43 protein-coding genes and 3 pseudogenes (1 of these 46 only partly in view) are annotated in these 57,671 nt (G+C 44.8%); 22 read left to right on the forward strand and 24 right to left on the reverse strand.

Translation table 11 applies throughout. The features are described from left to right. Window positions 1-26 precede the first annotated feature (26 nt). The 8 genes from ACM0OZ_RS12145 to ACM0OZ_RS12180 all read right to left on the reverse strand — a co-directional run bounded on the left by ACM0OZ_RS12145 (window position 27) and on the right by ACM0OZ_RS12180 (window position 9,967). Window positions 27-1,223 carry a hypothetical protein gene (locus tag ACM0OZ_RS12145; protein WP_414583086.1) on the reverse strand — a complete coding sequence of 399 codons (1,197 nt, stop codon included), beginning with the start codon at window positions 1,221-1,223 and terminating at the stop codon, window positions 27-29. 2 nt (window positions 1,224-1,225) lie between these two features. Then, complete coding sequence (locus ACM0OZ_RS12150; RefSeq protein WP_414583087.1) at window positions 1,226-2,407, reverse strand: hypothetical protein; 1,182 nt, start codon at window positions 2,405-2,407, stop codon at window positions 1,226-1,228. After that, on the reverse strand, window positions 2,397-3,008 hold the full coding sequence (locus ACM0OZ_RS12155; protein WP_414583088.1) for an acyltransferase: 612 nt from the start codon (window positions 3,006-3,008) through the stop codon (window positions 2,397-2,399). Before ACM0OZ_RS12155 ends, ACM0OZ_RS12150 begins: the two co-directional genes overlap by 11 nt. A gap of 2 nt (window positions 3,009-3,010) precedes the next feature. Next, entirely contained in the window at window positions 3,011-3,589 is a 579-nt protein-coding gene (locus ACM0OZ_RS12160) for an acyltransferase (protein WP_414583089.1), read from the reverse strand. An 11-nt stretch (window positions 3,590-3,600) separates the two neighbouring features. After that, the gene (locus tag ACM0OZ_RS12165; protein ID WP_414583090.1) at window positions 3,601-5,412 is read right to left on the reverse strand and encodes an ABC transporter ATP-binding protein; all 1,812 of its coding nucleotides are present in this window, start codon (window positions 5,410-5,412) and stop codon (window positions 3,601-3,603) included. After that, on the reverse strand, window positions 5,409-7,238 hold the full coding sequence (locus ACM0OZ_RS12170; RefSeq protein ID WP_414583091.1) for an ABC transporter ATP-binding protein: 1,830 nt from the start codon (window positions 7,236-7,238) through the stop codon (window positions 5,409-5,411). The genes ACM0OZ_RS12165 and ACM0OZ_RS12170 overlap by 4 nt, the downstream gene beginning before the upstream one ends. A 62-nt stretch (window positions 7,239-7,300) precedes the next feature. Then, entirely contained in the window at window positions 7,301-7,912 is a 612-nt protein-coding gene (locus ACM0OZ_RS12175) for a hypothetical protein (RefSeq protein WP_414583092.1), read from the reverse strand. Window positions 7,913-7,918: 6 nt separating this feature from the next. Further along, the gene (locus ACM0OZ_RS12180; RefSeq protein WP_414583093.1) at window positions 7,919-9,967 is read right to left on the reverse strand and encodes a glycosyltransferase; all 2,049 of its coding nucleotides are present in this window, start codon (window positions 9,965-9,967) and stop codon (window positions 7,919-7,921) included. A 211-nt stretch (window positions 9,968-10,178) separates the two neighbouring features. Here ACM0OZ_RS12180 and ACM0OZ_RS12185 point away from each other — a divergent pair, with 211 nt between their 5' ends. Beyond that, a complete protein-coding gene (locus tag ACM0OZ_RS12185) occupies window positions 10,179-10,664 on the forward strand; it encodes a hypothetical protein (RefSeq protein ID WP_414583094.1) in 486 nt (161 codons plus the stop codon). Window positions 10,665-10,749: 85 nt separating this feature from the next. Here the strand turns inward: ACM0OZ_RS12185 and ACM0OZ_RS12190 are convergent, their stop codons facing one another. From ACM0OZ_RS12190 to ACM0OZ_RS12200, 3 genes are read right to left on the reverse strand one after another with little or no spacing between them, the layout of a single operon-like run. Next, window positions 10,750-11,229: a response regulator gene (locus ACM0OZ_RS12190; protein ID WP_414583095.1), complete on the reverse strand. Its 480-nt coding sequence runs from the start codon at window positions 11,227-11,229 to the stop codon at window positions 10,750-10,752. Then, the gene (locus ACM0OZ_RS12195; RefSeq protein WP_414583096.1) at window positions 11,229-14,366 is read right to left on the reverse strand and encodes an MHYT domain-containing protein; all 3,138 of its coding nucleotides are present in this window, start codon (window positions 14,364-14,366) and stop codon (window positions 11,229-11,231) included. Before ACM0OZ_RS12195 ends, ACM0OZ_RS12190 begins: the two co-directional genes overlap by 1 nt. Continuing rightward, window positions 14,360-16,738, reverse strand: a complete 2,379-nt coding sequence (locus ACM0OZ_RS12200; protein WP_414583097.1) for an NACHT domain-containing protein — start codon at window positions 16,736-16,738, stop codon at window positions 14,360-14,362. Before ACM0OZ_RS12200 ends, ACM0OZ_RS12195 begins: the two co-directional genes overlap by 7 nt. Window positions 16,739-17,357: 619 nt before the next feature. Here ACM0OZ_RS12200 and ACM0OZ_RS12205 point away from each other — a divergent pair. The 7 genes from ACM0OZ_RS12205 (at window position 17,358) to ACM0OZ_RS12235 (ending at window position 24,638) form a co-directional block, all read left to right on the forward strand. Continuing rightward, window positions 17,358-17,651: a hypothetical protein gene (locus ACM0OZ_RS12205; protein WP_414583098.1), complete on the forward strand. Its 294-nt coding sequence runs from the start codon at window positions 17,358-17,360 to the stop codon at window positions 17,649-17,651. Window positions 17,652-17,928: 277 nt separating this feature from the next. Further along, window positions 17,929-18,993: an NAD-dependent epimerase/dehydratase family protein gene (locus ACM0OZ_RS12210; protein ID WP_414583099.1), complete on the forward strand. Its 1,065-nt coding sequence runs from the start codon at window positions 17,929-17,931 to the stop codon at window positions 18,991-18,993. Then, window positions 18,954-19,499 (forward strand): dTDP-4-dehydrorhamnose 3,5-epimerase, encoded by a 546-nt coding sequence (rfbC, locus tag ACM0OZ_RS12215; RefSeq protein ID WP_414583100.1) that lies wholly within the window; start codon window positions 18,954-18,956, stop codon window positions 19,497-19,499. Before ACM0OZ_RS12210 ends, rfbC begins: the two co-directional genes overlap by 40 nt. A 243-nt stretch (window positions 19,500-19,742) precedes the next feature. Then, window positions 19,743-21,023, forward strand: a complete 1,281-nt coding sequence (locus tag ACM0OZ_RS12220; protein ID WP_414583101.1) for a methyltransferase domain-containing protein — start codon at window positions 19,743-19,745, stop codon at window positions 21,021-21,023. A 242-nt stretch (window positions 21,024-21,265) separates the two neighbouring features. Next, a complete protein-coding gene (locus ACM0OZ_RS12225; RefSeq protein WP_414583102.1) occupies window positions 21,266-22,117 on the forward strand; it encodes a glucose-1-phosphate cytidylyltransferase in 852 nt (283 codons plus the stop codon). Between the two features lie 310 nt (window positions 22,118-22,427). Continuing rightward, window positions 22,428-23,081 (forward strand): PIG-L deacetylase family protein, encoded by a 654-nt coding sequence (locus tag ACM0OZ_RS12230; RefSeq protein WP_414583103.1) that lies wholly within the window; start codon window positions 22,428-22,430, stop codon window positions 23,079-23,081. Window positions 23,082-23,321: 240 nt separating this feature from the next. After that, window positions 23,322-24,638: a DUF4910 domain-containing protein gene (locus ACM0OZ_RS12235; RefSeq protein ID WP_414583104.1), complete on the forward strand. Its 1,317-nt coding sequence runs from the start codon at window positions 23,322-23,324 to the stop codon at window positions 24,636-24,638. A 228-nt stretch (window positions 24,639-24,866) separates the two neighbouring features. Here the strand turns inward: ACM0OZ_RS12235 and ACM0OZ_RS12240 are convergent, their stop codons facing one another. Next, on the reverse strand, window positions 24,867-26,615 hold the full coding sequence (locus ACM0OZ_RS12240; protein ID WP_414583105.1) for a S8 family peptidase: 1,749 nt from the start codon (window positions 26,613-26,615) through the stop codon (window positions 24,867-24,869). A 710-nt stretch (window positions 26,616-27,325) separates the two neighbouring features. Between ACM0OZ_RS12240 and ACM0OZ_RS12245 the strand changes: the two genes are divergently transcribed. The 3 genes from ACM0OZ_RS12245 (at window position 27,326) to ACM0OZ_RS12255 (ending at window position 34,784) form a co-directional block, all read left to right on the forward strand. Continuing rightward, on the forward strand, window positions 27,326-29,611 hold the full coding sequence (locus ACM0OZ_RS12245) for a lipoxygenase family protein (protein WP_414583106.1): 2,286 nt from the start codon (window positions 27,326-27,328) through the stop codon (window positions 29,609-29,611). A gap of 96 nt (window positions 29,612-29,707) precedes the next feature. Further along, window positions 29,708-31,081, forward strand: a complete 1,374-nt coding sequence (locus tag ACM0OZ_RS12250; RefSeq protein ID WP_414583107.1) for a cytochrome 450 — start codon at window positions 29,708-29,710, stop codon at window positions 31,079-31,081. 16 nt (window positions 31,082-31,097) lie between these two features. Beyond that, on the forward strand, window positions 31,098-34,784 hold the full coding sequence (locus ACM0OZ_RS12255) for a patatin-like protein (RefSeq protein ID WP_414583139.1): 3,687 nt from the start codon (window positions 31,098-31,100) through the stop codon (window positions 34,782-34,784). Window positions 34,785-34,931: 147 nt separating this feature from the next. On the opposite strand, the pseudogene ACM0OZ_RS12260 reads toward ACM0OZ_RS12255, so the two are convergent. Next, a pseudogene (locus tag ACM0OZ_RS12260) lies at window positions 34,932-35,090 on the reverse strand (IS66 family transposase); the annotation flags it as partial. Between the two features lie 446 nt (window positions 35,091-35,536). On the opposite strand from ACM0OZ_RS12260, the gene ACM0OZ_RS12265 reads away from it, so the two are divergent. From ACM0OZ_RS12265 to ACM0OZ_RS12290, 6 genes are all read left to right on the forward strand, one after another. Continuing rightward, window positions 35,537-36,088, forward strand: a complete 552-nt coding sequence (locus ACM0OZ_RS12265; protein ID WP_414583108.1) for a hypothetical protein — start codon at window positions 35,537-35,539, stop codon at window positions 36,086-36,088. A 238-nt stretch (window positions 36,089-36,326) separates the two neighbouring features. After that, on the forward strand, window positions 36,327-37,046 hold the full coding sequence (locus ACM0OZ_RS12270; RefSeq protein WP_414583109.1) for a hypothetical protein: 720 nt from the start codon (window positions 36,327-36,329) through the stop codon (window positions 37,044-37,046). Between the two features lie 312 nt (window positions 37,047-37,358). Continuing rightward, window positions 37,359-37,703 carry a DurN family substrate-assisted peptide maturase gene (locus ACM0OZ_RS12275; protein WP_414583110.1) on the forward strand — a complete coding sequence of 115 codons (345 nt, stop codon included), beginning with the start codon at window positions 37,359-37,361 and terminating at the stop codon, window positions 37,701-37,703. A gap of 224 nt (window positions 37,704-37,927) precedes the next feature. After that, a complete protein-coding gene (locus ACM0OZ_RS12280) occupies window positions 37,928-38,212 on the forward strand; it encodes a cinnamycin family lantibiotic (RefSeq protein ID WP_414583111.1) in 285 nt (94 codons plus the stop codon). Window positions 38,213-38,357: 145 nt separating this feature from the next. Continuing rightward, window positions 38,358-41,615: a type 2 lanthipeptide synthetase LanM family protein gene (locus tag ACM0OZ_RS12285; RefSeq protein WP_414583112.1), complete on the forward strand. Its 3,258-nt coding sequence runs from the start codon at window positions 38,358-38,360 to the stop codon at window positions 41,613-41,615. A gap of 85 nt (window positions 41,616-41,700) precedes the next feature. Then, window positions 41,701-42,642, forward strand: coding sequence for a Nif11-like leader peptide family natural product precursor (locus ACM0OZ_RS12290; RefSeq protein WP_414583113.1), 942 nt, complete (start codon window positions 41,701-41,703; stop codon window positions 42,640-42,642). A gap of 104 nt (window positions 42,643-42,746) precedes the next feature. Here ACM0OZ_RS12290 and ACM0OZ_RS12295 read toward each other — a convergent pair whose 3' ends face one another. Next, window positions 42,747-44,477, reverse strand: a complete 1,731-nt coding sequence (locus ACM0OZ_RS12295) for an ABC transporter ATP-binding protein/permease (protein WP_414583114.1) — start codon at window positions 44,475-44,477, stop codon at window positions 42,747-42,749. Between the two features lie 199 nt (window positions 44,478-44,676). Continuing rightward, window positions 44,677-45,498, reverse strand: coding sequence for an SAM-dependent methyltransferase (locus ACM0OZ_RS12300; protein ID WP_414583115.1), 822 nt, complete (start codon window positions 45,496-45,498; stop codon window positions 44,677-44,679). A 415-nt stretch (window positions 45,499-45,913) separates the two neighbouring features. Between ACM0OZ_RS12300 and ACM0OZ_RS12305 the strand changes: the two genes are divergently transcribed. Further along, complete coding sequence (locus ACM0OZ_RS12305) at window positions 45,914-46,831, forward strand: LynF/TruF/PatF family peptide O-prenyltransferase (protein WP_414583116.1); 918 nt, start codon at window positions 45,914-45,916, stop codon at window positions 46,829-46,831. A gap of 779 nt (window positions 46,832-47,610) precedes the next feature. On the opposite strand, the gene ACM0OZ_RS12310 is transcribed toward ACM0OZ_RS12305, so the two are convergent. The 4 genes from ACM0OZ_RS12310 to ACM0OZ_RS12325 all read right to left on the reverse strand — a co-directional run bounded on the left by ACM0OZ_RS12310 (window position 47,611) and on the right by ACM0OZ_RS12325 (window position 49,179). Further along, on the reverse strand, window positions 47,611-47,988 hold the full coding sequence (locus ACM0OZ_RS12310) for a hypothetical protein (protein ID WP_414583117.1): 378 nt from the start codon (window positions 47,986-47,988) through the stop codon (window positions 47,611-47,613). A gap of 18 nt (window positions 47,989-48,006) precedes the next feature. Beyond that, window positions 48,007-48,471, reverse strand: coding sequence for an HET-C-related protein (locus tag ACM0OZ_RS12315; RefSeq protein ID WP_414583118.1), 465 nt, complete (start codon window positions 48,469-48,471; stop codon window positions 48,007-48,009). A gap of 249 nt (window positions 48,472-48,720) precedes the next feature. Then, on the reverse strand, window positions 48,721-49,008 hold the full coding sequence (locus ACM0OZ_RS12320) for a helix-turn-helix domain-containing protein (protein WP_414583140.1): 288 nt from the start codon (window positions 49,006-49,008) through the stop codon (window positions 48,721-48,723). Between the two features lie 24 nt (window positions 49,009-49,032). Further along, window positions 49,033-49,179 carry a hypothetical protein gene (locus ACM0OZ_RS12325; protein ID WP_414583119.1) on the reverse strand — a complete coding sequence of 49 codons (147 nt, stop codon included), beginning with the start codon at window positions 49,177-49,179 and terminating at the stop codon, window positions 49,033-49,035. 83 nt (window positions 49,180-49,262) lie between these two features. On the opposite strand from ACM0OZ_RS12325, the pseudogene ACM0OZ_RS12330 reads away from it, so the two are divergent. Together ACM0OZ_RS12330 and ACM0OZ_RS12335 are read left to right on the forward strand one after the other, a co-directional pair. Continuing rightward, window positions 49,263-49,689: pseudogene (locus tag ACM0OZ_RS12330) on the forward strand (transposase); the annotation flags it as partial. Then, window positions 49,675-49,839 (forward strand): hypothetical protein, encoded by a 165-nt coding sequence (locus ACM0OZ_RS12335; RefSeq protein WP_414583142.1) that lies wholly within the window; start codon window positions 49,675-49,677, stop codon window positions 49,837-49,839. The pseudogene ACM0OZ_RS12330 and the gene ACM0OZ_RS12335, both read left to right, overlap by 15 nt. A gap of 25 nt (window positions 49,840-49,864) precedes the next feature. Here ACM0OZ_RS12335 and ACM0OZ_RS12340 read toward each other — a convergent pair whose 3' ends face one another. The 4 genes from ACM0OZ_RS12340 to ACM0OZ_RS12355 form a co-directional block, all read right to left on the reverse strand. Continuing rightward, window positions 49,865-50,164: a hypothetical protein gene (locus ACM0OZ_RS12340; protein ID WP_414583120.1), complete on the reverse strand. Its 300-nt coding sequence runs from the start codon at window positions 50,162-50,164 to the stop codon at window positions 49,865-49,867. Between the two features lie 128 nt (window positions 50,165-50,292). Continuing rightward, a complete protein-coding gene (locus ACM0OZ_RS12345; protein WP_414583121.1) occupies window positions 50,293-50,583 on the reverse strand; it encodes a hypothetical protein in 291 nt (96 codons plus the stop codon). Further along, window positions 50,583-54,365 carry a magnesium chelatase subunit H gene (bchH, locus tag ACM0OZ_RS12350; RefSeq protein WP_414583122.1) on the reverse strand — a complete coding sequence of 1,261 codons (3,783 nt, stop codon included), beginning with the start codon at window positions 54,363-54,365 and terminating at the stop codon, window positions 50,583-50,585. The genes ACM0OZ_RS12345 and bchH overlap by 1 nt, the downstream gene beginning before the upstream one ends. Before the next feature lie 82 nt (window positions 54,366-54,447). Continuing rightward, window positions 54,448-54,660 carry a hypothetical protein gene (locus tag ACM0OZ_RS12355; protein WP_414583123.1) on the reverse strand — a complete coding sequence of 71 codons (213 nt, stop codon included), beginning with the start codon at window positions 54,658-54,660 and terminating at the stop codon, window positions 54,448-54,450. Window positions 54,661-54,874: 214 nt separating this feature from the next. Here ACM0OZ_RS12355 and ACM0OZ_RS12360 point away from each other — a divergent pair. After that, window positions 54,875-55,375, forward strand: a pseudogene (locus ACM0OZ_RS12360) (N-acetylmuramoyl-L-alanine amidase); the annotation flags it as partial. A gap of 365 nt (window positions 55,376-55,740) precedes the next feature. Here the strand turns inward: ACM0OZ_RS12360 and ACM0OZ_RS12365 are convergent. Then, window positions 55,741-56,709 carry a CHAD domain-containing protein gene (locus ACM0OZ_RS12365; RefSeq protein WP_414583124.1) on the reverse strand — a complete coding sequence of 323 codons (969 nt, stop codon included), beginning with the start codon at window positions 56,707-56,709 and terminating at the stop codon, window positions 55,741-55,743. 266 nt (window positions 56,710-56,975) lie between these two features. Between ACM0OZ_RS12365 and ACM0OZ_RS12370 the strand changes: the two genes are divergently transcribed. Further along, a protein-coding gene (locus ACM0OZ_RS12370) for a DUF3616 domain-containing protein (RefSeq protein WP_414583125.1) crosses the window boundary here: on the forward strand, window positions 56,976-57,671 show its 5' portion. It continues 372 nt past the right edge of the window; 696 of the gene's 1,068 nt are visible here — the first part of the coding sequence; its start codon is at window positions 56,976-56,978; its stop codon lies off the right edge, out of view.

The following is a 57,671-nucleotide window of genomic DNA, read 5'->3' on the forward strand; positions in this document are numbered from 1 at the left end:
CATGATTTCCCCCATAGGCAGTGAACTCAAGATGGAGATAAATGGAATCTGTTCGTGGTTAGAACTGTCTCCAGTAGTCGAGGCAGCACCACTTTGTAACAGAAGGTTTGCTCGGCTATTTCCCGTGCTGCAAGGCTTTGCGCCGGATAATCTGCGTTGACGCGCTCTATGCAATCTACAGCCTCCTCCAAGGATGAAAACGCTAGCACGCCGTGACCCGTTGGTAACCAATCGCTAAATCCGGTATCTTGTAAGATAACCGGGCGACCAGCAGCAAGATAGCAAACGGTGCGATCGCTAAACCAACCGCTACGAGTTTTGACATAAGCTTGTTTGGCAACGCTAAATTCTCCCCGCGAGCCAGTAATGTAAGTGCTGTAAGTTGATAGCTTAGCGCTAAGAACCCTGGCATCTCGAACTAACCAGCCTGCTGTCTGTAGAGACTTGGTAATCTCTGCTATTTCTGTGTCCTTGCCCGAAAGCGCAAGTTCGAGTTTCTGCGTACAGTAGTTTGGGAGTTCCAGCAGGCGCATAAATTCCTCATCCTTCTGTCCATAGCGTTCGCCCTGGTATACAATCCCACCATAGGCACTCCAGTTGGCAATTGTAGTGAATGGTGCATCTGCCCGCTCTTGCCCACTATGTTCTGGAGTGAGTACTTGGCTTTGCCAGATATCTGGCACAACGGGCGGTACGGTGGGGACCCATTTTATACCATCACTTGGGATGCCGCAATTGGGTTGTCCAATATTAGCGCCATAACTAAAGTAGGCTTGATACTCGTTGCGCCCCTCAGCAGCAAACTGCCCTATTTGGGTAAAGAATGGATCCATATCGATTAAAATCCGGCGCTTGCACAGAAGAAATTCCGGCAACCAGCAAACTCCACCGATATTCAATAGCAAATCTGCCGTCTTGAGCATCCGCTCTAGCTCTTGCCAATCCGCACCGTAGACGGTTCCCGTGTCCCGATTCAGGTAGCACACAGTGGCATTCACGCCATAGGTGTTTATAAGTGTTTTCACTGCATCAAAACCGACGCTGGGGTCATCGCTGTAACTGCGGTTTATCGGGTTATAGCAGGACCCAGACCAGCCGCTTTCCTCCAGGTATAGAACTTCATGTCCCAGACGATGTAGCCCTAGTAGATAGTGGAAGTAAGCTAAGAGATTGCCAGCTAATGGATGACGGATCATATATCCGCAAACAACAATGCGTGCCATGCTTATAACCCCGCTCGCTCCATAAGACTGCCAATCACCTTCTCTGCGGCAAAGTACTCTGAGGCAATTTCGCGGGCTGCGAGGCAATTGCCTTCGTAGTCGCTTTCGATCGCGTCGAGTGCCGCCAGAATATCCTCCATAGTGTTAAATGCAAAAAGTCCTCTACCCGTTGGCAGAAATTTGCTGAATCCTGTTTCCTGAGTGATCACAGGACGACCAGCTGCCAAATAGCAGGCAGAGCGATCGCTAAACCAGCCACTCAAGAGGCGCGTGTATTGATCCTTCGCCACGGTGAATTCTCCGCGCGATCGCTGGATATAACTGCGGTAGCGATTCATATCTTGGGAGAGTTCCATCGAGTCTACCTGGCTCCAACCATGTTTGTGCAGCACACAGCGCACATTCTCGCTTACGCCCGCCGCCGCAATCTCAAATGACACTGGACGCTGGTGCGGGAGTTCGATAAATTTTTCAAACTCACGTGCCTTTCGCCAGTAGTAGATTTCACCCTCATAGGTAATGTCTTTACCCCCCTTGTTGTCCCAGGTGGTAATGGTGTTGTAAGCGATACCTGGTGTATGATTTGAAGTGTCCCACAACTCAGTCACAATCGGTTGACGAGTCGGTAACCACTGGAAGCGAGCGATCGGCACTCCACAGTCGGATGCACCCAAATTTTCCCCAAAGCTAAAGTGTGTATCATGGGCAACTAGGTCATCAATCATGGTTTTGTCCCCCTGAGCCACCCGAACCTGAGACGCAACTGGATCGGACTCAACATAAATGCGGCGACGACAAGCCAAATGCTCTTCGCGGATTTCCTGAGCGCCGGTGACATTCAAGAATGCATCTGCTTCGCGATATAACTTTAGGATTTGGGCTTCGGTCATGCCATAACACTCACCCCCAGGATAATGACCGCGAAACGCCCAACGCTCTGTGAAGCCAAACGCCTCTAAAATTGGCGCGACTCGCTTAATGTTCTCGCTAGCGTCCCCAGAAAGGTCGTTGATTTGAGGGTTGTAAACCCAGCGTCCCGAATCTTCGATGTAGTAGGGGTCATAGCCGAGGCGACGCAGCCCTAGCAGGTAGTGGAGGAACTGATAAGTTACTCCTGCTAGGGGATACCAGAACAGAATCCCGAAGACAATAATTTTTCCCTTACTAGGGCGTTCACTTCTCATGATCAATTCCTCTAGTAATGCCTCCTGCATCTAAGTGCCGCACGACACGAGCAGGATTGCCAGCCACAACGGTGTACGGAGGAACATCCTGAGTGACGACAGACCGAGCACCGACGATCGCCCCTTCACCGATTGTCACCCCTGGTAAAATACAGGCATCAAACCCAATCCAAACGTTATCCTGAATCCAAATTGGTTGCGCTGGGATATCGGCGCTAGGGGAGCGAGTAGGTGTGTGCGCTGCTCGTTCTAAAGCTTGTCGTCGCTCGATTAAGTCGAATGGTAAACGGTAGGTATCCATTAGGACGACTTGCCAGGAGATCAAGGTATAATTGCCAATCTTCAGTTCGGCATCGCAGACGATCCGGGCACCGTGAATCAACGCATATTCCCCCACCTCTACCCTACCGTGTACACCGAGGTCAAACATAGTGTCTTTATATACGGCACTTCCTCGACCCAATCGTAGTCCTACGGGCGCTTGGCTGCGGCAAAGCTCAAAGCTGAGACTCGTTTCGATGTAAGTGTCATCTGCCAGAACAACGTTGTCGGGAATCGTGCCCGGATACCAGTCCCACGGCAGTGTGCGTGCAGAACTCATGTTTACCCCACCTCCCCGATCACTTGGGCTGGATTTCCGATCACCCTGGAATATGGCGGGACATTCCGCGTTACCAATGCCCCTGCCTCAATCCAAGCTCCGGCACCGATGCGAACTCCTTTGAGGATTGTGACATTGGGACCAACCCAAACATTATCCTCGATTGTCACTGGCTGTCGCATGACAGGAGGGCGGGGTCGTCCTTTGCCTAGAGGAGAGCAGGCAATGGCATCTGCAATTCGTTCCGCAGGTGCAATAGGATGAAAGTCAGTGTCAGCGATCGTGGTATTCCATCCCAAAACCACATAATTGCCGATGCAAATTTCTTGCTCGCAAAGCAGAATGACACTGGTCAAATAACAATAGTCTCCAATCTCAACCTTGGCAGCTTCTCCGAGGGCAAAGTGGACATAATCCAACGTGCAGTTTGCGCCAACGACCAGCGCGGGGTTGATGCGGCTGCGAAAGCGAGCAAAACAACGCTGATCATAGTTGATGACAGTATTAAGCCCAACCTGGACATTGAAAGGAAGAGCTAGACTTATTTCACGAGTGGATGGTACGCTTTCTAAATCATTCACAGTTCCTCTCCTCATCTATTATGTCTCAGTAAAGCTTTGTGTAGATTCGACTGGATTTGGTAGAAGTGATGATAGGAACCACGAGCGTTTAGCAATGCTTCATGGGTGCCGCTCTCCACAATTCGTCCTCCTTCCAACACCACGATCCGGTCTGCTCGTTGTACTGTCGAGAGGCGATGGGCAATAATAAAGGTAGTTCGTCCTGCCATCAGTCGCTCTAATGCCTCCAGCAGCAGAAACTCGGTTTGAGCATCCAGGGCAGAGGTGGGTTCATCCAAAATCAAGACTGGAGCATCCTTGAGCAGGGCACGGGCGATCGCTAACCGTTGCTTCTCTCCCCCTGAAAGCGTAGCTCCTCGCTCACCAATAACCGTGTCATAACCTTGGGGTAATCGTTGAATAAAGGTATCAGCATTGGCAGCTTGGGCAGCGGCGATGATCGCTTGGCGGCTAGCACCAAAGCAACCATAGGCAATGTTCTCGGCAATGGTTAGCGGTAGTAGAAACGGCTCTTGTAGCACCAGGGCAATCTGCTCGCGCAGGCTTTGCAGTTGCACGTCTCGGATATCCACCCCATCGAAGAGGACTCGTCCCTGCCAAGGATCGAAAAAACGGGGAATCAGGGAAACCAGCGTAGTCTTACCGACTCCTGTCTCTCCTACTAGGGCGATCGTTTCCCCTGGCTGTGCTTCCAAGGAAATGTCCTGGAGTACGGGTTTCCCATCCTGGTAGCCAAAGGTCACTTTCTCTAGGCACACGTATCCACTCGCTTTACCAGGTTGTAAAAGCAGAGGTTTTGCATCAGCAATTTCCCGTACCTCCTCCTTAGCATCTAACACCTCTAGCACTCTCGTAGCACTAGCTGCCGCTGCGGCAAAACCAGACGACATATAAGCCAAAGTCTCCATCGGCACATACAAAGAGGCGAGATAAGAAAGGAAGACCAGTAAAGACCCAATTGAAAGTGACCCATTCAAAACCTGGAAGCCACCAATGAGCATGATTACTGCTGTTCCTACTGCAGTTGCCCCGCTCACCCCAACTTTAAATTGCATTTGAGCAAGGATAGCGCGCACATAAGCCTGGAGCGCTTTCCCGGATAGGTAGCGAAAGCGCTCATCTTCGTGTGCTTCGCGACCGAATGCTTGAACAATTGGTAGCGCTGTTAAAGTCTGCTCGCCAAGCGCCATAATCTCGCCTTCAAATTGTTGATGCTGATAGGTTCGCTCAACCATGGGCTTGTTAAAGACCCAAATAAGTAACACAATCAGGGGAGCAACGACCAGCGAGAGCAGTGAAAGGAGGTGATCAAGTTGCCACATGACAATGAACATGACTACCAGATTCACTACGGAAGTGAGCACGGGCAGAAAAACCCCCATCGCCAAATTCCGAATACAGATGCTGTCAGTCATGACTCGCCGGACGAGATCGCCTGCTTGCTGTTGGTTATGAAACTTCAGGGAAAGATGCTGTAGGCGATCAAACAGTACCGCTCCCAAGTCATAACTCATTTGACTGCCAACGCCAGCACCAACATAATCTTGGAGCAGACGAACTCCTTCACTGGCTAGAAATAAAGCGATTGTGGCACCCGCTAAGGGACCGAGTAGCTGAATATCGGCACCACCAGCTAAGGTTTTGAGCCAAACAAGAGTATTTGGCAGGGCTTGATTACCCAGGACGCAATCAACAATCAACTTCAAAGGCCAGGGCTTGAGCACATTCAGCCCTACATTAATTAGCATGAGCACCAGCACAAACGCGAGTCCGCGCCAACGGACTCGGGCGTAACGTGCTAGTCGCAGCCACCACAGTTTCATAACATGACCTCCTGCGGCGGATCGGGAAACTGCAAGGAGTGCAAACGCTTGTAAAGACCAGAACCTGTCAGTAATTCCTGGTGCGTTCCCATCTCCACAACCCTCCCCTGCTCCAGGACTACGATCCGATCCGCCCGGAGAATAGTCGAGAGCCGATGGGCTATGATAAATACTGTCCGCCCCTGCATCAAACGCTCTAAAGCTGCCAGCAGTAAGGTTTCAGTGCGGGCATCCAGAGCAGAAGTGGGTTCGTCGAGAATCAGTACCGGCGCATCCTTAAGCAGCGCCCGCGCGATCGCCAGCCGCTGTTTCTGTCCGCCGGAGAGGATAGCTCCTCTTTCACTCAGAACGGTGTCATACCCCTGAGGCAGCTGCCGGATGAATTCGTCCGCCTTAGCGGCTTTGGCGGCGGCGACAATCTCCTGTTGGCTGGCTCCCGGACGACCGTAAGCAATGTTCTGTGCCACCGAGAGTGGCAGGAGAAACGGCTCCTGTAGCACCAGGGCAATCTGCTCGCGCAGGCTATTGAGTTGCACACCTCGTACGTCCACCCCATCGAATAGGACTCGTCCCTGCCAGGGATCAAAGAAACGAGGAATGAGAGAGACCAACGTACTCTTACCAGCACCTGTCGCACCGACCAGAGCAATCGTTTCTCCCGGTCGCGCTTCCAGGGTAATGTCTTCTAGCACAGGATAGCCAGCTTCGTAACCGAAGGTAACTCCCTCTAGACATATATGTCCCCGCTCAAAAGCTGCACGAAGAGGCAATGGTTTAGCTCCTGGGGCATCCTGCACCCCATCTTTAGCATCCAAAATCTCTAGCACTCTATCCATATTGGCTTCCACGGACTTCAGGCTCCCGTAGATGCCAAACAAGCCCCGAAATGCTCCTTGTATCGATTGTAGATATGCCAGGAAAACCAGCAGGCTACCAACACTCATCGCTCCCGATAACACCTGCTGCCCGCCCACATAGAGGACAACCGCATTACCAACCGTTGTCACAGAACCATTTGCAAGACCATAGGTACTTTTGAGCAGGGTTTCGCGTTGCGAAATCGTAACAGCGCTTCGAGCCAAGTGCTTAAACTGCTGGGTATTGTAACTCTCCCTGCTAAATGCCTGAACCATTGGGATTGCTGTAAGCGTTTGGTGGATAAAACTGGTGAGGCGAGACTGCGCCTCGCGATTCAGCTTTGTCCGGCGCTTGAGCCGGGAACCAAAGACGAGGGCAAAACCAGCCATCATTGGTGCAACCCATAGCGTTATCAGCGTCAGTGAAGAATTCAGGTTCCAGGCGACGATGCTAATAGTGAAGAGCATAAGCAGATGCTGCACAGGTGAAATTAGCACAGCACTGACCAGGGTGTATACACAATAGGAATCTCCTGTCAAGCGGCTCAAAGAATCGCCGACAGTACGCTGGCTATGGAACAGCAGTGAAAGCCGTTGAAGACGATAGAACAGGGCCTGGCTCAGTTCGTAGACCATACCTTGCCCGGCAGCACTCCAGGCCCAGTTCAAGCCCGTGTCAAGGGTCGCGTTCAAAGCATAAAGTCCGAGGCTACCCAAAGCAGCAACAATGACCAGCAGTGGCGGCGTCAGGGATACGTTAAAGTTCCCAAACGAAGAAACTAGGGGGGGAAGGGCTGCCTGAGAGAGGGCATAATCCACCAGGATTTTCATTGGCCAAGGTTGAAGTGTTGCGGTGACTGAGGTGCCAGCCGTGAGACCGAGGATTGCTATTATGGTGCGCCACTGCCGTAGCGGATATTGGAGCAAGCGCCCGTATCGGTGCATCATTGCTTTTAACCCTTGCCTCATTTACAAATTCACCTCTCGTCTGACCATTTGCTCAATCGTATAGAAAAGCACCAAAACAAACGTTATGACTGTATAACTGCATTTAGCAGGACAGACTTGGTACTCTTGGGGTGTATCGGCAGCAAGTGGAGTTTTTTGGCGACCATCTCCAGCACGTGGTAGAGAATACGCCCCAAACCGAAGTTCTCATAGAAAATGACGACGGCGTTGAGTACCCCTACTACAGATGTAACTAAAGCGACTTCTGGCATTCCCAGAAGGATTGCCACAACTGTGTAGACGAAATACGCAACCATAGCCATAGTGGCAAACTGCGACATCCTCAGTCCACACCGTACCCTCAGTAATCTCTTGTTGCCACCGTGATTTTCAGTACACACATTCACCTGAATCTTTGACCAGATCCCCCGGTGAATCTCCAAATCCCAGTCGCTCCACCCATCATCGACAGTGATGAAATAGTTGTAGGGCAGGAGGAAATCCATGACCTCTTGAAGCAGGTTCTCCTTTTCCAGTCCTGTTTCTGTCCAATAGGACAACTCATAAGCGCGTTCGCGTAGCGTGCGCAAAGCGCGTTCGCGCCAACAAATGTGTACTCTCTGAGCTGATCGAGCAAACTTTATCAACCCCGGTTGAGTCAGTATTTGAGTCTTGTTATTAGAAACTGCTTCCATTTTTGTTTACGGGTTATCAAACTTTATCGGCTCTACTTTAGTGAGTTGTTTTATGCGCCAGCGGTAGCGTTCTACACTGCGTACAATAGGACCCAGGTAGATAAGCAGAGCAACAAGCAGGCGTGCCCTTGCTCCCTGAAACCGCTCTTCAATGCCTGCTTGTAAGGCACCAGCTATACACCAGACAAAAGAGGTGAGGAACATTACCGCACCCACCCACGGATAATCACCAGACACAAGCGCAGACACAAATAAAACACCAGCCGCCACATTCCACTCCAGGGTGAGGGGGAGGTAAGAAATGAGGGAGCCAGAAGGCTCATACAGGGTTTGAAACAACCCGCGACCAAACACCCCAGAGTAGATAACTGATCGACCAAAACGAAGAAACGAGGATAAATCTCCGTAGATCCTCCCGGCCCAGCTGGGCTGTCCTAGAAGGTTAAAGCGGTTGGGATGCTTAAAATAAACGAGCGCCTCTGCCTTACCATAGCCTCGCTGCTGCTTAAGATACGCATCTACCGTGTTACGGCGAAAGTGCCATACTATTGCAGCTGGGCTGAAGCCAATTGCGTAGCCTTTGTCTTGCAGCCGCCAGCATATATCAACATCGTCACCCGCAGCACGGTACTGCCGGTCGAAGCCGTCAATTTCCTGTAGAACCTCGCGACGAAAAGCCATGTTGCAGCCAGCAATATGTTCGGCTATCTCATCGCTTAAAAGTACGTGGGTGGGTACACCCGGAGACACAGCAACGCAGGCTGGGACAAGAGAGTCTTCAGGAGGAGATAAGTTTGGACCACCGACTGCAGCCAGACCTGTGGAGAGAAACTTTGCGACCAGATAGGTGAGCCAGTCTGGATCTGCCATACAATCAGAATCGGTAAAGGCAACAATCTCGCCCGTCGCGGCGGCGATGCCGACGTTACGTGCCGCGCTCAGTCCCTTGTTTTCTTGGCTAATCAGGCGTACGTAGTCGTAGCGCTGAGTTATTTCTAGAGTGCCGTCAGTCGAGCCATCATTAACTACAATGACTTCATAGTTAGGGTAGTTGAGTTCTTTGAGAGAAGCTAGGCAACTATCCATAGTCGGCTCAGCGTTGTACGCGCAGACAACCACTGAGACTTTAGGATACTCAGGTAGCACTGGCGGCAGAGGGGCTGTGTAATACTGCTGCACGGTGTCGAACGCAGGCTTTTTGTTACGTTCAGCATCAACCAAGCCAAAAGCCCAATCTTGTATAGCATACCCGCCGGTAAACCACTCGTCGGTCCAAGAAAAGACGATCGTCCCTGCTGCTCCCATGTCAAAACTTGATGACAATTTCTGGGAGAGGATCTGTGCTTGTTCCTGGGTTCCCTCACGGATCGAGTCAACACCAAACTCACTCAGCACGAGAGGTTTATCCCCCGCGAGGTTATGGAGTCGGGAGAGGTAGCGGCGAAAATCTTTTTCTTGATGCAGGTAGACGTTAAAGCATAAAAAATCAGTAAAGTCAATATTTAAATATTCAGTACAGGGGTAATTGGCATAGCTTACCAGAGCCTCTGGCTCTGCATCTTTTGCTACCGCCATTAACTCTTTGACAAAAGCACGAACCCGTTTTTGACCGTGCCAACGCACAATATCCGCAGGAATTTCATTGCCCACTAAATACGCAAAAACACCGGGATGATTCCGGCAGGCTTTAACTCCGGTGGCAATGCAGTTACGGATTTCTGCCTGAACAGCAGAGGAGTCAAGAAAGGCGATATGCTGAGACCAGGGGATGCCGATAAGCATCCTCAAACCGTAAGTTGCAGCTAGATCCAAAAGCCAACTAGGTGGAACGGTATAAATACGTAGACAGTTAGCTCCCAGTTCTGCCATCATAGCAAAGTCTTTCTCCACAACTGGTTTTTCTGGAAAAGGCTGACCGTGTGTGCCGGTGGAGAAGGGACCGTAGCTAACTCCTTTGAGAAAAAACTTCTGATCTCCAAGAAAGAAAAATTTGCCTTTGACTGTAACTTTCCCCGTATTTGCTAGCGTTGTAGGGCTGCGGCTAGAAGATGACATCAGATTTTGCAAAATACCCCCACCATTGACTGCAAATTCGTTAGCTCGTTACGAGCTATCTTTACTCGCAACACACCCACCCGTAATATCCCCCTGGGGTGGAACCAACTGTTTATAAAATAACAGTGTGCAATCAGCGTGTTTGCGATCGCGTCCTAGAAAATGTATGACTTAACGTATAAGTTTGCAGAATTCACAACTCTGAATTGGCTTGTCCAGTGAAACTGGTCTGCCCATAGTAGGATTTAGGGTTTTCCAACCACGAGTTGAAGGAAAGTTTTACATACAGCAAAACGACCAACCCACTGTGGGGGCTAACGATTCCGAAAACGAGGAAAATTCCCCAAACGAAAAGCTGATTGCGGATGATGCTGTACTAGCAGAAGTTGTTGAGCTTGAAGAACTGACTGAGGAGGAGGTGCGCGATCGCCTTTATTTAGAGCGAAAAATAGAAAGGGCGTTTTATGAGTGTGGCAAAGCCTTGAAAGAATTGCGCAATCGCCGTCTTTACCGCTCTACCCACAAGACTTTCGAGGAATACTGTCGCGATCGCTTCCTTTTGACTCACCGTAATGTCAATTACTTAATTGCTGGTTCCTTGGTTGTTGATAATCTCCTCATGGGAACCAATGGTTCCCAAATTCAGATTCAAGAGCAAACACCGAACCATTGGTTCCCAAATCCTACCCACCAGTGAACGTCAAGTCAGACCATTGACAAACTTGGAACCTGAGGAACAGCGTGAAGCATGGCAGATGGCTGTGCAAGCAGCAAATGGTAAATTACTGCAAATTCTTACCCTTATAACGAGCCACTATGCTCGCTAGACGCTCCAATTCGAGATTGGCTGACTCTAACTGTTTATAAAGCCGGGATTGTTCGAGCAGACGACGCACACGATGGCGCAGCACTGCCCAGTGAATCGGTTTTGTGATATAGTCTGTAGCTCCTACTGCAAACGCTTGCTCAACCGAATCTGGATCGTCAAGCACCGTGATCATCAACACAGGCACAGTGCTGTCTGTTAAGGTTCGCAACTGGGTGCAACAGGCAAAGCCGTCTATTCCTGGCATCACAGCATCCAGCAAAATCGCGTCGGGCTTTTGATTTTGATAGGCGGCTAGACACGCTGCGCCATCTTGTGCTTCCAGCACTTGGTAGCCTTCTTGTTCGAGTGCGACACGCAGCAGCATCCGCATGGATTTGTCGTCATCGACAACAAAAATTAAGGGGCAGTTTTTTTGGAGAGGGTGGGTACTCATTATTTTTCAAGCCGCTCACGTTCGATTTGCAAGGCTACCTTAACTGTTTCGTATGCCGCCTCAACTTGCAACACACTCGCCAGTCCCCCTGCAGTGGTACCAGCGCCACCCATGACTTCCAAAGCCTTACAAAGCTCCGAGAGAGCGATCGCACCCAGGTTGGCACTCGCGGATCTTAGCGTGTGAGCCGCCTGTTGCAGCCGGCACGCATCTCCTGTCGCAACAGCGGTACGCATCGCTTGCAGCAGTTGCGGCGCTTCTGTCAGATAATTATTGATGATTTCAGCCAGAACTTCGTTTGCTCGCTCACCCGCCATCTTGCGTAATGATTGCAGCGTCTTCGCGTCAAGAGGAGCACAGGAGAGAAATTTTTCATTCTCAAGAGCTCCCCTGCTCCCTTGCTCCCCTGCTCCCCCTGCTCTAGTTGGCTGACACTGGCTCAAAGCCTGAACAAGTTTTTCTATTTCAATGGGTTTGCTGATGTAGTCATCCATACCTGCTTCCAAACACTGCTCCCTAGCATAGTCGGTGGCATAGGCTGTCATGGCAATAATCCGGGGTCGCTGCTCTTTTGACCATTCTTGGCAGATATGACGAGTGGCTGTCAATCCGTCCATTTTTGGCATTTGTACGTCCATCAACACCACGTCGTAGGGCTCTTGGCGCAGCGATCGCAACACCTCTAGTCCATTGTTGACCGCATCGGCTTGATACCCAAGCTTCTTCAAGATGAGCAGGGCAACCTGCTGGTTCACTTGATTGTCTTCGGCTAACAGAATCCGTAGGGGTAACTGTTCAGCTATTTGAGGTATCACAACTCTTGACTCCACCTTAGGGGTATCCAGTTGCATGGGACTGGATTGGGCAATTAACGTGAAATAAAAGGTGGAGCCTTGACCCAGCGTACTCTCCACCCAGATCCGTCCTCCCATGATTTGGGTTAGCTGTTTACAGATAGCAAGACCCAGCCCCGTGCCTCCATAGCGACGACTGATCGAAGAATCGACTTGGCTGAAGGGCTCGAACAGATGCTCGATCTGCTCTTGGGGAATGCCGATACCTGTGTCCTTGACAGCAAATTGAATTTCATAAGTGTCTAAGGAGTCAGGACTCAGGAGAGAACGCCAGCCTTGCTTGCTTCTCACCTTCAAAGCCGTTACCGAAACAGTCACTTCCCCAACTTCTGTAAATTTTACCGCATTACTCAGTAGATTCACTAAGATTTGGCTGAGTCGGGCAGCATCTGCTACGAGCGTCTTTGGGGTGGAGCGAGCAATCGAGTATGCTAGCTTTAAGCCTTTTTCTGCTGCCTTGGAAGCCACTAGGCTGATGGATTCCTCAACAGATTTTTGTAGATCGAAGGGTTGCTGTTCCAGCTCCAGTTTGCCGCACTCGATTTTCGAGAAGTCCAGAATGTCGTTAATGATGGTGAGTAATGCATCACTGCTGTGGCGAATCGTCTGGATAAAGCCTCGTTGCTCGGGTTTGAGTTCTGTATTCAAAAGCAGATTTGTCAACCCAATGACAGCATTCAGCGGGGTACGAATCTCATGGCTCATGTTGGCTAGGAACTGAGATTTGAGACGCGATGCTTCAAAAGCTGCTTCCCGCGCTTCTACCAATGCTGCCTCTCCTCGCTTGCGCTCGGTGATGTCTTCAAAGCTGCCGAGTATACCTACAACATTTCCTCTCGAATCATGAAGTGGAACCTTGTTAGTGTCTAGCCAAGCTTGTTTGCCATCAGCTAGCAATAGAGGTTCAATAATATGATATTCGGGTGTACTCGTTTCCATGACTCTCTGGTCACACTTGCGAAAGAAGTCCGCCTCCTGTGTCTGGTATGTTAAGTCGTAGTCTGTTTTGCCAACAATATTCTCTGGACTGCCAACACCCACGAATTGTGCAAAGTTACGATTGCAACCCAGGAAGACAGAGTTCCTATCCTTCCAGAAGATGAATTGCGGAATGTTATCCATCACTAACTGCAGCATCTGTTGCGACTCCCGCAGCGCCTCCCCGGTTCGCTTGCGCTCGGTGATGTCGCGGCAAGTGGTAACAATACCAGCCACACTCGGTTCACCTAGTAGATTATTGACTAGCACTTCAAAATCTCGCCACGAACCATCGGCGTGCTGTAAACGAAACTCAGCTGTGATGTTGGTTTTACAATAATCTAGGGCTTTTGTCAAGAGGCTCGTTGCCTTGGGGCGATCGTCAGGATGGACGAGTTCAAAAGCCTTTTTGCCAAGCAAATCCTCGCCTTCGTAACCCAAAATATTTTTGACGGATAGGCTTGTGTAGCAAATAATGCCATCGGCTGTCATAACCGCAATAATATCAGATGCATTTTGCACCAAGGAGCGGAAGCGCTCTTCGCTCTCGCACAGTGCCTCGGCTCTGGCGGTTTCGGCACCCAGGCGCTGATCGAAAAAGCTAGTCAGATCCGTTAGCTTCAGGATGACCAAAGTGGCAATTCCAATCGCAGTCGCCAGTAAAGAGTGGTTCATGCCATGAACGGGCTGTACCACTTGGTCAGTAAGCTCAAAGCTGACCGCCGCCATTGCTGTATAGTGCATCCCGGCAATAGCACCTCCCATAACCATCGCACCGCCAAGCTTCCACACGCTCCCAGATGATGCTGACTGGGAGCGCAGATGGAACGCCAGCTTTAGGGCGATGAGGGATGCACAAATCGCAATCACGACAGAGAGTGCAACCAGGTTTGGATCGTAGCTCGCTTTCGCTTGTAGTTGCATTGCAGCCATGGCGATGTAGTGCATGGCTGCAATCCCAAGTCCCATTAAAACGCCCCCAAAGAGCAACTGCAGCGTCGCCACCTTCTCACGGCTGACGAGCCAGAGCGCTCCTCCAGAGGTAACAATTGCCACCCCCATCGAGACTAAGACAATTGAGAGGTCGTGAGTTATGGGGATCGGCAGCTTATAAGCCAACATCCCGATGAAGTGCGTTGACCAGATGCCAATTCCCAGGGCGATCGCGCCAACCAAGAGCCACAGATTACGCGCTTGCCCAGTGCTCACCTCCACCCGTCCACCCAGCTCCAGTGCTGTGTAAGAGGCAATGAATGCGATCGCCACCGAAAACACAACAAGGGGTACATCATAAGTGGCTACCATAGCTTCACCACATTTCCTGTAGCTAAATATACCCTTGTATCCGATGCATCACCTGATGTTCTCGTGATGGGCAACAACAACGTTTCCGAAATCTGCTCTCGCACAGTGGGAGTGACTTCACAAGCGACCTTGAGGCAATCCACCAGCAATTGGTTGGCAGCGTAGTACTGCTTGAGGACTTCCTTTTGCTGCTCGCTGAACTGCCATTGATGACCTATATTGCGACACCGAAGCATCAGAGACCTCAATGTCTCAACCCAAGTCTGACCGTTAGCGTTCCACCATTTCTTCAACCTTTCTCTGCCTTGATCTGGGGCTGGTAGTTGTTTTTTAAGTTGTTGCAGCGATTGCTCGAACTCACAGTCACAGAAAATATCTATGTCATAAGTCAGAGCAAAACTTAGGGCAAGGACTCGATCCAGAGTCGGCTCAGCTGCCAGGGCAACGCTAAGGGATAGCGTACGGTTCAGAGCCAGATCTACGGTCAAATCAGTGGCAAGATTACCAGCAAGCTTGGGATCGATGGCAAGCGAGAGAGTCAGGTCACGGGTTATGCTCAGATCGCGAGGAAGAACCAGTGTCAGGTAAAAAGCACGAATAGCTGCTGCTTTGTAAGGAGCCTGGACGGAAAGGGACTTCTGGTTGAGCCAAATGAGGAACTGCTGCAATTGCTCATCAGCGCCAACAAGCGCATCAATGTGTTGCTTCATTAACTGCAGCAGGTCAGGGGCATGACCCAACATACCAGCAGTGAGTAAAAAAACTTTGCGCCAACGGGGTTCGGTCACATGGCTGACCAGATCGAGCAATTTTTCTTTTAATATCTCTGGTAACGGACTAGTAACAATGTTTCTAGCCGTTAAATACTCTTGAAACGTCAGATGCGAGAACGAGTAAATCCCCCGCGCCCGCTCCACCAGTAGTCCATGTGCTAAGAGCGATTTCAGCACAGCCTCACTATTGAGTTGCAGTACCTCGGGATCATCAGCTTGGGCAGTGGGTAAGTTACGCAGATAGTCCGCGATGTATTGCCGAACATTGCTTTTTGTAAAAAAGTAACGTTCTTGCTTAAAGGTGATGGCAGCAATTTGACTCAGCAGTTTGAGCTTGTGGGGTAAAGACAAATCACGATAAATACCATCGCGTTTAATGCTCCTGACTTGATCCCAGCGATTGAGCAAAATGTCCAATCCTTGCTTGTAAAGTTCGACTTGTCTAGCTGGAAAGTTTGAGCAAGCTTGAAACACACAACAAACCAGGTTGAGCAAAAGCGGCGACACAGCTAGTTCTCGAATGTGCCAATTTTCCGATAACTGCAACTTTTGCATGAACTGACTAGCCTTGGCTTGTGCTTGTTCGGTGGAATTCCTACCAACTTTGACAAACCACTTTTGGACAAAGGCTTCAATTTGGGAGGAGTCAAAATCGGCAATTTCAATATCGGTGAATCCCTCAAACCGATACTGCTGAGTACCAATCCGACAGGTGATAATAAACTGATTTTTGTAATATTCCTCAGATAACTTGCGAATTTTTTTCACGATTTCGGCGTTATCTTCTTCTGGAATTTCATCCAAGCCATCCAGTAGAATCAACACTCTGCCATGAGCGAGTAATGTTTGGATTTGCTGGTCACAAATGCCGAAGTAAGCAAGCTCTTGAGTGATATAGTTCAATAAACTAAAATCCCCTATTTCTCTGGCATCCTCAGCAAAATTTTTTAATCGTAGAAAAATAGGTATCCGGTCTCTTTGGAACTTGCCTTGATTGCATTGCGTGGCGATATATTGTAAAAATGTGGTTTTACCAGAGCCTGGTTTGCCTAGCACCATCAGTTTGGGATAAGTTACCACTGCCTGCATCGCTGGAACGAGTTCCTGACATTGATCCCAAGGGAAGCGATCGAATTCTTTTGAAAAGCCTTGTAATTCAAAGATATCTAACCATCTTTGACTTGTAATATTATTTTGAATATTGACATCGACATAAATGTCTTCTAGCTCAATCGGTTGAGAAATATCTAACAACCGCATCGTGGCGCACTGGGCTTGAATTTTATCGCTTCTTTGCTTTCGCACCATTTCCACTAAGGCATCGATATCCTGGCAGTTGTCCGAATCGAGCTTTTTTTCCGTTGGTGCGCCTCCTGTCGGTAGCTCAGCAATTTCTTGCCAATCCAAACCAAGTTGAAAGCAGATCTCCATGAAGCTCTGACGCTCAATCGGCTTCCCTGTAAAAAACTTCCAAATTGGCTGGCGAGTTTCCAGCCCTACCTCACTAGCTAGATATTCTTGCGTCCATTCCCTTACTTTAAAAGCCCTTTTTGCTTTCTCGATGCCTAGGGTAGATGCCTTCAACGAACGTCGTGCCATAAACCAAAACTCGAACCTCTAGATATTGTCAACCTAAGGCAGCATTGAATAAATTAAGGACAATAAATTTGTTTTGACTTGCCCGTATTAATTTGTCTGTTGCTTTTTTTTATGCAGCCGCCTGCACCCCGACAAGCATAGCCAGTTCTTACCTACTTTTGTGGTAGTTTAAGTTTTATTAATTACAAATCATAAACGTCATTTCAGTGTATTTCATAACTTTTTGATTAGCTTTTTAAACTGTTTTCTACTTGTTATTTTTCATACATTTTTTTGAGTTCAAGTCTAATTCCTGTCAAACTCCTTGCTTTATAGGGTTTTTTTATTTTGGTGTTGGAGTGCCTATTGCTATCCTCAATTTGAAAGCAATCGTCCGGGCAACTGTCGGCTTGAAATCTTGCAAATTCTCAACTTTGTTTTTATTTGTTTTATTAATATGGAAATTAAACTACTAATGTTTACATAATCTTCTGCCTTTAGACAGAGTTAATCTTAACTTATCCGGCGATGCTAAGTACAAAGAAAACTTTTGTAAAGCACTGAAGAAACTTCCATCCTCCTGTTTGTTATTTTGATAATTTTCATCATATACATATTTACAAATAAATGATTTTTTGATATGTTTATTAATAAATTTTTCCAGGGAAAAATTGCTAACAATAATCAATATCATCCAGCACGATTCCTCATCTTCAGCGCCAGTCAAGTGGACACGCGAAGTAGTAGCGTGGCTTTTGGCGAGTATCAAGCCAACCTAAAGCTGGGCAGATCGACTATTGCCGAAGGCAGTCAGGGTGACTCTGCTTTTGCATACGGGCAATGCCTCCACAAAACTGTTAGAGTCAGCCAATCTCGAGTTGGAGCGTCTAGCCTGCCTTGTATCGATCGTTACGAGCAAATGAATTGGCAGTAAGTGTGAGCATTTTTCCACCCAAAGCGAGGCATAAACAGACCCAAACTATACAACTTATACGTTAAATCATACATTTTCCAGAACGCGATCGCAAACAGGTTAGTTGCACACTGTTATTTCATAGACGATTGCGCTGATACCACAGTATGGGCACAATCGGCTGCAGCAAGCGGCGGTTTGTGCGAGTGTGGCTCGTTACTTTGGAAATGGTTTTGTAGTCATTAAGTCTGGGAGGTATTTTACAGAACCTGAGTTTATTTAGTAATATTTAACACCTATGAAAATACTTGTAACTGGAACTGAAGGTTATATCGGCTCGTTATTAGCCCCAATCTTGATGCAACACGGACATGAGGTTATTGGGGTTGACACAGGATTTTATAAAGTTGGTTGGCTATACAACGGTACCGAACTAACTGCCAAAACCCTAAACAAAGACATCCGCCACATCACAAAAGAAGATTTACAAGGTGTCGAGGCAGTCGTTCATCTGGCTGAACTTTCCAACGATCCTGCCGGACAATTATCTCCCAATGTGACTTACGACATTAACCATAAAGGTTCGGTTCGCCTCGCCGAACTAGCGAAAGCATCTGGTGTGCGTCGCTTTGTCTACACTTCTTCGTGCAGTGTCTATGGCGTTGCGAGTGAGGACTATGTTACGGAGGAGTCTAAAGTCAATCCACAAACAGCCTATGCAGAATGTAAAACGTTGGTAGAGCGAGATGTTAAGTTACTAGCTGACGATGGTTTCTCTCCCACCTTTTTGCGAAATGCCACAGCCTACGGCGCATCTCCCAGAATGCGCTTCGATATTGTTTTAAACAACCTGGCTGGACTAGCATGGACGACTAAAGAAATCAAGATGACGAGCGACGGAACTCCTTGGCGTCCGTTGGTTCATCTGCTTGACATTTGCAAAGCAATTGTCTCTACGCTCGAAGCAGAGCGCAACATTGTTCACAACCAAATCTTCAACGTGGGAGACACTGCTAGCAACTATCAAGTCAAAGAAATTGCCCAGATTGTAGCTGAAGTCTTCACCGGATGCAAGCTTAGCTTTGGGGACAGTGGTGCGGACAACCGCAGCTATCGGGTTTCTTTCGAGAAGATTAACACCACACTACCAGGATTCAAGTGTGAGTGGGATGCAGCAAAGGGTGCTCAGCAGTTGTTCAATGTGTTTAGTTCTATTGATATGTCAGAATCCACTTTTTTATCTAGAGGATTCACTCGCTTGAAGCAGCTAGAGTATCTGATTCGCACTGGGCAAATTGATCAAAATTTCTTCTGGAATCAGTCATGCTATTCACAGAAACTCCACTCAAAGGCGCATTCCTGATTGACATAGAGCAACGGCAAGATACTCGTGGCTTCTTTGCTCGTACGTTCTGCCAAAAGGAATTTTCGGCTCACGGCTTAAAGCCAACAATTGCACAATGCAACGTAGCTTTCAACCACAACTCGGGGACTCTACGGGGCATGCATTATCAAGTTGCTCCTGCAACCGAGGTAAAGTTGGTTCGCTGCACTCATGGTGCTATTTACGATGTCATCATCGACTTGCGCCCTGAATCCCCTACGTACAAGTTACACTTTGGCGTTGAGTTAACAGCTCAAAACCGTAGAGCTTTGTACGTACCTGAGATGTTCGCTCATGGCTACCAAACCCTCACTGATGATGCTGAGGTTGTGTATCAGATGAGTGAATTCTATGCGCCAGATTACCAGCGTGGTTTGCGTTATGACGATCCTGCCTTTGGGATTGAATGGCCTTTACCTATAAGTGAAATTTCCGAAAAAGATACTTGCTGGTCTCCCTTTGAACCTGTTCTCCAACCAGTATAAGGTTTTTACGCACTCCTTAAAAGGGCAGGCAGGATGCCTACCCCACAAATCCACAAACTTCTTGTGGGATGAACCAGACACCGGGTTGTTATAGACATCTTGCACTCTTTGAAAGGGCAGGCAGGATGCCTACCCCACAAATCCACAAACTTCTTGTGGGATGGGCATCTTGCCCGTCCCAACCCTACCAAGTTCAAGATACGACTATCTCAAGTTACACATAACACTCAAAAAAGCTAATAAATGACTAAGACAACTTTGGAGTCCTACGTACAGAATGGTACAACCGTGAATCGTGGTTGTTGTCGATTCTGTGGGTCAACATTAAAGCACACTTTTGTTGATTTGGGAATGTCACCGCTTTGTGAAAGCTATGTGACTGCTGAACAGCTTAACCAAATGGAGGCTTTCTATCCGCTGCACGTATATGTGTGCGATCGCTGTTTTTTAGTTCAACTTCAGGAATATGTCAGCCCGCAAGACATCTTCACTGAGTATGCTTACTTTTCGTCTTACTCTGACTCTTGGCTACAACACGCCAAGAATTATACCGAAAACGTAATACCTCGCTTTAGGTTACACTCATATAGTCAAGTCGTGGAAATAGCTAGTAACGATGGTTACTTATTGCAATATTTTCTTGCCAAAGGAATTAATGTTCTGGGCATAGAACCAGCAGCTAATGTCGCTAAGGTAGCTATAAAAAAAGGCATTCCCACAGTTGTAAAGTTCTTTGGAAAAAACACAGCGAATGAATTAGCTGCTGATGGTACGCAAGCCGATTTATTAGTGGCTAATAATGTACTTGCTCACGTACCTGATATCAACGATTTTGTAGCAGGCGCTAAAATTTTACTCAAACCTCAAGGTGTCATTACTATGGAGTTTCCTCATTTAATGCGACTGATGGAGGGAAACCAGTTTGACACCATTTATCACGAACACTTTTCTTACTTGTCGTTGCTCACAGTAGAGAAACTTTTTGCAGAGCACGGTTTAACAATCTTTGATGTAGAAGAACTGTCAACTCATGGTGGTTCTTTGAGAATTTATGCAAGACAAGCAGAAGATACTTCTAAACGTATTAGTCAGCAGGTAAAGGAACTAAGAGCAAGGGAAGAAGCTGCTGGATTTAGCAATCTAAAACATTATTTTTCCTTTGGTGAAAAGGTGAAGGAAACCAAGTTCAAACTTTTAGAATTTTTAATTTCAGCGAAACGACAAGGAAAAACAATTGCTGGTTACGGCGCTCCTGGTAAAGGTAACACCCTTTTGAATTACTGTGGAATTAGAGAAGATTTCATTGATTACACCGTAGACAGGAACCCATACAAACAAGGTAAATTCTTACCAGGAACTCATATACCAATCTTTCATCCAGACAAAATTCAAGAAACAAAGCCAGACTATTTGTTGATTTTACCTTGGAATCTGAAAAACGAGATCATGTCACAGATGTCGTATGTACGTGATTGGGGTTGTCAATTTATTGTGCCGATTCCTGAAGTTAATGTCTATTCTTGAGCCAGCTAGGAATCAAGTCAGTAATCTTGGAAGAACCTCTCCCCTAACCCCTCACGCCACTTTGCTCAACGCGGGGAACCCGCGCACGCAAGTGGCTCCCCTACGAGGGGAGGGGAATTTAGCTCCCCCTTCCCTATAAGGGAAGGGGGTTGGGGGGTTAGGTTCGTGATTAATGAATTCATGCTCTATAAATCAACTCAAAATTCATTGAAATTTAATCAGAGTGAAAAAAGGAAAATACAATGAAAGTAGTTTTATTCTGCGGTGGTTTAGGAACCAGATTAAGAGAATTTTTCGCCAATGTTCCCAAGCCTATGGTTAATATTGGCTACAGACCAATATTGTGGCATATCATGAAATACTATGCCCACTACGGACACAAAGATTTTATTTTGTGTCTTGGTTATAAAGCAGACGTTATCAAAAATTATTTCCTCAATTATGATGAATGTGTTTCCAATGATTTTACGTTACAGGAGGGAGGCAAAAAAATCCAACTTCTAAATAGTGATATTGAAGATTGGAAAATTACTTTTGTCGATACAGGGTTGACTTCAAATATTGGTCAAAGGTTCAAGGCTGTCGAAGAATACTTAGAAGGGGAAGAGGTATTTTTAGCGAATTATAGCGATGGCTTGACAGATTTACATCTGCCTGATATTATTGAAGACTTTTATAGACATGACAAAATAGCTAGTTTTCTGTGTGTCAAACCGTCGCAAAGTTTCCATTTAGTTTCCATGCAAGAAAATGGCTTGGTCACTGATATTCAAAGTGTCCAACAAGCCGGTATTCGGATAAATGGAGGCTTCTTTGTGTTTAAGAAAGATATATTTAAATATATCCGAGCCGGAGAAGAATTGGTGAACGAACCATTTGAAAGATTAATTCATTTAAAACAGCTAGCTGCTTATAAATACAATGGCTTTTGGGCGTGCATGGATACTTTCAAAGAGCAACAGCAGTTAGATGATATGTATTGTCAAGGTAACGCTCCTTGGGCAGTATGGAATCATGAAAGGAAGGCAAAATCTTTGGATTATAGTCGGATTCACCATGTTGCTAATGATTCTATACCAGTAAAATTGGCTTAAGGATAAATACCATCGAATTTTACCCACGAACCGGATGAATTTTTCGCGCAAAGACGCAAAGGCGCAAAGGCGCTGCAGGAGGTGACGACAACTTGCTGCAGGAGGGTAACCCGAGCGTAGGCAACTGGCGTTGGCGCAGCCTCTCCGCAGGAGATACCCGAAGGGGTTTCCCTCCGCAGGCGACTGGCGTCGCAAAGTTTTCATAGCGTCTTTGCGACGGGCAGTCGCCTCAAGTCGGGGAACCCGCCCACGGCGCTGCCCTTGTCTTTGCGCGATCTTTAAAATTTTCTTTGCGAGATATTTGTGCAGTATGCTTAAATTCAATTTTGCAGAAAAAAGTGACTCAACTTATAAAGTTTTGTGTTTAGGAGCGCATTGCGATGATATAGAAATTGGTTGTGGAGGTACAATCTTAAGATTGGTAGAAAGTTACCCGAATATTGTGTTTTATTGGGTTGTATTTAGCTCAAATCTACAAAGAGAAAAGGAAGCTTATCACAGCGCTAATAAGTTTTTAGAAAAAGTCCCAGAAAAAAATATAGTCATCAAACAATTTCAGGATGGTTTTTTTCCTTTCATTGGAATTGAAATTAAACAATTTTTCGAGGAATTAAAGCGAGATTATAATCCTGATTTAATTTTTACTCATTCTCGTCACGATTTGCATCAAGACCATCGTTTAATTTCTGATTTTACTTGGAATACATTTAGGAATCATTTAATTCTAGAGTATGAAATCCCTAAATATGATGGAGATTTAGGAAATCCTAATTTCTTTGTGCATTTAGACGAGGAAATTTGTCAAAACAAAATTAAGAATATAATTGACAACTTTCCATCGCAAAATAACAAACAATGGTTTACCGAAGAAACATTTTTATCAATTCTAAGACTGCGAGGAATTGAATCTAATGCGCCTAATAAGTATGCTGAAGCTTTTTATTGCCGCAAAGTCGTTTTTTAGTTCGACTACTAAACTAGCAAGCTGATTAGATTACAGCGCTTATTCTTATGATTATACCACAAATCGTAGGGTGGAGAGAAGTCCTGCAGGCGGGTTTCCCAACCTAGGGAACTTCGGGGCATTGCCCATAAAACTTTATGTGATGGACATTTGAGATATTCTGCGGCAATGCCCACCTTAGCTGAAAACCGCTGTTCGCTGAATTTTTACAATTAACTATTATTATAAAAGGTGAAAAACGTGAATATTACTGATATTAAAGAGAGGCTTAACCCAAATGAAGTTAGCCAAGAAATGTACCAGTTAATATCAGAATTGTATCCTATTTGCCGCTCTATTACTGGCAATGGTTTTCGAGAAACGCTGCATTGGATTAAAAAGCATATTGAATTAACTCAGCATGAAGTTCCTACTGGTACTCAAGTCTTTGATTGGACAGTGCCTAAAGAGTGGAATATCAAAGATGCGTATGTAAAAAATTCCAAAGGAGAAAGAATTATAGATTTTAATAAATCAAACTTGCACGTTGTTAATTACAGCGTGCCTGTTAAGCAAAAGATGCTTTTAGAGGAATTAAAGAAACATCTGTTTACACTAAGCGATCGCCCTGATTGGATTCCTTATCGGACTTCATACTACAAAGAAAGTTGGGGCTTTTGTCTCAGTCACAAACAATTCTTGGAACTACAGGATGAAGAGTATGAGGTGTGCATCGATTCTTCCTTAGAGGACGGTCATCTGACGTATGGCGAGTATTACCTTAAAGGAGAGAAACCAGACGAAGTACTCATATCATGCCATGCCTGTCATCCATCACTTTGTAATGATAATCTCTCTGGTATTGCGATCGCAACATTCCTGGCAAAATATCTGAGTCAAATAAATCTTTCGTACTCTTATCGATTTATCTTCATTCCTGGAACTATCGGTTCCATCACTTGGCTTTGTTTAAATGAAAATCAGGTTCACAAGATTAAACACGGTTTAGTTTTAACTTGTCTAGGCGATCCGGGAAAGTCTACTTATAAAAAAAGCCGTCGTGGTGATGCCGAAATCGACAAAGCCGTGACTCATGTCTTAAAGCATTCTGGTAAAGATTCTGAAATCATAGATTTCTTTCCTTATGGCTATGACGAACGGCAGTTTTGTTCACCAGGATTTAACTTACCTGTGGGTTGTTTCATGAGAACACCGCACAACTGTTATCCAGAATATCATACATCAGCAGACAATTTGGATCTCGTACAAACCGAGTACCTTGCCGATTCATTCTCCAAGTGTTTGTCAGTTTTGCATATACTAGAAAACAACAAAAAATACCTCAACCAAAATCCAAAATGTGAGCCGCAGTTGGGGAAAAGGGGTTTATACGGCGCAATTGGTGGACAGACGGATACAAAAATGAGAGAAATGGCTATGTTGTGGGTTCTGAATTTGTCTGACGGGAACCATAGCTTGCTGGATATTGCAGATAGATCCGGTATGAGTTTTGATTCTATTAATAAGGCAGCAGATGCCCTGCTGAAACATGATTTATTACAAGAGAAACCCGAGTAGTCTTTGAGTGCTATAGCAATCCTCCGCACATTTGTGTTGGCGCAGCCTGCTTTGTAAGCGCATAAATTGAGTTCTTCAGATTCCCGACTTCTTAAAGAAGTCGGGAATCTTGTTTTTTCACAAAGGTAATGTTTCCAAAGTTCACAAGTTTAGGATTTCATAAGCTGTACCAGGGTTTGCATTCACAAGCTATTTTTCAAGACAGTGCAATATACAAACACAAGCGCATTAGCTTCCCAGCTTTGTCTTTAAGGCTTCCGAGACACCGTGTAATAACAATTTCTCGCGCAAGAAATCTAGATTCTTTGGCTTTGATGACTCCCTAAAAGACTCAGTTTGAAACTGAGTCGAATGAGGCTTTTGACTAGATAGAGTTGCTGCAAATTGCTTGTACAGCTCTGGGTTTATGGTAAGGTAAAAAGCTAGCTCTTGTCCCACCTCTTTCAATCGCCTTGGTAATTCTGTTTCTGTTGTCTGCAACAGTTGAGCAAGACTTGCTCGGAGCTTAGTATCATCTCGAACTACTCCAAGAAAATTATTTTGGGGTTGATTTTGTGATAATTCTTGCTCAAAGAGATGAGCGAAGGTGTCGAGTCTGCCGTTGTCTATAGACAGGTGTTGTTCTAAGGCAAACCCTGGTGCAATGATTGAACGAGTCACATTATCAGGTAGTGGTGCAGCAAGTACTTTCTCTGCATTCACGATACCTTCACCGAATTGATTTGGCTTCCATGTGGGAAATTTATCACAACTGTCGCGTAGAATTTGATTAAAGATGAAAGGAATTTTTTCGGCTCCATAGCGTTCGATGAGTTGCGATCGCCCATGATATGATAGCCATAAAGCCGCCACACCCGCCACGAATGGTGCAGAAAATGAAGTGCCAGAGCCTTGCAGAACGTTATAACTAATCTGACCATTCTTCTTCTCGACTTTTGCATACCAAACTGACTCACCAGGAGCAGTGACATCCACTTGACTTCCCCGCGATGCACCCCACCAAATCTCACGTCGCACATTACTGCCAGTCACAGCAATCACTTCCTCATAGGCAGCAGGCCAAACCACGTAGGGAACCATGGTACCAGATGCTGCAACGATGATTACGCCTCGTTTTTGGGCATAAGTTATCGCACTCCGCAGACGCGGGTTGAACAAACCAGTTCCCAGGCTAATTGAAAGGACATGGACACCATGATCTGCGGCGTACTCAATCGCTTCAGATAAATTACGTACGCTCAATAGTACAACTGAGTACGAGACTCGAAGGGGTACTAATTTGGCACCAGGTGCCACTCCCGCCACAGTTTTTCCGCTTGGGTACTTGCCTTGTCCCCCTCTTGGGCTGACGATGACACTGGCTGTAGATGTGCCATGACCTGGATTGTTAATAATTTCGCCCCCAGATGTTTCGAGTTCGTCTTTTGGGTCTTTGTCACCCTTAAGAAAATCGTAACCTTGTTCAAGGAGCAGATTGGCAACAATTTCCGGATGTTCCGAATAGCCCGTATCAGGAAGCCCGACAATAATCCCATCCCCTGGTCGTCGATTGGGTGGGAAAAAGCGTGACCATGCCTCAAAGACTCGCAGCTGCTTGAGACTCCATTCTACATCACTGCTTTCGTCGAGATTTTTGGGCGCAAAGGTAGCCCTAGGCTGTGTTGACTCGTCATTCCAGGCGGGGTAGTTGGGTATAGGAACAGCAAACAGTGGCTGTGCATCTACAACTCCTGGCTGGGAACGCAGATAATAACTTTTGTCCCAAGCTTGTTTAACTGACAAAGCATCTTGCTTTTTGGTTACCTCAAACTCAGTAAAATTGTCACCAATCGGTTTAATCTTCCAATCTGAACCTAGTGCTTGGGTGACAATTTTCTGGACTCTCTGCTGTAGTCCTGGCATAACCATCTGGAGAAAAAACCCTTCAAACTTAGGAGCGAATTTATTTGGGTCACTCTGTTGCTCGCGAATATGCATACAATTCACCTTTGTAATAATAGCAGACATCAGGAGTTACGTAACTGTCAGTGGCGATTGGCTGCGCCAGTCCAGGGGCGGCGTGACAGCAAGGCGCACCCATAATTTCAAAGGGGACTGGAGGAGTTACAAAACGCAAACACACTTTACCCTGGGTTCTCTCACTATATTAACTTTCGCATACCAGCCAAAACGATTTCTCCAAGATTATCGGATAAAGTTAGGAGTGGCTTTTGCAGTCCCCATTGGTTAACTTTACTTAGTTTTCGTCGGCAACAAATCGGAGCATGATTCACTGTTGCGTCCGACGTTCCATCAAACGCTGATGCACACCTTGAGGCTCAAACTTAGCCTCATTTAATTTACGAATCCCACTTGCACGTTGTTGCCTTTACTGTAAATATTCCTCAACATCCTGCCGATGCCGTAAATAGTAGCTATATAATGTTTGTTAAATAGATAAAATTTATTTTTCCTATAACTAATAACCCACCAGTATTCAAAACATAAAATCATTTGAACAAAAAGATCCAAGCTTTGATGGCTACATTAATGGTTGCAATCCATCACTAGTTTGTGGCGATCACAAAGCTTATGGCGCTGGTTTCATAAAGGATTGCTACCAGTTTTTTCAGGAATATCACAGTACTGAAAGATAAAAAATTGTTTGAATTTTTGACAATTTTGAGAAGAACTTAGGAGGGATGGTTATGGACAACAGGAACTCTCAGCAGCAGGAACAGAGTTTAGCGGGTGCATATCAGTACAATTACACCTATATTGAACCCATTGCTATGGTAGATACGCTCCCTCAGAGCGAAAACTTTTCCGCTCCGTGGATAGTGTTAATGGCGAAACAAGCATTCAAGCTGGCAATTAATACTTTCATCGTCAATGTAGCGAACCAAGGCGATCGCGGACAGAAGGGGATCGAAGATGATGTGCGGGAGTTCCTGCGCCAGATCTTATTCCAAACCCTTCAAGAGGAGGGTAAGTCGTTCAAACCAAAACTCGCCCGTGCTTTAGTTGGCTTGTTGCCCCAGGTGCTATTACAGGATGTGCCATCCCCCACAGCGGAAGTTAAAGTCTCAAGACAGGTTGAAAAGGTTGAAACAACCCTACAACAGCCGTTACAGGATGCGCCATCCCCCACAGCGGAAGTTAAAGTCTCAAGACAGGTTGAAAAGGTTGAAACAACCCTACAACAGCCGTTACAGGATGCGCCATCCCCCACAGCGGAAGTTGAAATCTCAAAAAGAATTGAGACTGCTTTAGAACAGTTGTTACAGGATGAGCCGTCCACTGTAGCAGAAGTTGAAGCCTTAAAAAGAATTGATGTAGCTTCGCCACCACCGCCACAGGACGAGCCGTCTAACGCAGCAGAAGTTGCAGTCTCGAAAAAAATTGATACAGCCCTACAGCAACCGTTACAGGGCATACCGTCTAATGAAGCGGAAGTTGGCAAGTTTGTGAGATCTAAACTGATCAAAATTCTGGGGGAAGACTTTCTCAGAACCTTTGTCAAAAACCTGTATAAGGGACTCAAGGAGATAGCGCCAAAGGGTCGTGCCAGCAGCCTGGAAGACTACAGTAAGCTGTTTAACCCCCGCTACGTTAATCTGCCAGAGGTTGCAAACAGGTTTCAAAAGGACGAATTTTTTGCAAATATGCGGGTGGCAGGTCCTAACCCAGTGATGATTGTACGGATGACGGCTCCTGATGGACGCTTTCCCGTCACTGAGGAACAGTATAAATCTGTGATGGGAGAAAAGGACTCTCTCCAGGCTGCGATCGAGGAGGGACGGGTTTACCTGGCAGACTATGCCATTTTGGACGGAGCCTTGAATGGTACTTTCGGTGCCGAGCCGCAGATACAGAAATACTCTTACGCGCCTCTGGCGATGTTTGCCGTTCCAACGAACGATGCTCCCAATCGCCTGTTACGCCCTGTGGCGATTCAATGCGGACAGTCACCTGCTGACTACCCTGTGATTATGCCATCTACGGGAGATAGTGCTTGGCTGATGGCAAAAACCATCGTGCAGGTAGCTGATACCAATTTCCACGAAGCGGTGACTCACCTTGCCCGAACCCACTTATTAATCGAGCCGTTCGTCATTGCCACTCATCGGCAACTGCCTTCGACTCATCCCTTGTTCAAATTGCTAGTGCCTCACTTCCAAGGCACTCTAGCGATTAATTATGCGGCTCATGAATTTCTTGTGGCTCCTAGAGGCGGTGTAAATGAGCTTTTGTCATCAACGATTGAAAATTCCCGCGTTCTGGCGGTAAAAGGATTGCAGGCTCGCGGGTTTAATGCAGACATGCTACCCCGACGTTTGAAAGATCGGGGGGTAGACGATCAGTCCGTGTTGCCAGTGTATCCCTACCGGGATGATGGGTTACTTATTTGGGAAGCGATTCATAATTGGGCTGAGGCTTATTTGGGTTTGTATTACAACTCAGATGAGGATGTGCAGGGCGATCACTCGTTGCAGAATTGGGCGGAGGAATTGGTGGCGTTTGATGGAGGTCGCTTGCACGATTTTGGTGACAGAGATGGCAAGCTCGTAACCCTCAAATATCTGATCGATGCTGTTACGATGGTTATCTTCACGGGTAGTGCCCAACATGCCGCTGTTAACTTCCCGCAAAACAGCATTATGAGCTTTGCGCCAGCCATGCCCACAGCAGGATACGAGACGGCTAAAGTGGTCGGGGCAGGAACAACCAAACAGGATTGGCTCAATTTACTGCCGCCACTCGACCAGGCTCAACAGCAGCTCAATTTGTTGTATATTTTGGGATCGGTATATTTCACTAGGCTGGGTTACTACGAAGACGGTTATTTTACCGACGCCAAGGTAGCTGAACCCCTCCAAGCGTTCCAAACGCGCTTGCAGGAGATTGAAGCAATTATCGATCGCCGAAACTCAGCTCGACCCCCTTACGAATACCTCAAGCCTTCAAATATTCCACAGAGCATCAACATCTAATCGCCTTGATTCGATAATCCCCCAGCTTTGATACCAGCCGTTGAGGCTGGGGACGCTAAAAAAAATCAATGTTTCTGTTGAAAATCGCGTAATCCAATGAACCTAGATTTAGATAGCATCTTCTCATTTTTCATAGATCCTGCACTTAATGAGTTTCAGGCATGGGCTTTGCAAAATCCGCAGGAGAGTCTTAGCAAGACACTCCTCCCGATTGTCAGCTTCGTCGAGGGCATCATTGCCAACGAACCCACATATCTGGATGCTAAGCGGCGTGCCCTCGGATCTAACTTCTGCTGCGCTGGGCAAGTGGTGCTGAGCAATTTCACAATCCTTGAAACGGCACTCACCTCACCACAGGCACGCACATGGCGACTTGGTACCTCTGTGCTGGATGCAAATCACGCGCCTAACCTGGACATTGGCGGCAGAAATGTCTTCCTCCTTTCTCTGTCGGACGAGGAGGCTGGCGGCAGCAGCGACCACGAGGCATTCAGGCAATGTATGCAGAAATATATCCTGAACGATGCCACAACGGAGCGCCAGCGCGATGCGATCGCCAGACGGCTACTCGATCGGTTAGCAGCAGATTACGTGGAGATGCCTCATGGCATCGGTGGAGAGTTCTTCACCGACGTTAAGCGGGGTTGGATGGGATTTATGATCCGGTATATGCACTATGTGCTCTTTGGGCTAAACCCCGACGACGAGGAGTCGATGAATCTCCTGACGGAGTTGCACTACACACGCCTGAGCCCAACGCACTACTTGGCTGGCATCGGCAGCCTCCTGCAAAGTCAAAACCTGATGGGACACGCAGACCTGTCCAATCTGATTGAGCGGGCAGCGACTATCTATGAAAATTCGCCAGCTCTCGCGGACTTTGAGGAGAACAACCCTGAAGACAACGGCATGACTCGGCGAGAACTGGCAAAGCTCATGACAGGCATTATGGGCATCGCGGCACTGCAGGGTCCGCTGCACCTCGGTTACACTGCAATGGGTTTTCGTCCTCTTCCCGCCTATAAAGGACAACAGACATCCAATATCGACCTGACTGGTTATTGGGACGAGCTCGACCTAGACGAGCAGGAGTCCGTGCGGCTCTATCTCCTAGAGTGCGCCCGGCTCTGGGCACCCGTCAGCGCCACGCATCGGGTAGCGACCGAACCCTTCACGGCGACGATAGCGGGCAAGGAGCGGACATTTCCCGTAGGTACCAAGGTGCTTATACCGATGAGCTTGGGGCTGCTGGACGAGGGCTTTTGGGGTTCCACAGTCTACGAGTTTAATGCCAAGCGGCAGAACCTCTGCCCCTTCCACATGGGCTTTCACTCTGTTGGTGATCGCAGTGCGGGACGCATCTGCCCTGGCAAGGACATCGCACTAGACATGCTCGTGGATGCCATAAGCACGGTGGGCAAGGCACGCCGCTCCTCCACCCAATTCTTCGGCAGCAGCGGCAGACGGTGAAGCCTAAACACGAGAGATTAATTCTGTTTTAGATGGTGAGGAATACTATCAAGATCGACTGGCGGAGGCGTTTCGCAAAGCGTGGGATAAAAAGGTATCTTCACCTAACAAAGATGAAGGTTTCAAGGATGAGTGGTTTTCTGACTCCAGTGAACTGGATCTATTTGTTACAGGCACAGATGTATTAGGCAAAGTCTACAAAGCTTTTGACAATACGGGTTGCTTGATTGAAGTTAAAGATCATCGCACTGTATTTGTGCTTAAATATCGTCGAGGTCGTAAGCATCCTTTTCAATCACCCAAAAAATCATCCGTCTCCCCAGATGCGTTGGCAAAACTATGTCGAATCACTTCTTGTTTTCCAGTTGCCTTTCCAGTTGTCAGTGTTAAGTTGGAAGATTCAAAATTAGAAGGGATTTCTAAAGAAAGGTTAGAAGCCATTCTCAAAGATCGGAACCATCCAGAGTATAAAAATTATTTTAATTATGCAATAGATAAGCGCTTAGTGAGATGGGGCCAACTGCAGAATCGTGAACTTCCCAAAGAACCTCCTCCCGATGGTTATCAGCTTCACTACGTGGATGGTGGAGTTTTAGATAATCGTCCCTTTAGCTATACGATTCGGGAAATTTACTATCGCGCTGCCTATCGTCCGGTAGAGCGCAAATTATTTTACATCGATCCAAGTCCTGATCAATTTTTGGGCAGTTCCAAGTTTAATAGAATGGCTAAACCCAACATTTGGGAAACAATTTCTGATTCTCTTGTGGCGATGCCTCGCTATGAAAGTATTTCCAACGATTTACAGGAGATTAAGGATCGTAATGAGCGAGTCTTGCGTTATAAATTTTTGCGGGCTACTGCTGAACGAGTCGGAGAAGAAAAGTTAGAACAGTTAAAGGAAGATCAACAACCCTCACCTGATGAGATTCGTCGGCAACAAATTTATTTGCGTTGTCGCTTAGTGGGGATGCGTGATCGCATCCTACCTCTGATCCTTAGAATCGATAAAGCCAGCGTTCCTAATCCAAACAGCCCTAATCAAAACGAGCGACAAAACCAAGATAAACCAGCCCTTTTGGAGAGTGTTGCTCAACTCATTACTAAATACATTACTTATCCAGAGAAACAAAAAGAGTGGGAAAGTTTTCTCCATAATTTAGGAAAGGAAATTCGCAATTTGGATGTAGAGTATGCCCTGAAAAAACACTTTTTTTTACTGGCAAAAATGTGTCAATTCATGAGTAATACTCAATATCAAGACAAAGAAAAATATCCAAATTTGCATCAAAGTTTGAAGCGACTAGGAAAGAATTTGTCTCGACAGGTAGAACTTCTAGAGGTTCTCCAAACAGCCTTAGAAGAAATGCTACAATCTGATCAGGTGAGTCGGACGTTTTATGCTCTAATCGAGCAAGCAAAAAAGGGAATGTTGCCCTCAAAAGAAGAAGAACCGCAATCAAAACTAACTCATGAGAGCGGTGATATTCGCAACGATCTGCGTCAGCATATCTATGATTATTTACTCCGCTTACATCGGTTCTTACTTGATGCAGATGGTCTAACAAATTTCGACCCAAACTGCAATCATTTGGAGCGCAGCGATAATCCCTATTCGCTCGATGAGCCGGATGACAAAGAAAATCAACCTGAAAAAATTCCGGCAGACTTTTTTAAGCCACTACATGTCCCCATCTCTACTGCTCAGATTTCTGGTGTACTACTTCAGCTGAAAGAAAAAACAAACCAGTTAAATTTTGCCAAGTTAGGGCTGACAATAGCTGATGGAGAAGACGACCGTTTAGATCTCAAACAGCAAGGCTCAATCTGGAAGGATGACAAATACGAATATAAAGGACATGAGAATGATACCGATGCTTATGACAGTATTTTGCATCAGGTGGAGATAGCTTCAGAAAAGCTAATTAAGGATTCGATCAAATCGGCAAATTCAGAGGAACAAGCTTCAGAACTGCCGAACTGCTCTAGCAATATTGCCTCAGTTTATGAATCACTGCTAAAAAGTTTCCAGAGTTTCCGTTATGTGGACGAAGAAGTTTATTCCTATGAATATCTCTCTGATATTCAGGCAAAGGAACAGATTGAAATTGTTCGGATTAGTCCTGATGTTGCTCAGTTTGGTTATGGCAAAGGCAAAGGGCTAGAAGAAAAATTAGCAGGGAATCAACTGGGTGCCTTTGGCGGTTTCTTTAAAAAATCCTGGCGTTCTAACGATATTTTGTGGGGACGGTTGGATGGATTAAATCGAATCGTGGAAGCCCTGCTCACCTCAAGTGCTTTAAAGAATTTCTCTAGTTTTTTAAGTCGTCAACTTGGTGACATGGAGCCGGGGGAGAAAAGACAGAAATATTTGAATAAGCTAGTTGATGAAGCACTACCGGAAGCAACGGAGTCTGAAAGAGCTAGTATTATCCAAGACTTAGAAAAGCTAGCTGTACCGGGTCAAACTTTAGAAGGCAAAGCGTTGACCTGCTTTCTGGATAGGATCGTGACAGTTGGACACCGGGCAATTATTAAAACCGATTTGGGGAACGTGTTGGAGGATGCGATCACCGAACAACTAGACTGGAACCAGCAGTTAATTGGGTCGAAAAAGAGTTTCAAAGAAACAGTGTCCAGCTTGGGCTATAAATCTCCCTTTGCTGGGGCAGATGAACGGGTTACCCAGCATTTTCCTAGTATCAATAATCATCCTCCCAGCGCCAGCGATCAACGGTGGGCTGTGCAACAAGTGGATAGATTAATAGCAGGTGTATTGTCCCCTGGCTCAAAGAATGCCCAAAATTGGAACAAGGACATTCTAGAAGCCTGGCTGAAAACCGCTTTCTTCCAATGCACGAAGGAAGATCGTGAAAAACTGATTGAGTATCCGCTAAAAGTGGCAGCAAGTTCTACAGCTTCTGTAGATGAACTCTACACTTTTCTCAAACGGCTTCTAACTGCAGGACATTGTGAAATTAAGCGAGCGGGTATTGATCCAGCCGTAGTTGATGACATTAAAAAACTGAACCAGACGCTTGAACAAATGCTGCAAAAGCTAAACCCCAAATACGAACCTGTAGCAGGCTATTTTGCTCCCGCGGTTACGCCATTTGCCGTCAAGGAACTTGCTGCGTCCTCAATCAAAGCGCTGTTAGCCGATCCGCACCAAGCAGAAGATTATTTCCGCAATATCTACCGCGTCGGTTCTGAAACGATAACCCAGGATATTCCTTCTGTGATTTTGGAAGATTTAGCGGCACGAACGGGTCTGGTATTACGGGATATTGTCAATTCTCCGCCGACAGGTAATCGCGCACGTGAAACGACAACGTTCCAGGTTGCCAATCGCCTCTTGCAAGCGTATTATGTGTGGGTGCAGGCAAAAAGAACGGGGACTTCGCTGCTTCCTCAAGCTTTGAAAGCCTGGGGGTCTTTACTGTTGCTGGTGGCTGCGATTGCCAGCGTTGCTTTCCTCGTTAGCAAATTGCCGGTCTGGCTCCTAGTGCTGCTCATCACGCTGGTCGTTCTGCAATTCCTTAATAAAGTATTCAATCGGCGCAAATCATTCGCTTGGATGCCCTGGATCGTGGCGAGCACCCTTGTAGTGCTTATAATTACAGGACTACACTTCTTACCAGATGGCACATCAACGATTAAAACGCCCTTTGGAGAAATCCGAATTTTCATCCAAAATCAGTAGACCGAAAAGTTTGGCGCTCATCAAAAAAAGTAGTTTATGATACACTTTTGCTAGAGTCTAAAAAAGTTCTTCCTTTTTAATAAGTCATAAAGGAAACTTATGACTCAGCCACTTAGAATCAACCCAAGCTAGCCCTAAGGTAAGGATTCAGGTGGTAGAAAAAGGAATAAGTGAAGGATACGCAATTTCATGACCAACATATGCGCGTAAAGCCAACGCAAAGAAGCCGATCACAGAGCGTTGCTGAGTTCGACAGGTTTGCACAACAGTTAAAAGGCTTGCAGTATCGCCAAATAGTTCAAGCGATACGCCTAAAGGCGTCTGCGCTTCGCGCAATCTCGTTTTTAAGCGTCTTGATGATTTCGACCAATTGCTCCTTCGACAATTGGTATAGCTGTTCATCGTTTTGGGAGTTGGGCACGCGGTTCGTCATGTTTGTGATGTTCTCCCACGGATGTAACCCCTGTCAACTACCCCATACCTGAATCCTTACAAACTATTAGCGATCGCTCTTTTGGAGAAAAACTTTTCGAACTACTGAATACTGTTTTGCTCATGTGCTTTTTTGCCTCTTGGCTTGAGGGTCGTACACGAAATGATCTATCGCTTATCTTAAGAAATGCTTTAGAAATAGCAGATTGAGCCCAGATAATCTAAAAGTAGGCATAGGTGGACAGACGGTAATTTTTTCAACTCTCCACCCCTTATCTACTAAACTATAGAAAACTGAGCGTTCAGTTTGGAGGATTTCCATGCAAAGTTCTGCTGAACAAGTTCCATCCCCCCTTCCTTTTTCTGGCTTCACTCAATACAAAAGCATCTTTGACAGCAAAACCTTTTGGGGATGTGTTTCGACAGGGGTTGTGGCAATTGCCCCTGCCATCAGTGGCATGGTTAACGAATTTTTGAGGACTGGGAAAATTTCTCCCCTTACCATCCTGAAGATCTCGATGTTGCTGGTGACTACAAGCATAACGATTGTGGGACGGATTGATGCTGATACACCTGTGTCTACACCTGCAGGTCTGCCCGGTCCTAACAGACCAGAATCCACTGAATTTAAAAGCATCTTCGACAGCAAAACTTTTTGGGGAGCCGTTGCAACAGCGCTCGTGGCAATTGTCCCTGCCGTCACCGAAATAATTGACGAGTTTCAAAAGACTGGGAAAATCAATCCTGCTAGCATCTTCAACATTTCAATATTGCTGGTGACTACAGGCATAACGATTCTTGGAAGGATTGATGCTGATACACGTGTGTACACGCCTGCAAGTCTACCCGGCCCTAACAAACCAGCGTCCTGATTGTACAAATCTTGTATTCCAAGCAGTCATTTCACAATCCGGGAAAATCTACATAGCTAATTCTCATACCTGTAGTACCGCCAAGCAAGCTCTAAAAATCTTAAAGATACCAGAAGCCCATACTCACCTCGTTAGAGGGAGTGTGGGTAGCTCGGTTCAGCTTACGATCTTTTCGGAGATGATTAACATATCTGCAACAACTCCTACAATTTACTTATTCACATAAAGGTGGGATTTTGTGACTAATGATATATTAGGAGCTTCCCCTATCGCTCCACAAAATTGGCAATCAGTGTTGGATGCCTATCAATCTTCTGATCCATACAATTATGCAGTGATTGATAATTTTCTCCAGCCTGATGTTTGCGAGCAACTTCATCAAGAGCTACTCAACCATTTGGGATGGCGCAGTCAGAGCCATAGCGAGCAAACCATTGTTAGCAATATGAAGCCCAGTATCAAGACAATTTTTACTATTGCGGAATCGCTTACAGTGCATTGCCCCGCTTTGTTTTCTAACTATAAATTGGTCGAGCACTGGGCGCTTATGTATCCCAAGAATGCGCTTGGGCAAGTACATTCTGATATTGGCGCTTTAACCTTAAATATCTGGCTTACACCCGATCGCTACAACCTAGATCCTTCAGGAGGTGGACTGATTTTTTTTGATGTCAAGCGTGAGTCCCAAGCCCCGCCTGGTAAGTCTGTGTCATATCTTTGGTCAGAGCAGTATCTGAAAGACTTTACGAGAGGTCAAAAAGTTACAGTCAGTTACAAATGTAACCGCGCACTCCTTTTTGACGCAAAAACCTTCCATAAGACAGATGTTTTTTCCTTTGCCAATACAAAACCGGAAGCTCACCGTATCAATCTTTCTTTGACCTTCGATGACCCTGAAGTTTATCGCGATCGCGTTAGCTCATTAAGAAACGCGTCGGACAACAAAAGCAAAGCGTAATAAGTGCTTTTTTTGCCTCAACTATTGTTTGGCACAGGATGAGTAACGGTTATTCGTATGGTTTTCTCACTCGAACGATTGAAAAATTTGTTGCGTGCAGTAACATTTCTGCTCAACAAACTTAACTAAACTTTAAGCACAATTTGCTTGACAATAACATCTTGTATATGGCAGTATAAACAAAGAAGAAAATACCAATAATCATTACTACATTATTAATCGTAGTAATAGATACGGGTTAAAATCTCTTGCTTATATTTGATGGCTGAGCAAGATTTAAGCTAAACAGAATCAAGGAGGTCAACAGCTTCTATGACTCAATCTGTTAGTACAACAGATGAGATTCGTCAGATTCAGATGATAATGATTCTGTTGCTACTAGCCTCTCCTAAAGGGGCTTTGGCTAGTTTGTTTAGAACTGCTAACGCAGTCTCAGACAGTCAGGTAGATGCAAAAATGACTCCCTGTACCGATGATAGTTTCAATGGGCTCAAGAGTTGGTTGGAATTACTGCTAGCTCAGGGAGGATTAACAACTGAGGAACAGAGTCTAGTAAATTGGCAAAACAATCCTGCAAACATGATAGCAGCCATCGAAGAGTTGAAAGCAATTCAAAACAAAATCAATTTAAAGCTTAGTATCCAAAAAAAATCATAGGCTTTTGTTTTGAATTAGGCATTTGAATTAGGAAAAGAAATTAGTCACATCCCAAATTAAGTTGAGTTGACTCTGTTATCCAAAGTTGTGTTTAGAATTACAAGATAGTGGTGGCTTTATGCAGCTCTCATAGAGCCCGTATTCTAGTGAACTGATTCGATTTAACGACTGCTAAATGCAGTTAAATCACTTTTCTCATTTTCGCTCTGAACTGGAGGAACTATATGTCTGCGAATCTTCTTCAGAAACCCTCTGCAGAATACTTGGAACAGTTGTTGCACAAAGCAGCAATCGACGCTGATTTCCGTGAAGAGCTTTTGGCTTCTCCCGAAGCTTTTGGGATTCCAGCGGACACCGAACTAGTCCTACCCACATCAGTGGAAAAGCAGGATCGATCCTTTGTTAATTTGTTCAATGATGCCTTAGGTGAACTAAACATAGTCGCTCAGTGTGCTTCCACTTGCAGCTTTGGGCCTTATACCGTAATCTGTGATGGAACGACAAAGTAGTTACTGTAAAAGCAATTTAACAGTAGTAGTCTAAAAAATTTTCTCCCGGCTAGCGTCACATTAAAAGTTGTGAGGCTAGCCTAATTGGTAAAGTTCTTCTACATTGCACTTAGAGGCTGGCGAACTTAACTCCGGTAACTCTGCTATGCTTAGTAACTCCGTTCTGCTTGACCTTGCTTGTCGAGCTAGCAACCTGTCCGAGCGTTCTCTCATCGTCAAACAATTGGTTGCTTGTGAAGCACAGGCTGCTAGCGCCATACAGATCAGTGCTTTTGATACTTGGAACATCAAAGATCTGGCAGGCAAATTAGCCACACAATTAATTAAGAAGTCGTATCAAGAGGGGAGTGTCGATCTATCTATAGCCGAAGAACTGCGACAGCTATTAACTGACTATAAACTCTTTGAACTAAATTTGGTTAACTTATCTGAAGCAGACAGGCAAAAGTTTATCCAACCACACAGTCAATGGTTAGAAGTCTATCAAGCGGCACTAGTAACCCTAGACTTACCAAAAGACAATTTTTCTGCAAGTCGCTGGAGTCTCCCTGAAATTTACTACGGAAAATTCGCCAAAGTTTGCGAACCGTTTTTGCGAATACTGCACATAAGACTGCAAGCCGTATGCGATACCATTAATCTAACCGCAGAGCGGTGTAAAATTAATTCGCAAGTATTGAGCGATATAGAGCTTCACCTCCTCAATCGTTTTGAAATGGCTTTGACCTGGGCCGTTGAAGCAGACATAAATGTTTACTGCTCGATAAAAAAGATTACCAAATCCCCTGATGATACAAACGCGTATATTGCTTATTTTGAAGAAAACTTTAATAGCCAGCAGGATTACCATCGCTTCTATTGCAAATTTCCAGTTCTAGGACGTTGGTTGGCTCAAGTTACCAATTTTCTATGCATTCTAGGTAAAGAGTTGATACAACATTTGACAAGCGATTGCGATGAAATCAGCTCTAAGTTTTTCGGTGGTAAACAAATATCACAGATTAAATCTATAAAGTTAGGCAAATCTGATTACCATGCAGGTGGCAAAACTGTAGTCATCGTTGAACTAGAACTAACCCACTTAGAAAAAGCAACTATTGTTTACAAACCTCGTTGTATTAAATCTGAAGCAGCAATGCAAGGTTTGCTGGAAAATTTAACGAGGGATGAAGTTCTTGAGTTTGCGACTTATCAAGTGCTTTGTAAAGATGGCTATGGTTATGCAGAGTTTATTCCTTCTGGTGGAAACAACGTCCAAAGTGAGAAGGAGATCGAGAGATTTTACAATCAACTAGGGGGATATTTAGCCATATTCCATATTCTGGGTGGTGGCGATTTGCATTATGAAAACATACTCGTTGACAATGGTAACGCCTTCATCTGTGACTGCGAAACTGCATTAGAAGTGCTGCCGCAGGGTCGCGACGGATTGCCAGACACTGTATTCGATTCAGTGTTTAAGACTGCCATGCTGGAATGGCCCCGTCCTAATGCAGTTGATGCTAGCAGCGAAATGAGGATAAGTGGCTACAGCGGGGGTGAATCTTACCAGTTACCGTTTGTTGTTCCCAAATTAAATGATAGCCACATGTCATTGGCAGTGGGGGTGAAATATCAAAGTGGTATTTGGGTTGAATCAGAACCAACAAATCGTATCTATTATAACGGTCAGCTAGTCAACCCGCAGGATTATAAAAACTACATTGTAGACGGGTTTAACCGGGTTTATAACTGGTTTCAAGAAAAGCCTAATAAAGCTGCAAGCCTGCTCAAAGAATTATTCTCTTCCTCATTAGTTCGTTTTATTAATTGGGGAACGCAAGCTTATTTTAAGTTAATCGTTGCGGCTCGACACCCTAAATGTCTTGCCGACCCACTGCAAGTGGATTTGCTTTTTAACACTTTAATGGAACATCGGCGACAGTGGGATGAAGAAGGTCGGGTGGCTGAATTGGAACTGGCTGCCATGTGGCAACTAGACATTCCGATCTTTACAGCCAAGGCAGCTGGCAGTGATGAGTTGATTTATAACTACCACAAGCCTTTACCAAATACTCTGGCAATTTCACCAGTAGACAATGCAATCAGGCGAATTCAGAAACTATCTACAGAAAACCGAGTTCGGCAAAATCAGTATATTTATACCAGCTTGTCTACTGAGGAAATTAATAGCCCATATTTCATTGCATCAGCCATTAATTATGCCCGAGACATTGGTTGGCAATTGTTAGACATGCTCCAACCAGCCTCTAGCAAAGCCCCTTGGAAAACCTATGAATTTACAGCCCTTGGAAAACGCTTTGTAGATATCGGTGCAGATATATATGACGGTACAGCAGGAATCTGTCTATTTTTAGCTTACCTTGATGCTATTCAACCACAGCCAGAATTTCGCCAAGCAGCAGAGCGGGCTTTAGCATACTCCATAAAGCAATGCAATACTAAAACGCTCGGGGCTTTTCAGGGCGCTGCTGGCTTGATTTACTTGTTGATTCACTTAGCTGAACTATGGAATAATCCAGAATTACTTGATTTAGCTGTCAGCTTGAGTCATGAACTCATCCCGCGCATTCCTGAAGATCGGTACTTTGATATTTTGCATGGCGTCGCTGGAATTATTCCCGTGATGTTGAGTTTAGCAGAGGCTACTTCTGGTAAAGGGCTCGACTGTGCTCATCTTTGTGCTCAACACTTACTTAAGCAGGCAATTGACAAAAACGAGACTCTTAGTTGGCTTCACAATCCACCAGAGTTAGCACAGGGTAATCTGACTGGCTTTTCCCACGGGGCGGGTGGAATTGGTTGGGCACTTATTTGCCTCGGTTGCTACACGAACCAATCGGAATATATGACAGCGGGTCGTCAAACCTTTGCCTACGAAGCCAGCCAATTCGATCCAAATGAGCGTGATTGGTATGACTTGCGGACATCCGCGATCGCATTAAACCCAAATGGAAGGCATTATGCTAACGCATGGTGCAGCGGCGCGGCGGGGATTGGCTTGAGCCGGATTGCAAGTTGGGCAACTTTAGGAAAAACAGACGACGATCTCTTACGAGATGCTTACACGGCTCTCAATGCAACTTTGCGTAATTTTCAAAAGCTGGGAAATGATTCGCTATGTCATGGAAAATCAGGTAACGCAGAGGTCTTACTGCGGTTTGCCAAGCTCAGAGACGAACCTTATCTACAGATGGAAGTCAACGTGCAAGCTCAGGAGCAGTGGCGCAATTTTGAAAAGGCTGGACGTTGGATTTGCGGAACTGGTAGTAACGATGTATTGCCCGGTTTGATGCTTGGATTAGCAGGGATCGGAATGCACTTTTTGCGCTTGGCGTATCCGGAGCAAGTTCCTTCACCTCTTTTACTCGATCCACCGCCAAAGATAAAACGAAGTTATTAAAATTATCTTTTTGCTAAGAGGATGTCTGGGATAATGCTTAGAAAACATCCTTTTATATTGTTTAAAAAATTTGACCGAGGCAACTATGTCAAATCAAGCTTTTTTAGAATTTTATGAAGCCAGCCTTAAAACAGAAGAATTGTTAGAACAGATGAAGGCTATTACTAGCCCCCAAGAAATTATCAAATTAGGAAGACGAAACGGCTACTGCTTTACCCTGGAAGATATGGTACAAGCATCAACGACTTATGCCAAGGAAAACAGCCAGAAAGGAGAAGAAAATGGTATCGCAGTTTCATTAAAGAATTCTGAAGCCAAGCCAAGTGAAAATTCGACCCGCTTTTATCACTATGAATTTGACTTTTTGGCACTCGAAGGATTTGAGGAAATAGCTCGCGAATTTGAAAAACTTAAAATTAAGCCGAGTACAGTGGACATGGATTTGTATGAAAAAAGCTTTCGAGAAGACGATTTTAATTTTGCCTCTCTGTCTCCTGCTGCACCTGAATTTCAGCAGCAATACAATGAAATTATGGCTCCATGGTTGAATTCAAATATTTCCTTCCCTAAGGCCGAGCGCGTACAGCGTCACTTCCATTTAATTAACCTCGATCTTCATGTCGAACATCCTTTATATGAAGAGTATTTTGTAACTAAATTCAAAATACTCAAACTACTTGAGAATTACTTTGAGACTGAGATTAGATTTTCAGGAAGCTTGTGGTATCCACCGAATGCCTATAGGTTATGGCATACAAATGAATCACAACCAGGATGGAGGATGTACCTCATTGATTTTGATAATTTTCAATCAATTGAAAACGAAAAATCTTTTTTCCGCTACATGAATCCTGACACCAAAGAAGTAGTGACTCTTTATGAAAAGCCTAAGATAGTTAGGTTTTTTAAAGTCGAGCAAGAACCAGAAAGATTATTTTGGCACTGCATCGTGAATGCTACAAAGTCAAATAGATGGAGCTTTGGATTTGTAGTTCCCGATAACTGGATGAGTAAATTAAGAATCTAATTTTTATGTAATGTAAAGTGAAGCGCTTGTTCTGGTTAATTGTGCGTTGTGTTCTCAAATCTTAGCTTAGGGTACGAATTTTTTTAAGCTTCTTCTCTATCGCTTTACGACTCCCAACTCGAATCAGAGTGATAGTCTTGAGATGGAACAAGCCGCCAACTGGAATCCATTGAGAGTTCTAAAACACGTTGATGATAATTCAACAAACTCTGGCGATGGCCAACGCTGATGAAAGTTGTTCCGGTTTGTTGCAACTGCTGATAGAGATTTTCCTCGTTTTGCAAATCTAAAGCACTTGTTGCTTCATCTAAAATAACGTAACGAGGACGAGTGACCAGCAGTCGTGCAAAAGCGAGACGTTGCTGTTCTCCCAGTGACAAAATATTTTCCCAATTTACTTCTGCATCAAAACCTCCAATTCTGGTAAGCAAGTCTTGGAGGTTAACCCGTGTCAACACTTGTTCAAGTTCTCGATCTGTCATTCCTCGATTTCTATTGGGGTATAACAGCTGTTCGCGCAAAGTTCCCAAAATTAAATAGGGACTTTGGGGCAAAAACAACATCTCTTCTGGGTTTGGTCGCACTAGACGACCTTCACCAGCGTTCCATAAACCTGCGATCGCCCGTAGCAGAGAACTTTTGCCAGAACCACTAGAACCGACTATCAGCAGCCCACCAGGTTCTACCGAGACTGACAAGTCCTGAACTAAAATCCGCTCGTAGTTGGGAGTTTGTAATGTGATGTGTTCGAGGGTAAGACGATCTTCTTCCACTGTCTCAATGGTACTGCCAGACTCTTGTTGTACCGTCACTGCTTCCAAAGCATCCAAGAAAGTAGCTGAACGATTAATCAAAGTAGTAAAAGCACCGAAAGAGCCAAACTGAGACACAATCACGGATAATGAACCTGCAACCTGAGCGCAAGCTAAGATTGCTTGGGAAACTGCTCCTAACTCAATTTGATTGAAAAAATATAAAGGTGCTAACGTCACAAACGGAATTACCAAGAGAAAAGACTGATATCCGTTGGTAAACAATTGTAGAGTTCGCTGCCACTCAATCATCCGAGTGGTGTTCTGGACGAGGTTAGCAAATTTTTTCTTGACTAGACTGGATTCCTGGTCCTCACCCCGAAAAAAAGCAATAGATTCAGCATTGTTGCGAATGTGAGTTAAGGAGTAGCGGAAATCTGCTTCGGCTTCAAGTTTTTCCGGATTAATCTTCCTGACTTGTTGGCTCAGGAAAATTGAAACAACGTTGCCAAAGATAGAATAAAGAATCAGAATAACTGCCATGAGTGGAAAAATCGACCAGACAATCCCAACGAAAGCAATGATTACGATCGCTCTTTCGAGAACAATGAACAAAAAATCTAGAAAAATATTGGGTATTGGCTCGATTTCTTGGGATATACGCTGATCTGGATTGTCAATGTCAGGCTCAAAGTTGATTTGATAGTAAGCCCGATTGTGAAAATATCGATCCACGGTATAATTGGTCAGCGACTTATACCAGTCAAGGGCGAGTTCTTTGCGAAGGTATTCAGAAAATGCTGTCAGCAGTGTCAAAACTGCTAGGGAACTCATGTAAAGAAGTAATAGGCGAAAGAAATTGAAAGCATCTTTTCGTTCAAGTACGTCAATCAAGTCTCGATTTACATAAGTGCTGAATGCGTTGATGCTAATGAGCGATAGCAACAACAGCAGCAGTAAAGCTAACATAGACCACGACCATAAAAGCTGCGGTAATGTTCTTCCTCCTTCCTTGGATGAATACCAGTAAGGTTTAGCAATTGTCCAAAATTGTTTCCACAACTGACTATCAAGTATATTCATCTTGCTGCTCCATCGAGGGCGATTTGGGAATTTGAGTTCAGAAACTTGACAGTGCCGTTCCTTTTTATGACTCTAGGTAGACGACCGTAACCTCATTTTTTGCAGTTTCTTAAATAAGACCTGAAAAACTAACTGTTTGAACGAATGGCAAGACACCCGATTTTTGATACTGATGCAACATTTGAGGTACCTTCCAGCTTTAAAAAGGCTTCTGTGCCTTGATTTCTCCATAGTACATAGGAAAACATGAAAGTTCGCGGTAATGGACTTTTCCAAATTCTGTCAAAACTAGCGATCCGTTTCTATATTCAAGCATTGCTTTATTAAACTCTTGCGTGTTAACCATGTCACTCACATTGCGACCCTGAACTTCTTGAAAGCCAACTCTTGAAATCACCTCAATCATCTCGCTCATCTGAGGGGTTTTGTAACGATAAACTTGGTTGAAGTCTGAAATTGCCTGCTGTTCTTGTTCTGATAAAGGAGGCTCATTTCTGAAAATATCCTTGATGTATAGCTTTCCTCCAGGACGAATGACTCGGTGTATTTCAGTCAAAAGTTGTTGGTAGTCGTAGGAGTATCCAGCCGATTCAAAGAAAAACACAACGTCAAAAGTTTCCTTGGCAAAGGAGAGATGATGGAAGTCACCGACGTGAACCTGAATTTGCTCAGCAAGTCCCGCCTTCTGCACCAAATCCCTAGCTGTATTGGCTTGAACCTCAGACAGGGTGATAGCATCAATCTTGACTCCCTGAATGTTCTGGCAAATGTCAATACTAGGACCACAATTACCGCATCCGGCATCAAGAACACGATTCCCTGGTTGAATACCTGCTTCAGACGCAAAATAAAGGTTACTAGCACAAGATGGGTGAGCCTCCGAGTCCGTTATCAGTAGAGCTGCCTGGTAAGTTGTGCCCACATACTGCATAATCAGTGGGTTCATTGTGTCGTAATAGCTACGTACTTCTTGCAAGTACTCGGAGGTATTGGATTTCTTTTCAGTCACGTAATTTTCCACTGTACGATTCCTCTATCAAAATTCCGTTAGCAATTCGCAACCTTGCTAAATTTTTCTCTATTTTTTCAAAAAATCTCCTCCCTTACAACAAAGCTATACCTTTAGTTGATATCAGTTTGTTTGATAGACTTTGCTAATTTGAAGAGAAAAGCCTAATCATTAATCTTGAGATTTTTTTTATGTTAGCATAACATCAACATGGTTTTATTAGCATCTTTATCTTCTACTAGTTTTCAGTGAAAGGAGATAGTATTGTCTATTTCCTAACTCATGCAATTATTAGCATGAGTTAGGAATTCATCTGGCACAATTTTCAGGCATCGCTATAGGGAGTATGAAAACGGGTAGTAATGTGCTAATAGGAATAGCTATTGTCCAATTTTGATACTTGGCAGAAATTGAAAATTTTTAAGCAATGAGCACTGACAATAACGCTTCGTTCGATAGCGATAATAACCTCTACTATATTGGCGAACACAAACGTGCATTTAAAGTTGAAGACGTCTATCCACTAGATATCTTTGAGCATTTTGTGAAACAAGCGAAAGGTTGGGGACTGGAGTGTTCCTGCAAGATTGGGAAGAACGATTTGTACCCCATTCGGTTTAATCTGTTTTACGCCAAACCAAGTTCCGAAGAATTCAATACAATACTTGACTTCTGCCGCCAAGTAGAAGCAAGGAATGATGTTCAATTGAATTATCAGTTAATGCAGGAGTTTTTAGGAGATAACTTTGACTTTCACAAAGTTGTACAAATACTCGTGGGAGTTGACTTGCGAAATGAGCTTTCAGCTTCGCGTCTGAAAGTTTGGTTTGTTATTCAGAATTATCCAGAAAAAGTAGAAAAAGCAATGGCTTTATGTGAACCGCCTGAAGAGTTGCGAGCGCTAATTGCTTATCTCAGTCTAATGGTAGTCGGTTTTGATTTTTACTTGGATGGTCGTAGCAGCATTGAGTTGTATCCAAGAATAATTCAAAAGGAATTACAGGAAGTTGATGTACAGAAACAACTCTCAAAAATTTTGTCACCACCAGCTTTGAAACTGTTAGATGGCTGCTGGGCGTTTGGGTTTGGGTTCTCAAAAGCTAACCCGGAGACAATCCTGTACTACCCCACTCCCGATCCAAACAGTTTTATTGCTGGCTTACACAATCACCTAGCAGATAGAGTTCATGCTTATTATCGGGAAAAATCTGTGCGGGCAACAATCGTAGCTTTCCGGGAAAGCGAATTACTGGCGGGAGCAGTTCAGAATTTAAGTTTGTATTACCAGATGAGTCTACCGTTTTACAAACTCTCGGCTACATATAAGTCTCTACTACCAAATTGAGGGTTTTGTTGCAAAAACTGTGGGAGTTTGGTAGAAATCGTTCATGGCAACGGTAGTTGAGAGTTGGTGACCAAAAGAAGCAAGGGAGCACCTTTGCTCTCTCGCTGGGAGAATGCTTCCTGCTCCCTTGCCGTGTAGCGAAGCGAAACATGGGTATCAAGCCCCACCCATATCCGCTTAGTTTTACAAAAATGTAATTCAAAGTTCATTTCAATGCAGAGCGATCGCCCCTTGGGCGGCTCCCTCTGGGAGCATCGCAAGAAGGCGGGCACTCCATGCCAATGCCCTTTGGGCACGCACTCGCGTTCGCATCTTTGATTGCCTCGCAGTCTTTTTTAGTTCATATGTACCATAAAAGTGAAAGAATCAAGATGCAGAAGTTTCGGGTGTGTGCTCTTAAGATTTAATGTATATCAATCTCTGTAATGGTTTCCGGCTGACGGGGTGACAGGAAGGCTATAATGCTGACTGAATAAGCGCCATAGCGCGTAAACCTTTCTGAAAATGAGGCAGCTTATGGGGCTTGAATCGCATAAGAGCGATGGCGCGGAGCGCAGTGCCCTTTGGGCAATCGCCAAATCTGACCAAAATTCCATTGCACCCACCCATAAACAACCGTATAAACCAATCCAAAATGCGCTATGTCGGCGCGTAGAACGTTTTAATTCTTGAAGACGACCAACATATTTTTGTAGACCAATCTGTCTTGATGTACGACCAGTTAAGACTGCACAACTGTAGGCGAGAGCGCTTCGCGCACGCTGAGTCCTCCGGACACGCTACGCGAACGCGAACGCCACCAATAAAATCAGTGCGATTAAACGTTGACCAGTTGCATAAGTGGATTCCAAATTGTAACCGCCAGTTTTACAATCCGTGAAACTAGCCTCAATACCACTACGACATTTAAACGCTTTAATAGCTGCTTTCAAACTGCCCAAGTTTGTGAGTAAATACCATCCAGAGGGTTCGACCTTGCCCCGATATTTCCGTGGGTAGTATCCAGCAAGATTAAATGTTCCAAATCCTTTTTGTTTCGTAAATTGAACATTCTGGATAAAGAATGATACTCCAGGTTTTAATCCTAAAGTTTGTAATCGTTGGTATGATTGATCACCAAGCGCGAATATATGTCCCCTGTTTTTGTCGCAAAACAAAGTAGATTCCCTTACTGTCTATTCCTCAAGTCCTAGTTTAACGTTGATGCCAGGGTTGCTATGCCCTAGTTCTATCCAATTACTGTGAGCGTAGAAGTCTTGTAGAGTATGCAAAGCTCCACCTAGATCATTCTGGGCTGAGAACGCGTTTGGATCTTCATTTGTAACTTTAGTTATAGTTCGTTCTTTAAGACGAATGAGTCGTTTACTTCCACCTAGAAAGTCTTCACCGTCAAAATGCTTCTCAGGGTCAAACTGGTTGACTAGTTGATCCGTATCCTTATTAGCAAAGACAATCTGCCGGATGGCCACCTCTGAAAATTGGAGCCTCTCACCATCAACCACAGGCTGGGTAGCAGCGAGCGCTTCTCTGGTGATTTCTTCATGTATAGGAATCTTAAAAGCTCGTGCTGGGGCTTGAATCCATAAAAGCAGCGCTATGAATAGCAGCACCACTAAAGTGATCTTTTTAAGAGCTTGCATTGTTGTACCTCTTTAAAATTAAATAAAAAGTTTGGTAGTGTTAAGAAAGTGAAAGCAAATGTCGAGTGCCAAATTATTTGGGTTCTGTAGTTAAGTGCCCCAAAATATGTTTGTTTTTGCCGCTCATTAATAATTGGGACTTCAATTCGTTCCGAGGTTTGACCCCATATATACCCACAGATATCCCCCCATAACAGATGGCACTCATCCGCGGAGAACACCACAAGTTGTCCAGAAACAATCTCACGCCTATGAGCATCCAACTAGGCTATTATATCCCGTTTTTTTCTCTACCAGTTCTGGGTCTTTTTTCGGGTTACTTTTCTGCGTCTTTTTCCAACTGATACCTGCAAGTGCAAACAGATCGTAGTAGCTTTGGTTGGACTCAAACACTACTCCATAGCTATCTTCTACATGCTGCTTGAGTTCTGGCAGATGCCAGTAATTTTTCTGTTTAAGCCAATCGGCGATCGCTTGCCTTTGTGATTGTGTAAGATAGCCTCTAGAACCTTGATGCTTGAGTACCAGTCCTGCTATTCCTTCCTCAAAGAAAGCCTGTTTCTACTTGGTAACAAACCCTACAGACACCTGCAGAATATCTCGAATCTGGAAATGAGTATAGTTTTGCATCACCATCTGTACGGCTAACGCCCGTTTCAATTCTCTGGGGTCTGGTTTTCCTTGAATAAAATCGGTTAATTCTTCCATTGCTCAAGAACGCACTTTACTGATACTGCTTTTATCAAGCATATCGCTTTAATGCTTTTTCACAAATCATTTAGGACTGCTATATGAAATTTACAAAACTAGATTATTGCCAGTATCTACTGAGTAGTCAAATCAACTATACTCTTACTAATTTAGCAGAACACTTAGAAAACATTAGTCATGATAAAATTAATAATTACTTAAAAAATGAAAAACTAACTCCTCGTTTACTTTGGGATAATGTGAAAAATCTAATTGTGACGTCGGAGGATGCTTATATTATATTTGATGATACGGTTTTAGATAAAAGGTTTTCTGAAGAAATAGAGATAGTCAGGAGACAATATAGTGGTAATGAACATGATATCGTCAAAGGAATTGGTATAGTTAGCTGTATATATGTAAATCCTGAAACTGAGAAATTCTGGGGAACGCGATTATCGAATTTTTCAGCCGGAAAATGATGGTTTAACTAAGATAGACCATGTGAAACATATGTTGCAAGGTCTATGGCGATCGCCTCTGTGTCAGAATCTGCTGTTGGCGATCGCCTCTCTGCCAGAATGCCTTGAAGCGCAAATCCCTCACACTACATTAAGCTTGTCATGTTCAGATGTGTTTGCCCTGTCTGCCCACCCGCGCTTTATGCCAGTTGCGTAAGTCCTGACATTAATGAAAATATTCATTATTTTTCCTCTATTTTCCCAATTAACACCTCAACTAGGGTACCAAGAATATACATAACTAAAGGCAACCCTATAGAAACCCATAAAAGTCTTTCACGAAAATTTTCTGAACCTGGACCGATAATACTGTCATACAGCAAGCTGCCATAAAGAATTGCTGAAGTAACTGCACCTAAGAGTAATGCTGAACTAAACTGAACTTCCCCGGGTGCAAATGTACTATACAGACCTCTAAGCTTTGGCACACAATGATTACGAGCGTTTATACTTGAAATACCGTACCCATGTAAAGTCTGCATTTAAGGGTACATCTGTGGTAAGCTAAAAAAGGGGGGTCAACGCCTCAAACTCGCTCCGCAAGACCCTTTGACAATTTGTACCCAGTAAGAGCGATTCAAAAAACCTTGAAAGTCGCTCTGGGTAAGAGTTAGCTCTTTTTGATAGGGGGGAAGTTCAGACTAAAAATTGTAAATGTGAGATCCCTTCCAATAGGAGCAGAGATTTCATTTATATCTCTCATAGAATTTGCACTTATCATTAATGAAAAAAAGAGGATTTCTGGAGATTTGGTAAAAGCTTCAATTGATAGTTTTCCTGCTAAAGTTGTGAGGGGAATTGATATACCTAATGGAAGCAGAGCAAAAATTGTGTCATATGTAAGCCAGCTGATAATTCTTTTAGCCAGTTTTTGCTTTTTGGCTGCTTTTGCCCTGCTCATTAAATTTTCACTCCTTCAAGTTCCTCATCCGTCAACTCATACAACTCGCGTAACTTCTGCAACTTGTCATCACCAGCTTGCCAAAAACCACGCCCATGCGCCTCTAACATCCTCGCCACAATATTACGGAAAGCTTCAGGATTCGCCTTCCGCAATTTCTCTGCCATCTCTGCATCCAAGGCATAAGTATCAGCAGCTTGGTCATATACCCAATCATCAGTAAAATCCGCAGTACCACCCCAGCCAATCAACGCCGTCATACGTTGGGAAATCTCAAAAGCACCGCCAGAACCTTGATTAGCCATTGCATCCGCCCATTTAGGATTCAGCAACTTCGTGCGATACTCCATCCGCAGCAAATCATCTAAATTGCGCGGTGTCGTGTCTTTCGAGAAACTTTCCACAAAGCTAGTTGTCACTTTTTTACCGCGTTGTTTTTCCGCTGCTTTCTTCAAACCACCAGTATTGGCATAATATTCTTGAATGTCAGTTAAACCGTATTCCACCGAGTCGATTTCTTGGACAATGCGATCGCTTGTTTGTAAAAGCTTGTTCAAAACATCTGGTCTAGCTTGACCCTTATCTTGCCTACCATAGCTAAACACATTGCGACCTTGCCAAGTATCCCCCAACTCATCGCCAGATTCCCAGTTACCATCAACCACGCGGTCATTCACCAAAGAACCAAAATCACCCGCCGGGTTAGAAAACAACCTCGCCGCCACATTTTCCACCCCTTGCGCCTTCAAAGCCAAAGCGTGTTTTCTAATAAAATTCTGGTCTTCGGGTTCATCAGCCTCAACTGCCCGTTGAAACAAATCATCCAACAACTCAATAATATTCACAAAACTATCCCGGAAAATCCCCGACAAATTCCCCAACACATCAATTCGGGGATGTCCCACCTCAGCCAACGGCTTAAGTTCATACCGGACAATTCGCCCCGTCCCCTCCTTCACAGGTTCCGCACCCACCAACTCCAAAAGAATACCAAGAGATTCCCCCTTAGTCTTAATCGCATCCAAACCCCACAACATCACCGCCACCGTCTCCGGATAACTCCCATGTTCTTCCAGATGCTGCGCGATAATTTTTTGACCAATTTCCCGTCCCCGTTCATACGCCGCAGGCGAAGGCATACGATAAGGATCTAAAGCATGAATATTTCTCCCCGTAGGCAAAACACCCGCACCATCCCGCAACAAATCGCCACCAGGCGCAGGCGGAATATACTCCCCATTCAAACCCCGCAACAAATTCCTCAACTCATCGGTAGTTTGTTCCAATAACTCTCTAATTCTCTTCTCCTCCTCCTCTTGGCGTCCTTGGCGTCTTGGCGGTTCATTTGCAAAATAAGCCTCCAAATACGCCTCCATCTCCTCCTGATTCGGCACATCCCCCAAAATATGCAACCCAGAAGAGAACAGACGATTTTCCAACACCTGCAAATACTCGTACAACTTCACGAGATAATCATTAAAAGCATGACCACTAAACATCCGGACATTCTCCGGCGTAAACCCAATCCCCAACCGCTTCGCATCCTCAAACGGGCAATCAGCATCCAAACCCGTATCCACAATCTTTTTACAAATCGCTTCCTTAAGGGCATAATTCTTTTCTGGGTCTTCTCGATACTCCGAGATTAAATCCCGCAACGCCACCAATTCCTTATACAAACCCGCACGACCATAAGGCGGTACATTGTGAGAAATTAACACCCCATAACCGCGACGCTTCGCCAAAATTGATTCCGAAGGATTATTCGCCGCATATATATATAGATTAGGCAAATCTCCCAATAAAATATCAGACCAAGAATAACCCGTATTCCCCAAAGGAGAACCAGGCAACCATTCTACAGTGCCGTGCATCCCAAAATGAACAACACCATCAGCTTCAAACTCATTTTGCAGCCATTTGTAGAAAGCAGCATATTGGGGATGCGGCGTTAAATCGCGTTCAAACATCAACCGCATCGGGTCACCTTGTATGCCCAAAGGTGGTTGCACACCTATCCAAACATTTCCTAACTGAACACCGCCAATCTGAAACTCATCGCCATAAGTTTTAATCCCAGTACCCGTCAGAGATTTCCATTGTTTCTCAATCCTGGATGTACGGAGATATCCCAGCCATTTTTCTAAGGTACGGACATTAACAGTAGAACCCCCCCTAACCCCCCCGTTCACAGGGAGGAATTCAACTCCCTCCCCGCTGGCGGGGAGGGTAGGGGTGGGGTTCTCGTCCGCCTGTTTCACTTTGCGAATCAACTCTTCCCCATCTTCCGGCAAATCCCCGACAGTGTAACCTTGCTCTTTAAGCGCGTGGAGAAATTTGAGTAGACTTTGCGGGACATTTAACAAAGCAGCTGTACCCACAGCACCGTAACCAGGCGGGAACCCATAGAGAATAATTGCAATCTTCCGTTCGGATGCTGGTTTTTGTTTGATATTAATCCAGCTTTTTACCCTACCAATTAATCGTTGTACCCGTTCAGGAACTAAATAAATCTTTTCTCCTACCAAACCGCCAAGGGGAACCGTATCAATTGCCCCATCCAGTTCTGGTAAAGCGTATAAAACAACACTTTGCAAGCCACCGATACCCTGGCGCGTCCAAGAGGAAATATCTTGAATGAGCAGTGGTGCGGCGACAATGTATGGTACATTTTTAGAATTGAGGATGCGTTTTGCGACTTCCACCTGACGCCCTGCTTCCATTGAACCAGCAGGACCACCTACTAGGGGAAAGCCGATGGTTGAGACAATGGCATCAATCTTGACTGCTTCCGGAGAAAGCGAAGCAATTTCTACATTTCCTAGTTGTCGTTGCTGAGTTTCGTAGTCGGTTGTCATCCAATCACGCACCGCCACATGACCTTCTACACCGTTGATGAAGATGGGTAAGGGGATTAAACCAGCTGCTTCAAAATGGCGGATGAGTTGGGGTATGTAAGGTTGTTTGGTGATAACGTGCTTGCGATAGAGGAGAATTCCCACAACTGGCTTTGTGGGGTGGAGAGAAGTTGCGTGCGGGGGTTCCCCCCGTTGAGCAAACTTCGGAGCATCTTGCCCGCCCTGTGACAATGGCAGGCGAGACGTCTGCCCCACAAGATACCACTCTAGATACTTGCGTGGCGATTCAAAATAACCTGGATAATCGGGATGCAGTAACCCCATATTCGGGGTTTCGACTGGTGGGGGAATGTCGCCAACTTTTAAACCTAAGTATTTTTCTGCCAGTGTCCAGAATAATGCGGCAACGTTTTCTGGTCCGCCAGCATTCCAGTAACCATATATAATTAGCCAGTTGCGTAAGTCTTGCACCTTTTGCACTGGCACATATTTCAATAACTTTGGTCCTATCTTTAAAAAGCTAATATAACCTGCGAGTTTATCTTCCTCTCGTCCGTTGCTGAATTTGTCCAAGATGAATTTAACTGGTTTGGGCATTCCTTTGGGTTTATCGCCAATGGCAAAAGCGCCCAGCTTGGTTAAACTCAGCAATTCCAATGCTGACTCGAACACGAGGCGGATGGGGATGTGCGAGATGCGATCGCGCAACCACAACACTTGATCATAATCAAACAGCAAGCTGCCAAAAAACACATCAGCATCTTTCAGTGCTGCTTCTACCTCAGCGCGTTTGGTGGTGATGTCGCGATCGCTAAATACGCGAATATCCAAATCACTGACACGAGACGTAGCCAAAAAAGCTGCCTTCCGATACAAGTCAGCGTTGAACGATTCAAAACCTGCAATCAGGATAATGCGTTTCATGCCTTGAAATTGAAAGCCTGCTTAACGTTTTACATCTTTATTGTGACACTCTTGACTTGCTAAGGGATTTCCAAGAAATAAATTATCCATCTTGTGGGGTGGGCGTCCCCGCCCGCCCAGTTAATAGGGCGATCGCCAATCCCATCCCACAAGAAAAAGTTGGATATTTTTTAATTTGGAAGTCCCTAAAAGGGGGTGAGATGAAAGCGCCGCACTTTGAAATTTGCTGAGCATGTAAGAATTTTCGCGCCTCGAACCGTAACTTCACCTCCGACGCTGTTTTCCAGTCGTACATCGAATTAGGTAGATGTATCCTGGTTTTTTCTGGAAAAATGAGTGATTATCCGAAGATAGGGAATTTTTGCGAATACTAAATCAGGGCTTACGTACTCAACTGATTTGTTGAGACTGAATTTTGAGAATCTCCAAAAACTGTTTACTAACATAAATTGACATTTATAACTAGAATTGCTGAAAACGAAGCATCCAAATCATCTGAGGCGTAGAAAATGAAATTTGGAATTGATAGTGGTCATAATTGTCCTCCTGATACTGGAGCTAAAGGGATACAACTTGAGGATAATTTCACTTTATATCTCGGTAATAGAGTGATAGCAAAGTTAAAAGCTTTAGGGCATGAAGCAATATCATGTCAACCATCAAAAGCTGATACAGTCAAAGAATCTCTAGGAAAAAGATGCGATATTGCTAATGCGGCTGATGTTGATGTTTTTGTCTCCATACATTTCAATTTTTTTGATGGTCAAGCACATGGAACAGAAGTGTTTGCCATTAGTGAAAAAGGCAGTAGAATTGCTTATTCTGTATTAAATGAAATTGTCAAGCTAGGATTTTCTAATCGCGGCGTTAAGAGTGGTAACCACTTATTTGTCCTCAAAAATACAAAGATGCCTGCGATTCTTATAGAAAGTTGTTTTATTGATTCGCAAAAAGATATGAATTTATATAATGCAGAGGCAATGGCAAATGCGATCGTCAAAGGCTTAACGACTTAATTGTCAAAGCTTGAGAAAAACGCATAATTCAGAATAAGCCCACAGATAAAGTGGTTTCCTGTAATACCAAGCGTGAAAAATGATTGCGACTTTCTTAGCGCTAAAAGCGATTACGAATAACTCTTTGACAATCCAAAATCTCAAATCTAAAATCCAAAATGGTATGAGGTGGGCATTGCTCACCAATATCTCAAATGTCCATTACATTGGCTCTAAGCAATGCCCACCCTACGATTTGTGGTCTAATCATAGAATAAGCGCTCTCCAATCTGGGGGCTTGAAACTTGTGCGGTGGGCCGGAAAGCCCGCCCAGATAATGCAAGCTTATTTATGGAACAGCTTACTCGCCAGTTAAAGCCTTACATTGGATGCATTATTGTTAAATGAAATCCTTGTCTTGTCTCAGCTATCAGATATCGCTGCTGTAAAGGTTGCCACTGCTGCCATAACTTGTAACGATTTTGAGCTAACAAAGAAGCAAGGATAGGAAGCTCTAGGTGGATTTCTGACTTGAAGACATCTGTCAGCCACTCGGCTAAAACTACACTATCTTGCATTCCTCCCAAAATTTCTTGGATACTTTTTACGTCTGCAAGACAAGCCGTATAAGACTCGCCGTATAAGTCAGTAAATAACTCCATTTGGTAGCGCAGGCGTTTAGCTTGTTTGCGTAAACTGTGGAGAGTGTCCCCATTCGTTGCTAATTCTTGCTCTACCCTCTGGGAATCCCAGTTTCTAGAAATAACAATCTCCGCTCCCTCTACTTGGCTACCAATCAGCCAACCTGGATGCAGAAAGAATTCACTCACCTCAGGTAAAAGTAAATCTGGTAGGACTTGCTGAATTGGCAAAGATGCTAGTGGTTGATAAGATGGTTTCTCCAACCACTCCTTTAATGTCTGTTTTAAAGACTTATAACGCTCATCCTTTAATGTTGACTTCACATCTGCCAGTGCTTCTTCACGTTGTTTACCCAACGCATCCAAAGCTGTTTCTAGAGACTCCTGTTCTTTACGAGGTAAATGCGATCGCTCAAAGTTTTCCAAAGTCTCTTTGAGCACGTCCAAATCCCGGAGATTACCAAGACGACGCGCAATTTTACCGATATTTTTATCACTCGCAGCCTTTGGCAGATCTACAACTGCGGAAAACCCAGTTACAGCCGAGCGTAGGCGACGCATCCCCACTCGCATTTGATGCAGTGCTTCTGGATCTTTATCTTTTTTGACTGCTGTTTCCCACTTTAAGGTTTTCTTTAAGTGTTTTTGAATCGCGTCACAAGCGTAATGTCCTAGAGTTTCGACCTTCGGTTTTGTAGCTAATGTCATTCTGATTGATACACCTTGAGATACTAACACCTAACTCAATGAGGTTATTGAATGGTAGCATTAGTTAAACAATTTCATCTATATCTTGTTATCTTTTATCTTATTTAATTATTAAGAAATATATTTCTGCTGAAAGTTAGATATTTCTACTATTATAATGACAGACTCTGATGAGATAGCGTCATGGCTTTGCGGAAAACACTGAATTTTAAGTTATATTAATAACGATTACATTTTGGATATGATTTTCTTTGGGGTTATTTGCAATGCACAATTCATCTCTCATCAATCAAGTTTTTCTAACTTTTACTGATAGCTTCAAAGAACATCGTAAAGATGTTTCAGCAGTGCTGCTAACTCCGGAGAAGCATTTGTGGTTGGGGTCAGATGAAACCTCAACTATTGAACGTCTATCTTTTGTAGATGCCAAGAATTTCGCAGAACATAAACAATTTCACGTAGCCGGATTTATCAGTTTACCTGCACCAGAAGAAGAGGAAATTGATATTGAAGGGTTAGCATATAGTGATTATTACCTGTGGTTAATAGGTTCTCATAGCTATAAACGTAAAAAACCTAAACCCGAACATTCTGATGAAAAAAATATTAAAAGACTGGCAAAAATTACATCAGAACCAAATCGTTATATCATCGGACGTATTCCGCTGGTCGATGGTGAATTATTTCCATCATGCCCACATCCAGAAAATCCTGATGTAGAATTGAGGGCTGCCAAACTTGAGGTGACGCAACAAGGTAACTTGCTTATGGAAGCTTTGGCAGATGACCCACATTTGGGCTTTTTTGTGAAAGCTACAATTCCAGGTAAAGATAATGGCTTTGACATTGAGGGAATAGCCGTTTATCAAAACCGAGTTTTTTTGGGTTTGCGCGGTCCAGTATTGCGAGGTTGGTCTGTGATGCTGGAAATAGAGTTAGAAAATTCTAGTCCCGAACTGCTG

The organism is Scytonema sp. PCC 10023, assembly GCF_963920835.1.
Lineage (GTDB): Bacteria > Cyanobacteriota > Cyanobacteriia > Cyanobacteriales > Nostocaceae > Kalymmatonema.

Bases quoted from the DNA above. Each gene is read 5' to 3' on its own strand.
- ACM0OZ_RS12145 (WP_414583086.1), bottom strand. From the start codon at position 1,223: ATGGCACGCATTGTTGTTTGCGGATATATGATCCGTCATCCATTAGCT.
- ACM0OZ_RS12150 (WP_414583087.1), bottom strand. From the start codon at position 2,407: ATGAGAAGTGAACGCCCTAGTAAGGGAAAAATTATTGTCTTCGGGATT.
- ACM0OZ_RS12155 (WP_414583088.1), bottom strand. From the start codon at position 3,008: ATGAGTTCTGCACGCACACTGCCGTGGGACTGGTATCCGGGCACGATT.
- ACM0OZ_RS12165 (WP_414583090.1), bottom strand. From the start codon at position 5,412: ATGAAACTGTGGTGGCTGCGACTAGCACGTTACGCCCGAGTCCGTTGG.
- ACM0OZ_RS12170 (WP_414583091.1), bottom strand. From the start codon at position 7,238: ATGAGGCAAGGGTTAAAAGCAATGATGCACCGATACGGGCGCTTGCTC.
- ACM0OZ_RS12175 (WP_414583092.1), bottom strand. From the start codon at position 7,912: ATGGAAGCAGTTTCTAATAACAAGACTCAAATACTGACTCAACCGGGG.
- ACM0OZ_RS12180 (WP_414583093.1), bottom strand. From the start codon at position 9,967: ATGTCATCTTCTAGCCGCAGCCCTACAACGCTAGCAAATACGGGGAAA.
- ACM0OZ_RS12190 (WP_414583095.1), bottom strand. From the start codon at position 11,229: ATGAGTACCCACCCTCTCCAAAAAAACTGCCCCTTAATTTTTGTTGTC.
- ACM0OZ_RS12195 (WP_414583096.1), bottom strand. From the start codon at position 14,366: ATGGTAGCCACTTATGATGTACCCCTTGTTGTGTTTTCGGTGGCGATC.
- ACM0OZ_RS12200 (WP_414583097.1), bottom strand. From the start codon at position 16,738: ATGGCACGACGTTCGTTGAAGGCATCTACCCTAGGCATCGAGAAAGCA.
- ACM0OZ_RS12205 (WP_414583098.1), top strand. From the start codon at position 17,358: ATGTTTATTAATAAATTTTTCCAGGGAAAAATTGCTAACAATAATCAA.
- ACM0OZ_RS12210 (WP_414583099.1), top strand. From the start codon at position 17,929: ATGAAAATACTTGTAACTGGAACTGAAGGTTATATCGGCTCGTTATTA.
- rfbC (WP_414583100.1), top strand. From the start codon at position 18,954: ATGCTATTCACAGAAACTCCACTCAAAGGCGCATTCCTGATTGACATA.
- ACM0OZ_RS12220 (WP_414583101.1), top strand. From the start codon at position 19,743: ATGACTAAGACAACTTTGGAGTCCTACGTACAGAATGGTACAACCGTG.
- ACM0OZ_RS12225 (WP_414583102.1), top strand. From the start codon at position 21,266: ATGAAAGTAGTTTTATTCTGCGGTGGTTTAGGAACCAGATTAAGAGAA.
- ACM0OZ_RS12230 (WP_414583103.1), top strand. From the start codon at position 22,428: ATGCTTAAATTCAATTTTGCAGAAAAAAGTGACTCAACTTATAAAGTT.
- ACM0OZ_RS12240 (WP_414583105.1), bottom strand. From the start codon at position 26,615: ATGCATATTCGCGAGCAACAGAGTGACCCAAATAAATTCGCTCCTAAG.
- ACM0OZ_RS12245 (WP_414583106.1), top strand. From the start codon at position 27,326: ATGGACAACAGGAACTCTCAGCAGCAGGAACAGAGTTTAGCGGGTGCA.
- ACM0OZ_RS12250 (WP_414583107.1), top strand. From the start codon at position 29,708: ATGAACCTAGATTTAGATAGCATCTTCTCATTTTTCATAGATCCTGCA.
- ACM0OZ_RS12265 (WP_414583108.1), top strand. From the start codon at position 35,537: ATGCAAAGTTCTGCTGAACAAGTTCCATCCCCCCTTCCTTTTTCTGGC.
- ACM0OZ_RS12275 (WP_414583110.1), top strand. From the start codon at position 37,359: ATGACTCAATCTGTTAGTACAACAGATGAGATTCGTCAGATTCAGATG.
- ACM0OZ_RS12280 (WP_414583111.1), top strand. From the start codon at position 37,928: ATGTCTGCGAATCTTCTTCAGAAACCCTCTGCAGAATACTTGGAACAG.
- ACM0OZ_RS12285 (WP_414583112.1), top strand. From the start codon at position 38,358: ATGCTTAGTAACTCCGTTCTGCTTGACCTTGCTTGTCGAGCTAGCAAC.
- ACM0OZ_RS12290 (WP_414583113.1), top strand. From the start codon at position 41,701: ATGTCAAATCAAGCTTTTTTAGAATTTTATGAAGCCAGCCTTAAAACA.
- ACM0OZ_RS12295 (WP_414583114.1), bottom strand. From the start codon at position 44,477: ATGAATATACTTGATAGTCAGTTGTGGAAACAATTTTGGACAATTGCT.
- ACM0OZ_RS12305 (WP_414583116.1), top strand. From the start codon at position 45,914: ATGAGCACTGACAATAACGCTTCGTTCGATAGCGATAATAACCTCTAC.
- ACM0OZ_RS12315 (WP_414583118.1), bottom strand. From the start codon at position 48,471: ATGCAAGCTCTTAAAAAGATCACTTTAGTGGTGCTGCTATTCATAGCG.
- ACM0OZ_RS12325 (WP_414583119.1), bottom strand. From the start codon at position 49,179: ATGGAAGAATTAACCGATTTTATTCAAGGAAAACCAGACCCCAGAGAA.
- ACM0OZ_RS12335 (WP_414583142.1), top strand. From the start codon at position 49,675: ATGTTGCAAGGTCTATGGCGATCGCCTCTGTGTCAGAATCTGCTGTTG.
- ACM0OZ_RS12340 (WP_414583120.1), bottom strand. From the start codon at position 50,164: ATGCAGACTTTACATGGGTACGGTATTTCAAGTATAAACGCTCGTAAT.
- ACM0OZ_RS12345 (WP_414583121.1), bottom strand. From the start codon at position 50,583: ATGAGCAGGGCAAAAGCAGCCAAAAAGCAAAAACTGGCTAAAAGAATT.
- bchH (WP_414583122.1), bottom strand. From the start codon at position 54,365: ATGAAACGCATTATCCTGATTGCAGGTTTTGAATCGTTCAACGCTGAC.
- ACM0OZ_RS12355 (WP_414583123.1), bottom strand. From the start codon at position 54,660: ATGTACGACTGGAAAACAGCGTCGGAGGTGAAGTTACGGTTCGAGGCG.
- ACM0OZ_RS12365 (WP_414583124.1), bottom strand. From the start codon at position 56,709: ATGACATTAGCTACAAAACCGAAGGTCGAAACTCTAGGACATTACGCT.